Origin of the sequence: Chitinophaga pinensis DSM 2588 (assembly GCF_000024005.1) — a bacterium.
Classification (GTDB): domain Bacteria; phylum Bacteroidota; class Bacteroidia; order Chitinophagales; family Chitinophagaceae; genus Chitinophaga; species Chitinophaga pinensis.
In genome coordinates this window covers 5,016,337-5,074,007 of the sequence record NC_013132.1, presented here as the reverse complement: position 1 = coordinate 5,074,007, position 57,671 = coordinate 5,016,337, and the positions used below count along the sequence as shown (strand labels likewise).

General features: G+C 45.9%; 47 protein-coding genes (2 of these 47 only partly in view). 22 read left to right on the top strand and 25 right to left on the bottom strand.

Annotated features, from left to right (window positions below; all coding sequences use genetic code 11):
* Positions 1-419 carry the 5' portion of a BamA/TamA family outer membrane protein gene (locus tag CPIN_RS20255; RefSeq protein ID WP_187294671.1) on the bottom strand. Its footprint begins 748 nt before the window's first position, so only the first 419 of its 1,167 coding nucleotides appear in the window; its start codon is at positions 417-419; its stop codon lies off the left edge, out of view.
* Positions 420-452: 33 nt separating this feature from the next.
* The gene (locus tag CPIN_RS20250; RefSeq protein WP_012791709.1) at positions 453-731 is read right to left on the bottom strand and encodes an Rdx family protein; all 279 of its coding nucleotides are present in this window, start codon (positions 729-731) and stop codon (positions 453-455) included.
* Positions 732-1,089: 358 nt separating this feature from the next.
* Between CPIN_RS20250 and CPIN_RS20245 the strand changes: the two genes are divergently transcribed.
* Positions 1,090-2,976 carry a tetratricopeptide repeat-containing sensor histidine kinase gene (locus tag CPIN_RS20245; protein WP_187294670.1) on the top strand — a complete coding sequence of 629 codons (1,887 nt, stop codon included), beginning with the start codon at positions 1,090-1,092 and terminating at the stop codon, positions 2,974-2,976.
* On the opposite strand, the gene CPIN_RS20240 is transcribed toward CPIN_RS20245, so the two are convergent.
* Positions 2,973-4,832, bottom strand: a complete 1,860-nt coding sequence (locus CPIN_RS20240; protein WP_044219261.1) for a DUF4132 domain-containing protein — start codon at positions 4,830-4,832, stop codon at positions 2,973-2,975. The two genes, CPIN_RS20245 and CPIN_RS20240, sit on opposite strands and share 4 nt — an antisense overlap.
* Positions 4,833-5,003: 171 nt before the next feature.
* On the opposite strand from CPIN_RS20240, the gene ypfJ reads away from it, so the two are divergent.
* The 3 genes from ypfJ to CPIN_RS20225 all read left to right on the top strand — a co-directional run bounded on the left by ypfJ (position 5,004) and on the right by CPIN_RS20225 (position 9,782).
* Entirely contained in the window at positions 5,004-5,870 is an 867-nt protein-coding gene (gene ypfJ / locus CPIN_RS20235) for a KPN_02809 family neutral zinc metallopeptidase (RefSeq protein ID WP_012791706.1), read from the top strand.
* Between the two features lie 700 nt (positions 5,871-6,570).
* Positions 6,571-7,413: a formate dehydrogenase accessory sulfurtransferase FdhD gene (gene fdhD, locus CPIN_RS20230; RefSeq protein ID WP_012791705.1), complete on the top strand. Its 843-nt coding sequence runs from the start codon at positions 6,571-6,573 to the stop codon at positions 7,411-7,413.
* A gap of 59 nt (positions 7,414-7,472) precedes the next feature.
* Entirely contained in the window at positions 7,473-9,782 is a 2,310-nt protein-coding gene (locus tag CPIN_RS20225) for an FdhF/YdeP family oxidoreductase (RefSeq protein ID WP_012791704.1), read from the top strand.
* Here the strand turns inward: CPIN_RS20225 and CPIN_RS20220 are convergent.
* Both CPIN_RS20220 and CPIN_RS20215 read right to left on the bottom strand, forming a co-directional pair.
* The gene (locus tag CPIN_RS20220; protein ID WP_148230601.1) at positions 9,768-11,732 is read right to left on the bottom strand and encodes a BamA/TamA family outer membrane protein; all 1,965 of its coding nucleotides are present in this window, start codon (positions 11,730-11,732) and stop codon (positions 9,768-9,770) included. The two genes, CPIN_RS20225 and CPIN_RS20220, sit on opposite strands and share 15 nt — an antisense overlap.
* Positions 11,733-11,920: 188 nt before the next feature.
* The gene (locus tag CPIN_RS20215; protein WP_044219259.1) at positions 11,921-12,682 is read right to left on the bottom strand and encodes a DUF695 domain-containing protein; all 762 of its coding nucleotides are present in this window, start codon (positions 12,680-12,682) and stop codon (positions 11,921-11,923) included.
* A 144-nt stretch (positions 12,683-12,826) separates the two neighbouring features.
* On the opposite strand from CPIN_RS20215, the gene CPIN_RS20210 reads away from it, so the two are divergent.
* Entirely contained in the window at positions 12,827-15,301 is a 2,475-nt protein-coding gene (locus CPIN_RS20210; RefSeq protein WP_012791701.1) for a TonB-dependent receptor, read from the top strand.
* 26 nt (positions 15,302-15,327) lie between these two features.
* Positions 15,328-15,804 carry an acyl-CoA thioesterase gene (locus CPIN_RS20205; RefSeq protein WP_012791700.1) on the top strand — a complete coding sequence of 159 codons (477 nt, stop codon included), beginning with the start codon at positions 15,328-15,330 and terminating at the stop codon, positions 15,802-15,804.
* A gap of 84 nt (positions 15,805-15,888) precedes the next feature.
* Here the strand turns inward: CPIN_RS20205 and CPIN_RS20200 are convergent, their stop codons facing one another.
* From CPIN_RS20200 to CPIN_RS20190, 3 genes are all read right to left on the bottom strand, one after another.
* Positions 15,889-17,679 (bottom strand): ABC transporter ATP-binding protein, encoded by a 1,791-nt coding sequence (locus tag CPIN_RS20200; protein WP_012791699.1) that lies wholly within the window; start codon positions 17,677-17,679, stop codon positions 15,889-15,891.
* 390 nt (positions 17,680-18,069) lie between these two features.
* Positions 18,070-18,327, bottom strand: a complete 258-nt coding sequence (locus CPIN_RS20195; protein ID WP_012791698.1) for a hypothetical protein — start codon at positions 18,325-18,327, stop codon at positions 18,070-18,072.
* Positions 18,328-18,429: 102 nt separating this feature from the next.
* The gene (locus tag CPIN_RS20190; RefSeq protein ID WP_012791697.1) at positions 18,430-18,681 is read right to left on the bottom strand and encodes a hypothetical protein; all 252 of its coding nucleotides are present in this window, start codon (positions 18,679-18,681) and stop codon (positions 18,430-18,432) included.
* A gap of 120 nt (positions 18,682-18,801) precedes the next feature.
* Between CPIN_RS20190 and CPIN_RS20185 the strand changes: the two genes are divergently transcribed.
* Together CPIN_RS20185 and CPIN_RS20180 are read left to right on the top strand one after the other, a co-directional pair.
* A complete protein-coding gene (locus CPIN_RS20185; protein WP_044222058.1) occupies positions 18,802-19,470 on the top strand; it encodes an MgtC/SapB family protein in 669 nt (222 codons plus the stop codon).
* 15 nt (positions 19,471-19,485) lie between these two features.
* Complete coding sequence (locus tag CPIN_RS20180; protein ID WP_012791695.1) at positions 19,486-20,688, top strand: DUF763 domain-containing protein; 1,203 nt, start codon at positions 19,486-19,488, stop codon at positions 20,686-20,688.
* On the opposite strand, the gene CPIN_RS20175 is transcribed toward CPIN_RS20180, so the two are convergent.
* A complete protein-coding gene (locus tag CPIN_RS20175; RefSeq protein WP_245552017.1) occupies positions 20,670-21,995 on the bottom strand; it encodes a Na+/H+ antiporter in 1,326 nt (441 codons plus the stop codon). The genes CPIN_RS20180 and CPIN_RS20175 overlap by 19 nt on opposite strands.
* 652 nt (positions 21,996-22,647) lie before the next feature.
* Here CPIN_RS20175 and CPIN_RS20170 point away from each other — a divergent pair.
* The 3 genes from CPIN_RS20170 (at position 22,648) to CPIN_RS38690 (ending at position 26,596) form a co-directional block, all read left to right on the top strand.
* The gene (locus tag CPIN_RS20170) at positions 22,648-25,356 is read left to right on the top strand and encodes a hypothetical protein (protein WP_187294669.1); all 2,709 of its coding nucleotides are present in this window, start codon (positions 22,648-22,650) and stop codon (positions 25,354-25,356) included.
* A gap of 82 nt (positions 25,357-25,438) precedes the next feature.
* Positions 25,439-26,137, top strand: a complete 699-nt coding sequence (gene nfi, locus CPIN_RS20165; RefSeq protein WP_012791692.1) for a deoxyribonuclease V — start codon at positions 25,439-25,441, stop codon at positions 26,135-26,137.
* A gap of 195 nt (positions 26,138-26,332) precedes the next feature.
* Positions 26,333-26,596 carry a hypothetical protein gene (locus CPIN_RS38690; RefSeq protein ID WP_148230600.1) on the top strand — a complete coding sequence of 88 codons (264 nt, stop codon included), beginning with the start codon at positions 26,333-26,335 and terminating at the stop codon, positions 26,594-26,596.
* Between the two features lie 146 nt (positions 26,597-26,742).
* Here the strand turns inward: CPIN_RS38690 and CPIN_RS20155 are convergent, their stop codons facing one another.
* The 5 genes from CPIN_RS20155 to CPIN_RS20135 form a co-directional block, all read right to left on the bottom strand.
* Complete coding sequence (locus CPIN_RS20155; protein WP_012791689.1) at positions 26,743-27,513, bottom strand: TIGR03915 family putative DNA repair protein; 771 nt, start codon at positions 27,511-27,513, stop codon at positions 26,743-26,745.
* 130 nt (positions 27,514-27,643) lie between these two features.
* On the bottom strand, positions 27,644-28,900 hold the full coding sequence (locus CPIN_RS20150; RefSeq protein WP_012791688.1) for a putative DNA modification/repair radical SAM protein: 1,257 nt from the start codon (positions 28,898-28,900) through the stop codon (positions 27,644-27,646).
* Positions 28,901-29,561: 661 nt separating this feature from the next.
* A complete protein-coding gene (locus CPIN_RS20145) occupies positions 29,562-30,785 on the bottom strand; it encodes a hypothetical protein (protein ID WP_012791687.1) in 1,224 nt (407 codons plus the stop codon).
* A 30-nt stretch (positions 30,786-30,815) separates the two neighbouring features.
* A complete protein-coding gene (locus CPIN_RS20140) occupies positions 30,816-31,718 on the bottom strand; it encodes an EamA family transporter (RefSeq protein ID WP_187294668.1) in 903 nt (300 codons plus the stop codon).
* A 70-nt stretch (positions 31,719-31,788) separates the two neighbouring features.
* On the bottom strand, positions 31,789-33,486 hold the full coding sequence (locus CPIN_RS20135) for a hypothetical protein (RefSeq protein ID WP_044219249.1): 1,698 nt from the start codon (positions 33,484-33,486) through the stop codon (positions 31,789-31,791).
* 144 nt (positions 33,487-33,630) lie between these two features.
* On the opposite strand from CPIN_RS20135, the gene CPIN_RS20130 reads away from it, so the two are divergent.
* The 4 genes from CPIN_RS20130 to CPIN_RS20115 are packed head-to-tail and all read left to right on the top strand — an operon-like array spanning position 33,631 to position 37,202.
* Positions 33,631-34,518: a decaprenyl-phosphate phosphoribosyltransferase gene (locus CPIN_RS20130; RefSeq protein WP_012791684.1), complete on the top strand. Its 888-nt coding sequence runs from the start codon at positions 33,631-33,633 to the stop codon at positions 34,516-34,518.
* Positions 34,518-35,849 carry an FAD-binding oxidoreductase gene (locus CPIN_RS20125; RefSeq protein ID WP_012791683.1) on the top strand — a complete coding sequence of 444 codons (1,332 nt, stop codon included), beginning with the start codon at positions 34,518-34,520 and terminating at the stop codon, positions 35,847-35,849. Before CPIN_RS20130 ends, CPIN_RS20125 begins: the two co-directional genes overlap by 1 nt.
* 34 nt (positions 35,850-35,883) lie before the next feature.
* Positions 35,884-36,615 (top strand): SDR family oxidoreductase, encoded by a 732-nt coding sequence (locus CPIN_RS20120; RefSeq protein ID WP_012791682.1) that lies wholly within the window; start codon positions 35,884-35,886, stop codon positions 36,613-36,615.
* Entirely contained in the window at positions 36,612-37,202 is a 591-nt protein-coding gene (locus CPIN_RS20115; RefSeq protein ID WP_012791681.1) for an HAD family hydrolase, read from the top strand. The genes CPIN_RS20120 and CPIN_RS20115 overlap by 4 nt, the downstream gene beginning before the upstream one ends.
* Positions 37,203-37,284: 82 nt before the next feature.
* Here CPIN_RS20115 and CPIN_RS20110 read toward each other — a convergent pair whose 3' ends face one another.
* The 4 genes from CPIN_RS20110 to CPIN_RS20095 all read right to left on the bottom strand — a co-directional run bounded on the left by CPIN_RS20110 (position 37,285) and on the right by CPIN_RS20095 (position 41,126).
* The gene (locus tag CPIN_RS20110; protein ID WP_012791680.1) at positions 37,285-38,055 is read right to left on the bottom strand and encodes an acyl-CoA desaturase; all 771 of its coding nucleotides are present in this window, start codon (positions 38,053-38,055) and stop codon (positions 37,285-37,287) included.
* Between the two features lie 158 nt (positions 38,056-38,213).
* On the bottom strand, positions 38,214-38,711 hold the full coding sequence (locus tag CPIN_RS20105) for a molybdopterin-dependent oxidoreductase (protein WP_012791679.1): 498 nt from the start codon (positions 38,709-38,711) through the stop codon (positions 38,214-38,216).
* A 117-nt stretch (positions 38,712-38,828) separates the two neighbouring features.
* Positions 38,829-39,911, bottom strand: coding sequence for a cytochrome-c peroxidase (locus tag CPIN_RS20100; protein ID WP_012791678.1), 1,083 nt, complete (start codon positions 39,909-39,911; stop codon positions 38,829-38,831).
* 90 nt (positions 39,912-40,001) lie between these two features.
* On the bottom strand, positions 40,002-41,126 hold the full coding sequence (locus CPIN_RS20095) for a TonB-dependent receptor plug domain-containing protein (protein WP_083781120.1): 1,125 nt from the start codon (positions 41,124-41,126) through the stop codon (positions 40,002-40,004).
* Between the two features lie 203 nt (positions 41,127-41,329).
* Here CPIN_RS20095 and tyrS point away from each other — a divergent pair, with 203 nt between their 5' ends.
* The gene (tyrS, locus tag CPIN_RS20090; RefSeq protein ID WP_012791677.1) at positions 41,330-42,631 is read left to right on the top strand and encodes a tyrosine--tRNA ligase; all 1,302 of its coding nucleotides are present in this window, start codon (positions 41,330-41,332) and stop codon (positions 42,629-42,631) included.
* Positions 42,632-42,992: 361 nt separating this feature from the next.
* Here tyrS and CPIN_RS20085 read toward each other — a convergent pair whose 3' ends face one another.
* The 3 genes from CPIN_RS20085 to CPIN_RS20075 form a co-directional block, all read right to left on the bottom strand.
* Positions 42,993-44,015: an oxidoreductase gene (locus CPIN_RS20085; RefSeq protein ID WP_012791676.1), complete on the bottom strand. Its 1,023-nt coding sequence runs from the start codon at positions 44,013-44,015 to the stop codon at positions 42,993-42,995.
* A 77-nt stretch (positions 44,016-44,092) separates the two neighbouring features.
* Positions 44,093-44,980, bottom strand: coding sequence for a helix-turn-helix domain-containing protein (locus CPIN_RS20080; RefSeq protein WP_012791675.1), 888 nt, complete (start codon positions 44,978-44,980; stop codon positions 44,093-44,095).
* A gap of 58 nt (positions 44,981-45,038) precedes the next feature.
* On the bottom strand, positions 45,039-46,715 hold the full coding sequence (locus tag CPIN_RS20075) for an ABC transporter substrate-binding protein (protein ID WP_245552015.1): 1,677 nt from the start codon (positions 46,713-46,715) through the stop codon (positions 45,039-45,041).
* A 93-nt stretch (positions 46,716-46,808) separates the two neighbouring features.
* Between CPIN_RS20075 and CPIN_RS20070 the strand changes: the two genes are divergently transcribed.
* Positions 46,809-48,449, top strand: a complete 1,641-nt coding sequence (locus tag CPIN_RS20070; protein ID WP_012791673.1) for a M1 family metallopeptidase — start codon at positions 46,809-46,811, stop codon at positions 48,447-48,449.
* A 120-nt stretch (positions 48,450-48,569) separates the two neighbouring features.
* On the opposite strand, the gene CPIN_RS20065 is transcribed toward CPIN_RS20070, so the two are convergent.
* A complete protein-coding gene (locus tag CPIN_RS20065; protein ID WP_012791672.1) occupies positions 48,570-49,229 on the bottom strand; it encodes an NADPH-dependent F420 reductase in 660 nt (219 codons plus the stop codon).
* Between the two features lie 274 nt (positions 49,230-49,503).
* Positions 49,504-50,244 (bottom strand): menaquinone biosynthetic enzyme MqnA/MqnD family protein, encoded by a 741-nt coding sequence (locus CPIN_RS20060; RefSeq protein ID WP_012791671.1) that lies wholly within the window; start codon positions 50,242-50,244, stop codon positions 49,504-49,506.
* A gap of 64 nt (positions 50,245-50,308) precedes the next feature.
* Between CPIN_RS20060 and purB the strand changes: the two genes are divergently transcribed.
* On the top strand, positions 50,309-51,649 hold the full coding sequence (gene purB, locus CPIN_RS20055) for an adenylosuccinate lyase (RefSeq protein WP_012791670.1): 1,341 nt from the start codon (positions 50,309-50,311) through the stop codon (positions 51,647-51,649).
* A gap of 560 nt (positions 51,650-52,209) precedes the next feature.
* Here purB and CPIN_RS20045 read toward each other — a convergent pair.
* Positions 52,210-52,566 carry a YraN family protein gene (locus tag CPIN_RS20045; RefSeq protein WP_012791669.1) on the bottom strand — a complete coding sequence of 119 codons (357 nt, stop codon included), beginning with the start codon at positions 52,564-52,566 and terminating at the stop codon, positions 52,210-52,212.
* A gap of 75 nt (positions 52,567-52,641) precedes the next feature.
* On the opposite strand from CPIN_RS20045, the gene manA reads away from it, so the two are divergent.
* The gene (manA, locus tag CPIN_RS20040) at positions 52,642-53,868 is read left to right on the top strand and encodes a mannose-6-phosphate isomerase, class I (protein ID WP_012791668.1); all 1,227 of its coding nucleotides are present in this window, start codon (positions 52,642-52,644) and stop codon (positions 53,866-53,868) included.
* Between the two features lie 35 nt (positions 53,869-53,903).
* Positions 53,904-54,500, top strand: coding sequence for a DUF6580 family putative transport protein (locus tag CPIN_RS20035; RefSeq protein ID WP_012791667.1), 597 nt, complete (start codon positions 53,904-53,906; stop codon positions 54,498-54,500).
* A gap of 701 nt (positions 54,501-55,201) precedes the next feature.
* Here CPIN_RS20035 and lepA read toward each other — a convergent pair.
* Positions 55,202-56,989 (bottom strand): translation elongation factor 4, encoded by a 1,788-nt coding sequence (gene lepA, locus CPIN_RS20030; RefSeq protein WP_012791666.1) that lies wholly within the window; start codon positions 56,987-56,989, stop codon positions 55,202-55,204.
* A gap of 130 nt (positions 56,990-57,119) precedes the next feature.
* On the opposite strand from lepA, the gene CPIN_RS20025 reads away from it, so the two are divergent.
* On the top strand, positions 57,120-57,380 hold the full coding sequence (locus tag CPIN_RS20025) for an acyl-CoA-binding protein (RefSeq protein ID WP_012791665.1): 261 nt from the start codon (positions 57,120-57,122) through the stop codon (positions 57,378-57,380).
* 268 nt (positions 57,381-57,648) lie between these two features.
* Positions 57,649-57,671: the start of an ornithine--oxo-acid transaminase gene (gene rocD / locus CPIN_RS20020; RefSeq protein WP_012791664.1), read on the top strand. The gene runs 1,210 nt beyond the window's last position; only the first 23 of its 1,233 coding nucleotides appear in the window; its start codon is at positions 57,649-57,651; its stop codon lies beyond the right edge, outside the window.

Sequence of the window (57,671 nt, the reverse complement as noted above, 5' to 3'; positions counted from 1 at the left end):
CTGTTATCCAGCAATGTTGCGCCTGCCTTACGGGTCGTATCACCCAGTCCGTAGAAATTGATCGGAAAGTCATGATACCGGAGGTTACTCTTAAAGTGCCAGTTATTAGCATCTGTCCAGATATCTGTCTTCAGGTCTATTTTGAACTGTTTCTCTGTTGTAACAGTGGGAACAAGATTAATAGTTGAGTTGCGAAGAACCGGGTCTTTCGATGTATAAAAGGAATATAACATGGCAGCGCCCACTTCCAGTCCTTTCTCCGGGGAGTATCCTGCTACAGGCAAAGGAAAGAAACTGCGTTTATGTATAACAGCAGTATCCTGCCGTTGCGGTTTTACAGTATCCTGCAATTGCTGCTGCGCTGCCAGTCCCTGGCTAAATGCCAGTAATATCGTCGTAAAAATAATTGTTCTTTGCATACTCATCCGGGATGCAAAGAAACAACTTTTATCCTATTTTCGGTCACTATGGCCAAGGCTCTTTTCGGGAGCTACTTTATCCCTGATCACCTGCTTAACTTCCTTGATCTCAGGGAAATGCCCCAATTCCTTCCTGTTAATCACTGCGACACCGTTTACATAAATAATATAACTGCCATTCGTCTCACTTGGTTGCAGTGTCACACTATAAATATCCTCTGCGAAGGTCGTCAACAGTTCCTGTGCCATCCATGCTGCACGCATCATCCATCCGCATTTTGGGCAATATTCAATTGTTATCGTAGGCTTCATTTTGTAAAATAATTAATGACATATGAAATGTAACCGCAATGTAGTCACTCCTGCTAAGAAACAACGGATACATGGAATTAATACTGCGGATATATTCCTTACATTAGTAGCAATATTCCAACTGAAAGATACAACGAATCACAATATTTCAGATTTTGAAAATTTGCATCCGTTTTTTTTATAATTTTAGCACAGCATTCAGGTTACCCTTAAAGAACGTTTGTGCCGACAAATAGACTCTATGCGGATTGTCCGAATTAACTTATATACTTTTATATATCTGGCCTCATTATGTGTATGGACGAATTTCGTCTTTGCACAAAACGGTGAGCTCTCCTCACATCCCCAAAGGGACACTGTGCGCGTGCGCTTACTGAACGAGGAAGCCCGCAGGGCATTCCCTAAAAACCCTGCCAGGACGGAGGAGTATGCCCATGCCGCAATGGCGCTCAGCGACAGCCTTCATTTTAAACAGGGTATCATGTGGGCCACCCGCAACCTCGCTTTGTCGGAAAATGGAAAAGGTAACCTCGAAAAACAACTGGATCTCACCATCAATGCCCTGAAAATCGCAGAGGAACTCAATGATCTGCACGCTACAGGGATTCTCAACACAGATATCGGCAATATACTCGTAGAACAGGATCAGCCCAGACAGGCATTGCATTATCAGAAAAAAGCATTGCGTATCAAGCAATCACTGGGACAGCCTGGTGAAATTGCCAGAACGCTGAACAGCATTGGCAGTAGTTATATCAGGATGAATATGCCGGATTCCGCATTGCATTTTATGCTGGAATCTGAAAAGATAAAACTGGCCCTAAATGACCACCAGGGATTAGCAGTTACTTATGAAAACATTGGCCTGATCTATCTCCAGCAAAAAAAATACGCGCTGGCACTGCCCTATTTTGATATTTCTGAGCAATATTATAAGGAATCCGATCACCTGAACGGACTGGTAAAATCACACCTGAATATAGGACTGGTACACACCATGCTGCGCCACTATGAGGAAGCCCAGCAACATCTGTCAGAAGCGGCACTGCTAAACAGTACCCTGAAGAACGCCAAAAATACCATGGTCTACCACAAGAACATGGCCACTCTGGATTCCGCCCGTGGAGATTATGCTGCCGCACTGGCTAATTTCAGACAATTCAGCATTCTCAATGAAGAGATGTTCAGTCTGGAGAAAGCGAAATTCATCGCCAATACCAAAGAGAAATACGAAACTGAAAAGAAACAGCACGAGAATAAATTACTCCGTAAAGAACAACAACTGCACCTAGCGACCATCCACCAGCAACGCATCCTGGTGATTTTCTGTAGTATGCTGCTGCTCGGACTGTTTATCATCACCGCAGTATTATACCTGATGTACAGACGTCAGCAGGACCTTTACAAACAGTTAAATCACCGGAATACACAGGTGCAGCAGCAGAACATGATTATCCTGGAACAAAATACCGCGCTTGGCAACGGCAATCAGGTCAAGGATAAAATATTCTCTGTTATTTCTCATGATCTGCGTTCTCCGCTGGCTATCCTGGAAGGTTTGCTGTTCCTGCTGAGAGACGAGAAGATGTCAGAAGAACAATTCAGAATCTTCTCTCATGAACTTTGGCGTGATGTAAAAAACACGGCTTATATGATGGATAATCTCCTGCAATGGGCCAGTAGCCAGATGAAGGGAATTCATGTTACGCCAGACGACTTTGACATCAGCAATATCCTGAAAAATGAATTCGAATTATTGCAATCTTTAGCCCGTCAGAAGGAAATAACGTTGACGCACGAACTGCATCGGCCAATTATGGTGTATGCAGATCCTGATATGATCCGTCTTGTGCTCCGGAACCTGATCAGCAATGCTATCAAATTCACGCCCATCAAAGGAAATGTTAGTATCAGCTATATGCTGTCACCCGAAAAGATTGAAATCGTTGTACAGGATACAGGTATCGGTATCGCCTTAACGGATCAGGTGAAAGTATTCTCCAATATTTACTATTCTACCAGCGGTACGCAGAATGAGAAAGGCTGCGGATTAGGTCTCCCGCTGTCTAAAGATTTCATTGAACGTAACAATGGAAAGATCTGGTTCAACAGTATCTTCGGAAAGGGCACCAGCTTTCACTTCACACTCCCGCTCAGCGCGGAAGAAGAACCACATAGCAGAGGATATACAATTATTGTAAAAGAAGGGCAACAATACAGGGAAAACGTACTGGGAAACAATTAAGGACGCTTATGTAATTCAGTCCTTCCGGCCTTTGCCACAAACAAACCGATATCCCTTATCATCTCAGAAAAGACCACCGGAGGCACTTCGCTCAATGGCAATGGTTCTCCGTCTTTATAGAAGTTGAGCAGATCCGTAATAACAGAATCCTCCTCTTTTGTATCAGCAAAGAAATTTACCCGGATATCCCAGTCAGGCAGCGTTATATGCGGCACATAAGACCAGTTGTGTTCCGCTTTATGGCGTAAGGTCCAACCCCGCTGTATAATCGCCTGTTTGAATTGCTGTCTGTTCAGCACATGACAGGCAAAACGGGAAGAGTAATAGCAGTCCGCCAGTTCCTCATTATTGGGTGTGTAGATCTGTCTGTTCACCTGTTCAAATGGCTGGTCAACATGATGCTGAGACAAGAAACTACGCCATGCTTTTATCGTTTTTTCCGGTTCATTCATCGGGTGCCACAGTGTGACCTGCGTATCAGCCATAAGTTCCAGCAGTTTCCCCTGATGATCCACAATATGTCCATCCAGGCAATAGCCGATCGCATCCTGCTCCTTGGTCTGAAACCGCCATATCAAGCGGTTAGCCAAGGTTTTCATCAACGGATGCTCCAGGTAAACCGCTTTCCAGTGACTATACTGCCAGGGATGTTGCCGCAAAAAAGAACGTTCTAACCGGATCGCATTAGCTGAAAGCGTATCATCAATTTCCCGTACCAGTCGTTTAAAATCCCTCAGCGCAGCACTCTGTACAGCAGGCCCTTTCCCCAATGTTTTCCCATCTTTTTCCCAGGACAAGGCGGATTTGCCAGAATCCTGCAAGGTATAAACACCCGTCAGATCACCTACCGGTATCCGCAGACTCCCCTGCTGATCCAGTCCGAAATCCGGTACCATATATTCATCCAGCTCATGCAACGTCACACCATATTTCTGTGCCAGTGCCTGAAGGATTCTGTCAATACTTTTCAATGTAGCAGCATGTCTGACCAGTCCGCGGAGACGAACGATCCTACTCAGTGCTTCACTAAAAGGCAGACAGGTAAACGCATACAGACAAGCCGTACCGGTTTTGGCGGATAATGGTCCGGCGTTCCCTTTTTTCCTGTATGCCCAGGGGGCATACGCCTCCAGCAGATCCATCAGCACCTTATTGTCTGGTATGGCAGCGCACCAGATAAACGCCTTCAGCATATTGTGGTTGATGGCACTGAGATAGCTGATATTATAGTCTACAAAACTTTGTTTTCTGCCAGCATGTACCGACATCATCTGACCCTGGCAAAAAGAAATCCAGTCTTTCATCCGCGTGATAAAATAATCAGCGTCAATCCTGTTCACCAGCCCTTTTGCCCTGTTCCACCATTTCTGAGTCGGCATATTGCCCTCGCCTGCATTCAGACAGTGTTCCACAAAGGATGTCCAATACTCCTGCTGCCGCGTACTCCGGATATTAGACAAAAATTCCACCACCAGAATCCCCAGCGGGTCTCTCCGGCTCACTAATGGCTCCGGACCGCCATGCATCAGCAGATCGATCTGAATATTTACTCTATCTTCTGCAGTCGTAACACTTTTCTTTTCAGAGGTATCCAACAATTCCAGACAATACATCAGCGTTTCAGTCAACCGTCCTTTCTTATTCACCTTTAACTGAATAAGCTTGAACAGTTCCTGGCGGGGAAACCACCAGTCATTCGTCCTTCTGAGCGTTGTTTCGTGCCATTGGAAGATAATATGGAAGCATTGCTCATCCGACGTAAACACAGAGAGATATTTGATCAATCCCGCGGCATCAATGGCTTCAGGTAAATTGTCTGCCTGTATTTTTCCGATCCAGAAGTCTGTAAATTGCATAGCTTCAATGATGTAGAGGTATAACAATGAGGGTGTCAGTCTCACCTAATTTATTAAAAAAGCAGGGATTAAAAAAAACGAAGCCTTACCTACGGATGAATCAGGCAGGGAAATTGTTGTGATGGAAGGGTATTAAAATTTCTGTACTTTCGACATATAAACAAATAAAATATGCGCTGGCAAAACAGAAGATTAAGCGATAACGTAGAAGACCGTCGTGGTGGCGGCGGTGGTGGTGGAATGAGAAACATCGGCATCGGTGGTGGTATCGGTGGTATCATTATCATTGTTCTGGCCTTGTTATTCAACCAGGATCCCCAACAGGCTTTGCAATCCGTTCAGCAAGGTACCGGCGGTGCCCAGCAGACAGAATCCAAAACCGTTACCAACAACAGCGACGAGATTGCCCGGTTTGCATCGACAGTCCTGGCAGATACGGAAGACGTTTGGGAAAAGCTGTTTGCCGAAATGAACAAGCAATACAAAGATCCGGGTATGGTATTGTATACCGACTATGACCAGTCCGGCTGTGGTGCAGCGCAATCTGCTATGGGACCTTTTTATTGTCCTGCGGATGAGAAAGTTTATCTTGACCTGAGCTTCTTCAATGAAATGGAACAGCGCTTCAAAGTAGCAGGCGATTTCGCTATGGCTTACGTCATTGCACATGAAGTTGGTCATCACGTACAGAACCTCCTTGGCACCAGTCGCAAGGTACAGGCGATGCGTTCTCAGATAAGCGAGCGTGAATACAATAAATTATCCGTTAAACTTGAGTTACAGGCGGATTTCCTTGCTGGTGTATGGGCGCATCATGCACAGAAGATGCAGAACATCCTTGAAGCAGGTGACATTGAAGAAGCTTTGAATGCTGCCAGTGCTGTTGGCGACGATGCATTGCAAAAAGCGGCTTCCGGGCATGTTGTTCCGGATGCTTTCACGCATGGTACATCTGCGCAGCGTATGAAGTGGTTTAAGAAAGGTTTTGAGACCGGTGATGTCAAACAAGGTGACACTTTCAATACGACAGATCTTTAATATTACCCAAGCCGTCTCATTTGAGGCGGCTTTTTTTATCCCTCTGCGTTCTTATTCCTCGGCTTTCTTCCTCAATACGGGCTTTAATTGGAGATTGTTTAATTATCTCATGGTTTGCCCTTCTTTCTCGTTATCAATTGTTATAGTAATTATCGTTTCAATCTGAGCTTTTTCAGTTGGAAGCGTTATTATTTCCATTCAGTAATATTTTTGGGCGAGAGTGTCCTTCCGTAACTCCTGGTTGTTCTCGTCAATGTAATCAATGGTCATTTATCTTCCTTGATTGCGGGCTTTCCTGTTTATAATTGTTATTCTCTTTTTCAGGTCCTGGTGTTACGCTGCGGTTTCAGATGGGACCTCTGGGCTGACGCTCTTTGAAGTTCTTATACATGGGTCTTGGGTAAGTCGTGTTGGCTTGGGAATGACTATTTAACCCCTGTCAAGCGGATGAGCACTTCAAGAGCTAAGGCCAGGGTCTTCATCTGAAATCCTTCGCTATGACAGGACGGTCTCTGTTCAATAACCTTTTGGGAAATAGTGTCTGTTGTAAACCGGGGACATTTCTGAATTGAGATGATAATAAACCCTATAGCGTCAGACTAATTATCAGTGTATTCAACCAGACAGCAACCTGAAAAGCTGAAAACAAACTCAAAGACAGACGAAAATCATCGTACCTTAATTTCCGTAACTTTACAACATGTCCAACCCTGCCATTTCTTATACACGCATAACAAGAGTACAGGATACAATTGTTACTGCAACAGAAGACGCTCTCGCCGCAGAAGAACCGCTGGAAATACAGCTGATCTACGGCCCTGCTGCCGACAGACAGCAACAAAGCATCTCTGTCACGATGCGTACACCGGGTCAGGATCCGGAGCTGGCAACAGGCTTCCTTTTTACAGAAGGAATCATTTACGGAAATGAAGATATTAAAGCTATTAGCTCTGAAAGTGAGGTGACCAATACAATACTCGTAAGCCTGCACGAACAGGTATGTCCGGTGCTGAAAACAAGTCAGCGTAACTTCGTGTCGAATGCAGGCTGCGGCGTCTGCGGGAAGACCGACATTGCTGCGATTTATGCGCCCGTTACGAAAGAGAAGACAGCTGGCAGCACTACTACATGGTCTTCCGCGATGATCACCAGACTACCCGATATGCTGCGAAAACAACAGCAGCTGTTTGATGACACCGGTGGTATTCACGCAGCCGCACTGTTTGATGGTGCATCGAACTTATTGCTGATGCGCGAAGATATCGGACGACATAATGCCGTAGATAAGCTGATCGGCGCCGCTTTACAACAGCAGCTTTTCCCGATGGATCAATACCTGCTGCTACTCAGCGGACGTGCAGGATTTGAGTTGATCCAGAAAGCTGCGATGGCTGGTATCAAGGTGATTGCAGCTGTAGGCGCACCGTCTGGAATGGCCGTAAAGATGGCAGCAGAATGGGATATCACCTTGATAGGTTTCCTCAGACAACAACGATTTAACATCTATACCGGAGAACAAAGGATCATTATTGCGAATGAGTAAGTCTGCATAAACAGACTACCTTTTCGTTTATATATAATACGCAATAGAAACAAGCTTCCATGAGCAACGAACATACTGACGCTTCGCAGAACCCCGAACATTTTACAGGACATGTCCGTCTTGGCAAACCTAAAACAGCCGCTGCTGGTATTCCGGCAGTGGTCTCCAGTGTAAAACATATTCTGGATGAAATGGATGCCGTACGCGGCATGAAAGCCTTATTAAAACTGAATCAGAAAAGCGGATTTGATTGTCCCGGTTGCGCATGGCCTGATCCGGATGATGAACGTTCTGCTATCGGGGAGTATTGCGAAAATGGCGCAAAGGCAGTAGCAGAAGAGGCGACAAGCAAGAAACTGGATGCCGCATTCTTTGCAAAAAACAGTATCGCTGATCTCGCAGGACTGACAGACTATGAAATCGGTAAAAAAGGACGTGTGGCGCAACCGGTATACCTGGCGCCAGGAGCGACACATTACAAGCCCATCTCCTGGGATGACGCTTTTGGTAAAATAGCACACCACCTGAAAGTACTCTCCTCTCCTGATGAGGCGATTTTCTATACCTCCGGCCGCACAAGCAACGAAGCTGCTTTCCTTTATCAGTTGTTCGTAAGGGAATATGGTACCAACAACCTGCCCGACTGCTCCAATATGTGCCATGAATCCAGTGGTGTAGCATTATCAGATACATTGGGTATCGGTAAAGGCTCTGTAACGCTGGATGACCTGTATCAGGCGGAAGTGATTATTATACTCGGACAAAATCCAGGTACCAATCACCCGCGTATGCTGACCGCTCTGCAGAAAGCCAAGAAAAACGGGGTAAAGATCATTTCTGTGAATCCCTTACCGGAAACAGGACTGCTCAACTTCATGAATCCACAGACGGTAAAGGGTATGCTACATATCCCGACACAACTGACCGATCTCTTTTTACAGGTAAAGATCAATGGTGATATGGCGCTGTTACAGGCTATCGCGCTGTTGTTGCTCCAGGAAGAAGCGCAACAACCAGGGTCTGTCTTTGATAATCAGTTCATTAACCTTAATACCAGCGGTTATGATGCTTATATACAGCATATCCGTCAACTACAACTGGAAAGTTTGTCTGAGGCAGCAGGCATATCCATAGAACAGATAAAAGAAGCCGCCAGTATGCTGATGCATAAAAAGAAGATTGTGGCCTGCTGGGCCATGGGACTCACACAGCATAAAAACGCGGTTGACACGATCAAAGAAGTGGTGAACCTGTTGTTGCTGAAGGGTAGTGTCGGTAAACCAGGCGCAGGTACCTGTCCGGTACGCGGACACAGTAACGTGCAGGGCGACCGTACTATGGGAATCTATGAAAAACCTTCGGAGACGCTGCTCAAAGGCATCCGTTCTGTATACGGCTTTGAGCCGCCACAGAAACATGGATATGATACCGTACATGCCATCCGTGCTATGCGCGATGGAAAAGCAAAAGTCTTCTTCGCAATGGGTGGTAATTTTCTGTCTGCCACACCAGATACCGAAGTAACTGCGCAGGCACTACGTAATTGCGCGCTCACCGTACAGGTATCTACAAAACTGAACCGCAGCCACCTGGTACACGGACAAGAAGCCATTATACTGCCTACGCTGGGAAGAAGCGATCAGGATCTCCAAAACGGTGAAAAACAGTTTGTCACCTGCGAAAATTCTATGGGCGTCATTCAGATGTCAAAAGGAAATTTACGGCCGGTGTCTGATCAGCTGCTGAGTGAACCTGTCATCGTCTGCAAACTTGCACTGGCGACCCTGGGCAGCCAGTCAAAGGTTAACTGGCAACACTACATGCGGCACTATGATTACATCCGTGAGGATATCGAGAAAGTGATCCCCGGATTTAACAATTATAACATCCGTGTCAGAAAGCCCGGCGGATTCTATCTGCCGAATAATGCCCGTAACGGGAAGTTTAATACCATTACCGGCAAGGCGAATTTCAACGTCGCGACTATTATCAAACAGGAACTGGCAGCGGACGAATACATGATGATGACCATCCGCAGCCATGATCAGTTCAATACGACGATCTACGGACTGGATGACCGGTACCGCGGTATCTACCAGGAAAGAAGGGTGATCCTGATGAATGCAAAAGACATGAAGGCCGCAGGGTTGCAGGCAAATGATGTTGTTGACCTGATCAATAACTTTGAAGGACAGGAAAGGATCGTACATAAATTCCTGGTGGTGGAATATAGCATCCCTGAAAAATGTACCGCCACCTATTTTCCCGAGACAAATGCATTGGTACCGCTCAACAGTGTCGCCGACAAAAGCAATACGCCTACGTCTAAACTGGTGATCATTAAAGTGCGGAAATCATCTGAACTGTAAAAATGCCGGCGCCCTGAGTGAGAAGATGTTGAAACGGAAGTCGACTACTGTAGTCGCTTCCCAGAATACAGTCTGCATCGGATATGGCGCATTCGGATAATAATTGGCCGACAGCCGCAGGGTATTCAGCGAGAGGTTTTCGTTCCTTAACCTGAATCCCAGGCCCAGGCCGGAATATATCGGGTTTTTAAACAGATTGCTGCTTTTAATGGAAAGCTGGGATGCCTGGACGGAGGTAAAGAAGTTAAATTTGAAGCCCAGTAATTTCAGCGGACTATAATAAATCGTCTCCGAACGCACATTTAATCTTTGATATCCGCTCAGGGGAACGTTCTTATAGCCCCATACGCCAAGATCACGGTTGATATTCAGTGGTCTGTAAAAGTAATTATTCAGATTTCCCAGATAATCAAAGTATAGGAACTGACGCAGCTTTCCTCCGGCAAACCGGAAGGCGCGGCTGTAGTATTCTATTTTCGCATGGAGGATCGCATCCTCTGAAGCGTAGTTCTGATAAAAAGTGCTGATCCCTGCCTGTCCATAGATAATCCCCTTTGAACCGGTTACCCAGAATTTCTCTGCTTCCAGTCCGACATAGCCCCTGGTCCTACCCTTCCAGGTCTCCCAACCGGCAGTAGCCGATGCGGTATAACCCAGCGGAATATCCTCTGTTCTGCCAAATCCGAAGAAATGATCCGTTTTGAAAAACTCTTGCCGAAAGACGACTGCCTGGGCCAGGTAAAAGCGGTGGTTATTATATACAGGATCTAACTTATATTCCTCCTGCCAGGGTCGTTGGGTAAAGAGCAGATTAAAATGCCGGACCAGAAATGCCAGATTGGGTCTGCGCGAACCAGGATTGCGGCTGTCCTGTTTCAGGATGTTATAACCACCCCAGATGTCCAGGATATTATACCGGTAGTCACGGTACAGCGTATCCGGCCGGTTGAACATATTAATAGAGTAGTTGCTGCTGAAACCGATGCCTCCCGTCCACTTGGCCCCGCTTTTATATAAAGGTCTGTCAAAAGCAAAGTAGTAAGTTCCCTCGTAAGTACCCGAGTCCAGGGTATTAATATTATTAAGGGTGGTATATCCGCCGGAGAAGTCAATAAAGGAGCCCAGGATGTTGTTTTTTGTGTATCGTGCCTGCGAACCAAAAGGCGGATTATCGTTACCACTCCAGGATCCACCTATCTTGACACCCTGACCAGCACCAAAAAGGTTATCATTGGATACACTGGCCCTGATACCCGAGGTACTGAGCCTCGACAGGTCGAAACCGTATTCAAATACGTCTTTGGTCACTACCAGGAGGTCGATGGAATCCGGGGATGGACCTGTATTAATAATATATAAGCGGGCATCCTGAATGAAGGGTCGGCTACGCAGATAACGCTCATTATCCGACATTTCATATGGATTGAGTGTATCATTCTGCTGGAAAAACAACAATTGCCGGATCACCCATTCCTCCGAATTGAAGTGCAGGCGGTTGGCCAGGTGCACCAGTTTCATAGAGGTGGAAAAAGTCGTATCCTTGATATTGCTGGGACCAAATACGTTTACCCGACGGAAATAGATATCTCTGATCACTTTTCCGCTGAAGGGCTTGAAGTACTGTTCACTCTTGATAATACTGCTATCCGTACCGGAAGGCTCCGGTACATCCTGACGGGTCACCTTTCTGATAAGGGTATTCCGGTATTGCCTGCTACGGAGTGAGTCCTGATATACCCGCATACGGTTGAACCAGGAATTTGAATATTTCTTGGAGACCGGAACGGTATCCCCCTGTAAAATGACGTCCCCTGGAACGATCGTGTCTCCCGGGATCGTCGGTACGATGGGTACCGTGGGTATCATCGGGAGTATCGGGAACAAGGTATCCTCTTCCGGAACCGGCATGGCCGGAACGGAGGGCTTTACCGGGGAAATGGTATCACGCAAAACGGGATGGTGGGAAAATGTCCGTATGGGATGACCATGTGCCTCTAAAATTTCGAAGGCCAGGCAATAGCAAATCAAAAAATATACTAATATTTTTAGCGATTTTCTCACTCGATCTCAGAAGTAATAAGCAAGCATCTTTCTTTACTAACGTAAAGAATATGTAACAGTTGTAACAAATTAACTAATTATTGTGCCACTATCACGGTTTCCCATCCGTCATAACGTGCATTCACCTCCTGAGCAAGCTCCCAGAGCATCATTACTGCGGAGTCTATGCTTTCCTCGTCTGTACGGTCATTACGGGAAAGCTTCAATCCATAAGGTTGAGGGCCTTTTTCGTCCACCGGGCGTCCTTCAATAGCGAAGCCCAGCCGTTCTACCTGCTGTCCGAAAATTTCTCTTTCAGCTTCAGCAGAAAAATACACCCAATGATCTATGATACGTTCTCTTTCGGCAATGTCCCCATGTTGTTTCAGCGTACGCAACACTTTGCGGTTGTGGATACGCTGTAACTCCTGTGTATCGGGGAACAGGTAGTCGAAATATAATTCCCAGGTCTTATCCTCTTTCATGCCGCATTCGTACCTGTAATCAGGGAATTGCGCCATCGCTTCCGCGATAGATTCTTCGTATCCGGAGGTATTGGAACTATAAAAATAAAAATCTCTCACACCGTTTGATATCGTACGGCCTACGAAATGTGCGTTTAACGAGGTCTCAAGTTGCTGTACCAGACAATCCTCTATCACACCCAGTTTGGAGAATTCGTCTCCATGTGGAAATCCGTCTGGCCGGGGATGCTTCAGATACACTGATATAAATATAGAGTACGGCTTCCTGGTTAAGGGCGCAAAACGTCGTAAACCAAGGTCCAGCCCTATTATAGCCGGTTTGTCTTCTATATGGCAAGTGTATATGTCCCAGTCAGGTTGGTAAGCGTCAGGCATAATGCATTGATTCGAAAAATGTAACTGTCGGCTGTAAAGATACATAACCCTACGCGCCATTCATCCATTAGTGCCGCAATCTTTTTTTAAATCGGGCTACTTTTATGTCAGTTACAGGCTATTATAAGAAAAGTATTTTGGATCATGCAGAAAATTGTCTCTTTATGTTTGGGAATGATGCTCACATTCCTTTCGATCGTCCACGCACAGCAACCGGGTCAAAAACCGGCGGAAAACGGCTCCCTATACGGAAAACTCGTCGATGCAACTACCAACGCCCCCGTTGAATATGCCTCCGTCGCCCTGCTCCGTGCAGCAGATTCCAGTGTTGCTACCGGTATGTTATCAAAACCAAACGGTGATTTCAACTTTCCTGAAATTCCTTTAGGTAAATATATCATGAAGGTAAATTTTATCGGGTATGGAACCGTTTATAAAACAATTTCAATTACAGGTAAAAATAATAGTGTAGATATTGGTAATATTAAATTGAGTGCAAATGTAAGATCCCTGGCGGGTGTAGAGATCGTTTCAGAGAAACCTTCTTTCCAGATGGCGATCGACAAACGCGTCTTCAATGTGGATAAAAATATTTCCAATGTGGGTGGTACCGCAACAGATGTATTGAAACAGGTGCCGTCTGTCAACGTAGATATTGATGGTAATGTGAGCGTACGTAACGGCTCTCCGACCATCTTTGTGGATGGCCGCCCTACTACCCTCACCCTGGATCAGATCCCGGCTGATGCCATCGCCTCCGTAGAGGTGGTGACCAACCCTTCCGCCAAATACGACGCAGAAGGTGTCAGCGGTATCCTCAATATTGTATTGAAAAAGAACCGTAAGGCAGGTATCAACGGTCAGGTTACCGGTGGTCTTTCTTCTATCGGCGGTGGTAACGTAGGCGCAGACCTTAACATCCGCAGAGAGAAATATAACCTTTCCCTCAGCTATAACCTGAGAAGCCGTCAGGGCAATGCCCGCTCCCACCTGTTCCGTAAAAATATCGGCGCAGACACCACGACTTTCCTGGATCAATATAATGAAGGCGAAAATGGTCGTCGTTTCCAGTTCGGACGCGTTGGTTTTGACTGGTTCATGGATAACCGCAATACCTTCACCATCGCCCAGGGTATCATGGCAGGTGATTTCAAAGACAACAGCGACCTGACATTATATGACCTGGACGCTAACAGAAACCAGGTACGTTATGGTACCGGTATCGATAACTCCAATCACAACTTCCGTAATTACAGCACCCAGATCGGCTATAAGCACACCTTCGCCAAACAAGGCCATGAGCTGACTGCCGACTTTAACTATAACTACGCGACATCCAAAGATAATTCCGACTATTCCTTACAATATTATAGTCTGGGCCATCAGCCGATCGACTCTCCGAATATCCCGCAGGCACGTTATGGCCGCGGTGCTGGTAATACCACCTATATTACTGGTCAGATCGATTATGTAAACCCGTTGACAGAGAATTCCAAGATCGAGGCAGGTCTGCGTACCACGACCCGTAAGTTCAATAACGAACTGACCACCATGGGCAGAGATTTCACGACCGGTCGCGATGTACTGGATTCTTCTCTCTCCAATGACTACCGTTATTCTGAAACCATCAATGCCGCTTACGCCAGCTACTCCGGTACTATCGGCAATTTTGGCTACCAGGGTGGTCTGCGTGCAGAACAGTCCTTCTACGACGGTGAAACAAGGGTACTGAGTAAAAGCAGCTATAAAATTGATTATCCGATCAGTTTCTTCCCAAGCCTGTTCCTTTCTCAGAAATTCAAAGGAGATCACGAACTGCAGCTGAATTATAGCCGCCGTGTACGTCGTCCATGGTTCCGCGACCTGTTGCCTAACCTGGAATACACCGCACAGAGCGCCAACCGCGGTAACCCGGCGCTACGTCCTGAGTTTACCAACTCATTTGAATTAAGTTATCTGAAAGATTTCAATCGAAAACATAACGTATTGGTATCGCTTTACTTCAGAAATACTGAAAAAGCTATCACTGATTTCTATACAGATACGACCCTGAACATCAATGGTCAGGATCAGAAAGTGGTGTTGTCCTACCCGGTGAATGCCAACACCCGTAATGCTTATGGTGCCGAGTTCACCGTACGTAACCAGATCATGAAAGGCTGGGATATCACCACCAATTTAAACCTGGCGCAGCAGAAGATCAATGCCGGTAACCTTCAGAGCAACCTGACCAATCAGGGCTTTATCTGGTTCGGTAAAGTAAACAGTAATACCAAACTGCCGTGGAATACAACCCTGCAGTTGACGGGTAACTATGAGTCCAAGCAGATCCTGCCACAGGGCGAAAGAGCGGCACAGTATTCTGCGGATGTAGCTTTACGCAGAGAGTTCCTGAAGAAAAAGAACCTGGTAGTATCCCTGGCACTGAACGATATCTTCAATACAGATCGTAACCTGTCATTTACCAATACCGCCTTCTCCGAACAGGAAAGATACCGTAAGCGCGCTACCCGTGAACTGCGTCTGAACGTGTCTTACAGATTTGGTAAAATGGATACAAAAGAGCGTAAAAACGGTAAAAAACAAGATCAGCAGGAAAACAATCAAGGAGAATTTTAATTTTACCTGCTCAAAACCGAATACTTATGATCGATACTATCAGTAATACCGTTACGCTCCGCTTTCTGGCCGAGCCATCAGACGTCAACTTTGGCGGTAAAGTACATGGCGGCGCCGTAATGAAATGGATTGACCAGGCAGGATATGCCTGTGCGGCCAACTGGAGCGGACAATATTGTGTGACAGTATACGTGGGCGGTATTCGTTTCTTTAAGCCGATCTCAATCGGCGATATGGTGGAGATCACAGCAACCGTTATTTATACCGGTAACTCCAGTATGCACATTTCTATTAATGTACAGGCAGGAAATCCCCGTCGTAAAGAACGTATAAAAACGACGCACTGTGTAATGGTCTTTGCAGCCGTGGATGATGCTGGTAAAACAGTGCCTGTTCCGAAATGGGTACCTGAAACACCGGCAGCTATCGAGATGGAAAATTATGCGAAGAAACTGATGCACCTCAGACAGAATATCGAAGAAGAGATGAAGCCATATATGTAGTTTCCAACTACTATCAATAAAAAAGAGGAACTGACTGGTTCCTCTTTTTTATTTTAAACAATATCGTATGCCAGCGTATAGTCTCTAATGTGAGAACTGCATCTCACTCAGATTCCTGTATAATCCACCATCCATCTGTACCAGCTCCTCGTGTGTACCCTCTTCTACCAGTTGCCCCTTATCCAGCACAATGATCTTATCTGCCTGACGCACAGTGCTCAGACGGTGTGCAATGACAATAGAGGTACGGCCTTCCATCAGTTTTTCCAGCGCGTCCTGCACCAGTCTTTCTGATTCGGAATCCAAAGCGGAAGTAGCTTCATCAAGTATCAGTATCCTTGGATTCTTCAATACTGCCCGCGCAATAGCAATACGTTGCCGTTGTCCGCCGGATAACTGAATACCCCTTTCTCCTACTATCGTATCCAGTCCGTCAGGAAAACGTTCTATAAACTCCCAGGCATTTGCCTTCTCAGCCGCTGCCTTTACTTCTTCCGTGCCGGCGCCGGGCTTACCATACGCTATGTTTTCCCTGATGGTTCCTCCAAAGAGAAATACATCCTGTGGCACGATCGCCATCTGACTACGCAGAGCTGATAACGGAAAACCGGTCGCGTCTTTCCCATTAAACCGCACAGTGCCTTCCTGTGGATCATATAAGCGTAACAGTAAGGAAACGATTGTACTCTTACCAGCCCCGCTGGGGCCAACCAGTGCTACCTGCTGATCGGGAGCGATATCAAAAGAAACATGTTGTAATACCTCCTGGTCTTCCCTGGTAGGATAATGGAAAGAGATATCGTTGAAGGAGATTTGTCCTGTTAACTGGTCCTGTGGGGCGACAGTCGTCATTTCTTCCACCGGTTCCGCGGGTTCATCGAGGATTTCCAGCAGGTGTTCCGTCGCACCGATACTTTTCTGAATGCTGGCGTATACTTCCGCCAGACCAGCAACCGATCCGCCAATAAAACTGGAATACAGGACAAAGGATAACAGCATACCCGGATCCATTTTCCCTTCGGCGATCAATAAAGCGCCCCGCCAGATCACCCCGATCATCGCACCAAATACCCCTACAATCATACTGGCAGCGAAAGCACCACGGAACTTCCCGGTTTTCATACCGGTAGCCGCTACTTCCCGGATCTTTTTATGGTAGCGCTGCATCTCAAAGAATTCATTCGCGAACGCCTTGACATTCAATACCCCCTGGAGGGTTTCTTCAACGATCGTATTGGCCTCTGCAACCTGACTTTGCGCCAGCTTGGAATAACGTCTTACAAAGCGTCCAAAGAAAAAAGCGATCACCATGATCACCGGCAGGGTTGTCAACATCAGGATGGTCAGTTGTACGGAGGTATGCAGCAAGAGTACCAGTCCACCGACAATAATAATCAGCTGACGGATAAACTCCGCTACCGTAGTAGTAAACGTCTCCTGTAACAGGGAGATATCTGAAGAAATCCTGCTGCCTAATTCCCCGACACGCCTGTTCAGGAAAAAGCGCATCGGCAGTTTGATCATATGATTATAGATATGCTGCCGTAAGGATGCCAGGGAGCGTTCTGTTACGTTAACAAACAACATAATACGGAGGTAACCAAAAATCCCCTGGGCAATCAGAATACCTGCCAGAAACAATCCGATCTGGTTGATCCGGTGTGGATCATTCGTCACACGATGTCCCCCGGCGGCATCAACCAGTTCCCCAAGCAGTTTGGGAAAAGCCAGGTTGGCGGCACTGGAAATGAAAAGGAAAAGGAGACCGAGACCAAAGGCCGGCCAATATGGCTTAACATATTTATAGAGTCTGAACGTGCGTTTTAACGCTGCTGCACGGAGAGGCTTCTTTTGTTGTGTACTGTCGTCTTGCATCAGTTAGATAAGCATTATCAATAAGGAGGAATAAACAATCCGGAATTGTCTCTTAGTTTCGCTCTGAGTCGTATAGGTTATGACGGGCAGACAAGGTAAATATTTTATCCTTACTATAATAAATAAAGGAGGCCACTAAGGACCTCCTTTCTGAAAAGACGATAGTCAATTACGAATGTACGCCTGTTAGGGCGTAGAATTGAGCTTGCTACAAGACATCAATCCGATTACAAACACAGCTGATATTTCTAAAAAACAACGACTTAAATAGCCAATCTGCGTCGTTTAATTCGGTTACGGGGCTTGTTTTTGACCATCTCCAACAAAAGCCTGTACTAGCTATTACCGGAAGGTAATTATACGTTTCTGTAATACCACTCGTAATCAACGTTACTTTTGCCTGTTTCTGCTGGAATCCGCTACCCCTGTTCCATAACGGGCGGAATCTTCCCCAGGATTAATAGCTCCTGGTGGTACCTCCGCTGCCGGAGCCGTATCTGGTGTAACAGCTGGTTGTTCCGTACCGCCAACAGTGGTTGAATCACTGTGACTGCCCGAACCTCCACCACATGCCATAAAGCTTGTTCCGCCTGCTAATAACAGTGTATATAACAGGTATTTATATTTACTTAACTGAGTATTTTTCATAAACTACTTATTATAAGTTAACAAATACAAGTTGCTACATATATGTTCCTGCATTTTTTTCCACAAATAGTGGACGAAAATAAACGGTTAACACACACAATGTTACTTAATCGGCATAGAATCAGGTCTTACGGATGATGTGTCCGTAGCTCTGTTCATTGTGTCGATCGTACTGGTTGTGTCAGACTGTATAACGGAGGAAGAATCTGTCGTATTACTACTTTCCCTAGAACTACCGCAGGAAAACAGGAAGAGACTCAGTATAATAGCGAGACAGGTTGTAATACCGATTTTGCATAAAGCCAGACGAAAGGTTATAGCATTATTACCGAGGTCTTTGTTTTGCGTTCTCATGATTAACTAAATATTTATCCAGGTTAAACAATAACTAAATAATAACTAAATAAAGAGTATGATTTCTGCTAAATGCATAAAGAATTGTGCCAAGGCTTACATTTGTGACAGGACATGAATATGGAACACACTATTTTTGAGAATATTGAACACCACCAGTTCATCAAGGTAATTGTCGCGATCGTCATTGGCGGTCTGCTGGGTCTGGAAAGGGAATACCGTCATAAGGCGGCTGGTATGCGTACATTGACGCTGATCTGTCTAGGTAGTACCCTTTTTACCATACTTTCAGTGGAAATGGGTTATCCCAATAGCCCTGATCGTGTTGCTTCCAATATATTGACCGGCGTTGGCTTTATAGGCGCCGGCGTGATATTCAAAGGCGATTTCACCATAGATGGTATCACGACAGCCGCTACCATCTGGATCGCCTCCGCCCTGGGTATTGCTATTGGAATGAGTCATTATGTATTAGCCATCTTTTCCCTGGCAATAGTCCTGTTGCTGTTATTAGGATTGAAAGCACTCGAAGGGAAAATTGGTAAATGGAGAGAAAAACGCATCTACACGATCAGCTATCCGGCCGATCAACACAAAGAGCACGAAATAATTACACTGTTCCAGCAACATAAATTAAATTATAAGTTGCTGTTACAAACGAAAAAGGATACACTGATAGAGCATAAATACGAAATAAGCGGCAAGCCGCACGCCATGTCTGCTATCACCGAATTCCTGCTTTCTGATAAAAATATTCATCATTTTGCCGTTCAGGCGAACCCACTTTAGAAGGAGAACAGAGATATGTCGCATGCCGATCTTCCATTACATTACGGTCACGTACCACCATGGCTGGCTCAAAGAATGAGCCTGTTGGGAGGCGCTATAGTCGAAACCATTGTCGCTGATTACGGAAAAGGAGAAGTCATTCGCCGCCTGAGTGATCCCTGCTGGTTTCAGGCATTGGGTTGTGTTTTGGGGATGGACTGGCACTCATCAGGTATCACGACCAGCGTAATGGGCGCATTAAAAAAAGCATTGAATCCCAGGGCTCAGGAACTGGGTATCTATATCTGTGGAGGAAAGGGTAAACACTCCCGTCAGACGCCCGCAGAATTACTGGCAATTGCAGAACGGACCGGATTACCGGGACAGGAACTGGTACGCAGCAGCAAACTGGCAGCTAAAGTAGATAACACTGCCATACAAGATGGGTTTCAGTTGTATCTGCACTCCTTTATTGTCTCAGACGAAGGCGACTGGGCCATCGTACAACAGGGTATGAATGACGCAAGCAGTATGGCGCGGCGTTATCACTGGCATTCAGCAGCTTTCAAAGAATATACGGAGTCTCCGCATACATTTATCTATGGTAAAAATCAGGGACTCATTCTTAATCTTACCGACAAAGAAGCAGTGTCCACCAAAGCAGGTATGCTTGAACTGGTGAAAGAAAAGCCCGCTCACCTGTTGCCCGAGATCAGAAATCTGATTATGCCCTCGCATCATGATGTGCGCTCAAAAGATGTGGATCTCAAGCGATTGGGAAGTGTACTGGCAGTAGCGCATGAACGCCAGCTGCACGACTTTGAGTCCTTATTATTGCTGGAAGGAGTTGGTCCGCGTACTTTACAGTCGCTGACGCTGGTCAGTGAAGTCATTCACGGTACGCCATCCCGCTTTACAGACCCTGCACGTTTTTCTTTTGCACATGGTGGAAAGGACGGTCATCCCTTCCCTGTTCCGGTGAATGTATACGACGAAACAATCAGCGTATTAAGAGATGCGGTCAATAAGGCGAAGATCGGCCAGTCCGACAAACAGGATGCGATCCGCAAATTATCCGTACTGTCACAACAGGTGGAAAAGGATTTCATTCCCAACGCCCGGCTGGAAGAACTGATCCAGGAAGAAAGAGACCAGTCCTGGCAATACGGCGGCCGTACCGTGATGGGCAAAGCACAACCGCCGAAGAAAAAAGGTGGTGATCAGCTCAGCTTATTCTGACGCTTATATCTACTCATCATCTTCACGATCCAGGGCAGGCTAAGCCCCTGACCTATTAGTGTAAATAATACTACCGCTACCGATATAAAGATGATCTCATTCCTCAAGGGGAAAGGTGCGCCGTTTTCAAGCGTGTCCGGAAGACCGATTGCGATGGCCAATGATACAATACCACGCATACCGGACCAGCTGATTATCACGCTGGTAGGATAGTCAAGCAAAGTATCCCTTGTCATCTTATGGCGTCTGCGATGTTTTGAGGACAAAAATGCCCTTTGCAGATTGACCTTCTGCAGAAATACTCTCGCCATACGAAGTACCAGTGCGACGATTGTAATCAGGAACGCGTATCCCAGATATGGGAGCACCTGCGTTTTGTCTATGTGTTTTAATACATAAGGATATTGTAATCCGATCAGGATAAAGATCAAACCATTCAGCAGGAAGATGATCACATCCCAGATTGTCTTGGATTGATCCTTCAGACCATCCGGGAAAATCTTTTTACTGAAACGGGAAATACTCAGGCCCAGTACCACCACAGCGATGACACCGGAGACATGCAGCTCCTCCGCAATCCGGTAAGCCACAAAAGGCATCAGCAGCATAAAACTGATAGTGACCATTACATTCCCATGTATACGCGCAAGTATAAACGACAGTAGTTTACCGATCACAAAGCCTACTGCAAAACCTCCGGCCAACAGAATGGCAAATTGTAAAGATGCCTGCCAGAATACAAAGGCAGTTCCTGTCACAGCTGCTACGGCAAAACGATAAGCGACCAGTGCAGAGGCATCGTTCACCAGGCTTTCTCCTTCCAGGATCGTCGTTGTTTTATGCGACAATCCCAGCCCTTTTGTAATACCGATCGCAGCTACGGCATCTGTTGCTGAGAGGATCGCACCGAGTACAAATGCCAGCGGCCAGGTCATACCTGGAATGATATAATAGGCAATAACAGCAATCCCGACGGTGGTAATAAACACCAGCCCGACGGCCAGGGAGGTGATGGTATTAAAATGCGTCCGGAACTCGTTGGCAGGCATATTAAATGCCGCATCATACAATAAGGGCGGTAAAAAGATCAGGAAAATGATTTCCGGGTTCAGTTCGATGACCGGCATTGTTGGAATAAATCCAACAGCGATACCTGCTGTAATCAGCAATATAGGATAAGGCAGACGGATCTTGTCTGCAATAGCTGACAGACCGATCATAATAGCCAGGATCAGAATAACGACGCTGTAATTCTCCATTATCAGACTCCGCAGGAACAGCGGTGATTGCAATGAATTGATTAGCAACTGCTCACTTTAGACGGATACGCGAATATATAAAATTTCATTATTTGTTAGGTATTGCTATAAAATAGAAATCCCGGCGTGTAAGCCGGGACTCCTGATAAATTTCTCTTTCCTATTTATACGCTGGCGTAAGCCAGTTCCGATAATGAAGGGTCTTCATTTTAGGCTGCGATTTGCAACCACCCTTATTCTTTCCTATTTTTCTATGCTGGCATTACCCAGTTCAGATCAAAATTAAAGAAGGGTTTCATCTGAGGCTACCATTTGTAGCCACCCTTTTAGGCTAAGAAAGAGAAATTGTTTACTGGTAAATATAGTACGAATTCCGTGCCAGAATAGCATTGTTATGCCTGCTCGATTAGCCATGGTATTCATCTCTACCGGTTTTGCACCGGAATTACTACTGTCATTTTAATAAGGCCGGCTTCTACTATTTTGTGCTCGGCCTGATACCACCTTCTCCTTCCGGATCCATCAACTTATATCCCAGTAATACTATTGGTTTTATCGCACCCTGGAATGGAGGATACTATACCTGACAGATAAGTCATCTCTTCACTAAAGCCGGATAAAGTCGGCCAAAACATTTTTGGTACGACCTATGTTAACAGAAGTATTGATAATCAATCACAACTGTCACCCTGCTTTTCCGATGAAGAAAATATCCGGTAATGAGTTATGGCTACTCTTCACACTGATCACCTTCCTGCTGCTTTCTGCCTGGCTAACACATTTTGATGCCGGGATTACCAATAAGGTAAGTCCGGATGGTATCCTTTCTTTTGAGTTCAATACCGGTCAGCACACCGGAGAAAAGATGCTGGACACCTGGCGGGAACAACAAACGATCCATCTTGTAAAATATCAGACCTGCTGGGATTTTCTTTTCATCATCACTTACACTTTACTTGTCTGTATGCTGGTATACCGAAGCCTCGGCAGACCGGGAAAACCTGCATCGTTCTTTCTGAAAGCAGGCTTGCTGATGGCCCTTGTGGCGGGATGTATGGATGTGATTGAAAACATATTTATCCTGCTGGCAGCATATAACAAAGCTCACTATCTTGCCCTGGGTGTCAGTATTCCGGCATTTATCAAATTTGGTCTGCTGGGTATACTTGCACTTGCGGTACTATATCATTCGTTAAGGTTCCTCTCCTTCAGCGTGTCTCTCGTATTACGAACCATCTGGACATTCCGTATTGTCATCATCGGGTTGCTGTTTACCCTGCTGATACTATGGGGAATGGATCAGGGACAGGATTTGCTGTTAAGTATCAATAGCCATCGTATCGGACCTGCTGTCAGTCTGCTGGTGATCACACTCTTTGCCCTGGCCAACTGGTATTTTCCAAAATACTATGACACAAACGTCCGGACAACCTTCACGATCCACAATGTCTTTTTTAGCAGTTGGGATTATGAAGCGCCTCAGCATCGGGAGAAGACTTTTACGGGCAGATTACTGGGCGCACTTAGTTTTATGTTGCCAGGCGCCTGTGTGCTGAATGCGATGCAGGTTTTCCGTATCCATTACTGGCTGGACTTCATCAATCCCTTTATGCTGCTGATCATATTGATGATCCTGTACTATCTCATCTTAAAATATGGCTGGTTCTGCAACCGGAAGCTGGTTGCACTGATCTGTGTAATTGTCTTTTGTACGGTATTAGCCTTCGGCTTCCAGGACAATAATGATAAACCCTATTTTCTGGCTTTTTTCGCGCTGGACTTTTTCCTCCTATCCTTTGCATTTCTGTTATACACCAATATCCGTAAAGGCTTAAACCAACAGATCATCACGCCTTATATCATGTTCAGTCTGACGGCCATTGCTATCTTTTTCCTGATAGCCAACCTCAATCCGACCTGGTTTGCTTTTAATAGTGGTTATCGCTTCCTGACATTGCCGATCGTCTTCTGTGGTATCATCTTCTATATATTTGTGCTATCGATGCTGTTGATATTGGGTCTTCGATACAAGATCCAGTTTATTACCTTTCTGTTGATTGCGGCACTTGTCCGGTCTGTCGCCAGTAATAATGAATACCATAGCATCCGGTTTATCGAAACAAAGAAAGATACCGTTTCCACCCTTCCTTTATATGACAGCCTTCATCAGTACGCACAGCAATGGCTGGCAGTCCGCAGGCCGGAAATAAGCGCTTATAATAATCATTATCACAGGCCGTATCCGGTCTTTATTATCAACGCTTATGGCGGTGGTATCAGAGCCGCTGCCTGGACAAGTAAAATCGTACATGCCATTGACACGACATTGATTGCTGCAGCATTAAGTGGAAAAGACAGTTCCTTAAACTATGATTTTCAGCACTATGTATTTGCTTATTCCGGCGCTTCCGGAGGCACAATAGGCGCTTCCGTATTGTGTGCTGAACGTTTTCATCAACTGCAACAACCACAAAAGACGTCAGCTGATTACGCAGCATTCTATAAAAACGACTTTCTGACACCGGTGCTCATACCCCTGTTAGGCAGAGATATCTGGTTGTCATTTCTTGGTTTTAAAGTGCCGGATGACCGTGCCGGCATCCAGGAACGTACCTGGGAAATACATGCCTCAAAACAGGCGCAATTCGACTACGGTCTCCCCCTCCGGAACTATTGGTATGATAAAAATCCGGTCCTCAGATATGAAATTCCGCTGCTGTTTGCCAATACGTACGATATTGATCAGGGCGTGAAGGGAATCACCGCTCCGGTGCTCTTGTCTCCGCTTGATTTTCCGGTAGCCTTTCGCATGAACGATGAATTGGAACAATACAATAAGGATACTTCCTTTCCTGACAGACGGCAGCTCCGTCTGAGCACAGGTGCTTTTCTGAGTGCGCGTTTTCCTTATATAAGTCCGGAGGGAAAGTATAATGGCCAACACCATTTCCTTGACGGCGGACTCAAAGAAAACTCTGGTGCAGAAACAGCTGCTGAGATCAGACGTTGTCTGGAAATGGCGGCTATGTCGGCTGACGGAAGGAAAGATAGTTCGATACAGTTTTACATGTTATCCCTGCCAAATGCCATTAAAGAAACAGATACCATCAAAAAGGCAAAGAACGTATTTGAACTGACGGCGCCCTTTACTGCTCTAATGAACAACTGGGTGGGGAATACTTATAAAGCAGATAGTGTAAATGCAATGCTGCAGCTGAAAGAAGGTTATATCTATCAATTGATACGACCATCGGAACCGGTTAATAAAGCTGCATACATGCCGGTCTTACCCCTGGGTTGGCAGATATCGGATGATGCGTTGGAGTATATGGATAAAAGTATCAGGGATCCGGATAATAAATGGAAGATCGATGCGTTGGTGAGAAGGATTTACGAAAAAAATAGATAGATATGGGTAGTGCCAGTGGCGGAGATACCATCTACTTTTGGCTCCAAATTTGACTCCTTCCCCTCACACATAATTTACTTACATGCAACACTTAAACTATGACAACCTCAAAGTCCAGGACGCCACCATCATCCAAAACTCCCTTCGCGACTCCATCCTCCTTCAACCCCGCAACTTCCCCCTCAGTATCATCGCCGGTGCAGACATCTCTTTCAACAAATTCAGCACTACGGTCTACGCAGGCATCATCTTACTCAGCTTTCCCGATCTGCTCCCGATCGGTTATTCCCTCATAAAGAAAGAAGTCCTTTTCCCTTACGTACCAGGTTATCTCGCCTTCCGCGAAGTACCGCCTTTAATGGACGCCTGGGAAAACCTTCCGCAAAAGCCGGATCTGCTTGTGGTAGATGGACATGGGATAGCGCATCCGCGTCGTATGGGAATAGCAAGTCACTTTGGCGTATCAGCCGATACGCCCACCATTGGCTGTGCCAAAACACTCCTCTGCGGCCAATACGAAGAACCTGCTTCCACAACAGGCAGCAGTTCTCCATTGATATATAAAAACGAAGTTGTCGGCGCTGTATTACGCACGAAAAATGCCGTCAAACCGGTATTCGTTTCACCAGGACACAAAATAGATGTCCCGGACAGCGTGGATATCATCAAACAATGTATAGGCAGATATCGCATTCCTGAACCGACACGTTTAGCGCATAACATGGTCAATCAATTCAGGCTGGGAGAAATACCGGAAGGCTATACCGCATTGACAAGATGACTAAATAATATCACCCAAACAACTAATAATCAGCCCGCCAGCTATTCAGATCGAAAATAGCGGCATACATATAAACGCAGCTCTATCACAGCCAGCTGTCTTAATTTCATGTATTGTTCACCTGTAATACTACGACTGTCATTTACTATCTGCAGTCTATCTGCGATCCTATTATTAACTATTAAATACTTACTGATGTTAAGAGCTAAATTGATAATGATTTGCATATTTGCTATTGCCCTATCTGCAGCCGTATATGCGGCATTTAAAACCTCAGAGGATCCGGCCCGTTGTAACATTTACCTGCGCGCCATAGAATCAGAAAATCTTTGTACAGTAGCTGCACCAAATCTTGCCCTTTCACCTGTAAAACCAGGTGAAGCGCCATTAATGACAATTTACGCAACGGCAATAAGCGGAACTTGCGGCGCGTATCATGAGGTTTATTCTTGTTATTAATCTTCCTTAACGTGTCTTTGAGCAGCATAACGAACACATAATGGGCAAGCTTGTTTTTAAACCATTCCGGCATTTCCTTCGCCGGGATACTAAAACTGGCTTGCCCATCTATATTTTTTCAAGCTCCAACAATTGCCTCAAACCAATCAATCTAACCGCATCTCTGTCAGATACTTCCAATACCTCCGCGGCATATGCTGTAACTGCAACCGTGGATTCTTTCTGCCTACAATATTCGCCTCTTTGAAATACGTATTCCAGAGCTGCTGATACAACTCCTCCTCCGGCGCCCATACATTTCCAGTTGTATGATAATGTGGATCATATTCCGTATTAAACTGCAGTCGAATTGTCTCTACTTTTTCAAGATTGTAATAGATCCCAAACCGCCTGCGTTCATCATAGATAATCCAGTACTGATCTGCATATCGTTCTTTAAAATGTTTAGCGATCAGTGGCAACACATTATAATCCGGAGATACAAGCGAATAGTAGATATTATCCTTTGTCAGCTGAAAGCGCACAAAGGCCTCCATCCGGTGTTTTTCACGCAGCACTTTACGCGCTGTCTGTGCTACATGCAGTATATATTTATTCCCGAAATCGCCTGAAATATCTGTTTCGCTGGAAAATACATGCCGTATAAACCCTACCATATGATCCTCTTCTCCAGCCAGTTCCGAAAGATAACAGCAAAACAACTGCTGCAGATGTTCTTCTGATAACTTCCTGCTTAAACCAATCCATACTCTATCAGCATTGGCCATTATCGTCGGCATAAAGATGACATTCTCAAACAAACCCTGGACATGATCCTGTTCCTTCCGGATAGTAACATCCGTCTTCTTCTGCCAGTACAGATCAAATACCGCAGAAAGGAAGCCATCAAAACTTCCATCATACAACCACGTAGTCATTTTAGTAACATTTAGTCTACCATCGGCGAACTATCACCACACAACCACAGCATGTGATAGTCCGCCAGACGGTAGTTATTGAGGAATTCATAGCATAGACTCAGTATATTGATCATCGTTCTTCGTTCAATCAAAATAACTGCAACTGCGGACTATGAGCTTTCGCCCATTTACTGTGGGACTGTGCCAGCAGTTGCCGACGTATCTGTTCCGGTGTCAGATCCCGTCTTTCGAGAGGACCGGATTTACACGTAATAAAATATCTCGCCTTTCCAATCTGAACACCCATCTGTTTCAGCTGATCCCAATTCAGTGTACCATGCATACGCGCTGCGCATATTTTACGCAGACTTTCAATACCGATGCCCGGTACCCTGGCAATCAGCATCTTATCAGCCTTATTAATGTCTACTGGAAAACTGTCCAGATTCCGTAACGCCCAGGAGAGTTTGGGGTCAATATCCGTATCAAGATTCGGATGTCTTTCATTCAATAATTCATGAGGTTCAAAACCATAAAAACGTAAGAGCCAGTCAGCCTGATACAACCGGTTTTCCCGCATCAACGGCACCTGGCTATGTAAGGCAGGTAATCTGTTATCATTGCTGATCGGCACATAGCCAGAATAATACACACGTTTCAGCTGGAATTGTCTATAAAAACGGGAAGCCAGGTGCATGATTTCCATATCCGACTCACCCGCCGCACCTACTATTACCTGCGTACTCTGTCCTGCCGGAACAAAAGTCGGCACCTTCTTCAACACCTTCCGTTCATCTTCCAGCCGAATAATCTCATTCTGCAAAAAACGGATCGGTTGAATCATAGCCGGCCGGTTCTTCTCCGGAGCCAGCAATTTTAACCCTGCTTCTGTCGGCAACTCTAAATTGACGCTCAAACGATCTGCATACAACCCCGCCTCTCTCATTAATTCATCACTTGCACCAGGAATCGCTTTCAAATGAATATATCCATTGAAATTATGCTCCGTTCGAAGCTTTTTAGCCACTCTCACTAACCTCTCCATCGTATAATCCGGATCTTTAAAAATACCGGAACTCAAAAAAAGCCCCTCTATATAGTTCCGACGGTAAAAGTTTATGGTCAGGTCTACTACTTCCTGTACCGTGAATGCCGCCCGCTTAATATCATTACTTCTACGGGATACACAGTAGGCACAATCATAAATGCAGACATTTGTCAGCAATATCTTCAGTAACGACACACAACGACCATCTGCTGTATATGAATGACAAATTCCCATACCCGGATGCGCATTGCCCAATCCCTTGGTTTCGTTTTTCCGGTTACTGCCACTCGAAGCACACGACGCATCATATTTCGCCGCATCTGCCAGTATCGCAAGTTTCTCCTGTATCCTTTCCATAACTATTCAACTGTTAATCTAAATTACTAACTATTTTAGTAATTACTAAATAAATTAGTTGACAGTTTATACACATGAAGAGACTGGTTCACAATACCAAACTGGACATTTATGATAAAATAGCCCAGCTAACCTAATATCAACAATAGTCTAGCCTAAATACAAAACCGTAGTACTCCGATTACCCTCACCTCCCCCATTAATTAATCACCCGGCTCTTACAGGCGGAAGTTTCAGATACAGCAGAAGCAGCCACACACACTTACCTCTCCAACCCACCCTACAATAGATCTCAGAAGGCTCCACCTTCCAATAACAAGCTCCCGCTAGGGGAAAGACAAAACAAGATCTTCATCTGAAGATTCTCAAATCAAGTCCACCTATACGTCATGTATCAAGCATGTATATCTCGGGTATAATCCAAGGATAGTATATTCAAATAGTAATAACTACAGTGGTATAGTCCTGATATAGGTTTACACGCTTGTTGAATAATCCTGTTTGAAGTTTACAAGTACAGTTTTAATCCTAAAGAAGGTTTACAGATGTTTTTGGAAGGAGTTTCCATCAAGTCCATCTATACGGCATATATGAAGTATGTATACCCCAAGAGAAGGGCTGGTATACATTAGGGCTTAAATCCATGTAATCAGCACTGTTCTCACTCCGACCCAATATTTAATTTCCCCTTAGGCCCAGCCCACGTACCTACCGTCACCGGAGAATGTCCATGCATATTTGACCCCGCATGCTCCGCATGAAAAGTCTGCTCTTTTTTCGCTGTCCCATACATATCCCATTGCCCTTTCGCATCCTCATTATTTGCATAACTCTCAATCGTCACAATATCCGATCCGCTCTTCATCGCCGCTGCCCCCCAATGAAAATTCCAGGTAAGTTTCTTTTGTACGTTCCGACCGCCACTCAGGATCAAAAATGAACCCCCTACCTTAGGATTGGCCATTTCATTGACACCTGCCACATTTTCATCACGACCAGCATTATGCGTTGCCAGCAAGTCTCTCACCCCCAGTTGATTGTCAATCAAATTATTAAATATCCGCACATTCTTTTCCGTAAGCGCATCAGGCATCGTTGCAGATTTCCTGCGGGAAAGCCTCAATAGCCTGGTCCAGAATAAATCCATTGTCAATGTATCTGCTCCCGCCAGTGCTGTTCTCACTTCCCGCCAGTCGTCAGGCAACCAGCGCGGTGCATTATAAACCACCTCATACAACAGATCCCGGAAATAGTCATAGTCACCGTCGAGTTTATCAACACTTTTCTCCCTTTTATTATCCTTTTTCTCAATTCGGTCGATGTCGCCATCATAATCTTGTACGCCACGCTGTTGAAACAGATGCGCTAATACAGCCTTGTACAATTTGCCGGAAAACCTACCACTAAGTCCCTTTTGTTTATTCGTATCCATGATAGCCAGCGCTTCATCTATGCAACTTCCCTCATGGCTAAACTCTTCACCCTGATCTTTTGCCTTTCTGACCTCCACATCAGGCAAGTGTTTGCGCTTGTTTGTAGCCGGATTTACTACGCTTTTTGTAGTAGTGCCCGCGACCAGTCTGATATCAGCCTTCGCTGCCGCCAATGCGGCCGATGCGCTTACAATCAGATCCTGTTCGGCATACAATTTATTCCCGGTACCTTTCCCCACGACCTGCATCCTGCCGTCCTCAGATGTCCTGGTCAGCGGCCACCGGCGACCATCTCCTCCTGCTACATATCGTTGCACAGGACTTCCAGGAGCTGCAGATAAATTTAGCAAGGGGTTGACTGCCGGCAAAGCCTTCGCGCCGGCAGTGATATTATCTGCAACGGACCTTCCGGATTTCGAAGCCTTCTTTTCCCAAAAACGTTCGTAAGCCATAAACAAGGTCATTTATATAATAACATCTTTTTAGCCCTTCCGTTTACCTAAGGTCATCAGTACCACACCTCCGATTACAATTCCGCAGGCCATCAGTGCCTGTGAAGTTAAATTTTCATGGCCGATCGCCCATCCTAAGAATAAAGCCACTACCGGGTTTACATACGCATACGTCGATAATAATCCCGGCGGCGCATTACGCGTTAGCCAGCTGTAAGAGGTAAAACCTACCAGCGAACCAATAAACACCAGATAAAGGTAAGCGCTGATGGTCCGCGTACTCAGATGTGCCAGTGTATTCCAGGCGCCGGGTTCCATCACCGAACTAACGATAAAGCAAAATACCGAACCTGTCAGCATCTGCAAAGCGGCCGACGTCATCGGCGCCGGCATGGATAATTTAGATACCGATAAGGAACCCAGCGCCCAACAGGCACAACCTCCTGCCAAAACCGCGATAGGCCATAAGGGATAGGGACGGCTCTGATGATCTGCTCCGAAAGGGTTGAATAAGAGGAACAATCCCACCAATCCCACGAGGATACCCGTAAACGTCATAATCGTAGGGCGTTGTTTAGAGAAAAAGGCCCAGTCAAATCCTACAAACCACACCGGGATAGCCGCCACAATCAATGCAACCAATCCGGATGGCATATAATGCACCGCCAGCGCCGTACAGGAATTACCGATACCGATCAGCATCAATCCGACGAACGCAGCAGATCCTACCTGTTGTTTTGTCGGCCATTGCCGCTCACTCCCTCGACTGATCAGTCCCAGAATTGTCCCGGCAGCCAGAAAGCGAAAGGCAGATAATAAAAAAGGGGGTACTACCTCCGTGGCGATTTTCATCCCCAGGTAGGTAGATCCCCAGATAATATACACAGCAAACAGAAATAGCCAGAGCTTTGTGTTATCTGGTTTGTCTTGCACAGTATCAGTTTTCACATGAATTAGCATAAAGGGTAAAGAAATGCCACACAAAGCACTGAAAATTAGCCCACTATTGCGCAACAAATACCTCTATAATGGCATTCGTCGGACGGCGTGGCGCCAGGAATTCATCTACCTTTCGGTAGTGCTTCTGCAACTCATATCTTAATGCAAACGGAAAAAAGTTATTATTACCCGCCGCATATTCGTAAAGTACAACATCATAGTAATGCCCCTTGACCTTTTTACTGAACATTTCCAGCTGACGGTTAAACATCCCCACACCCAGGTGATACCATAAAGGATAATCACTGCCTGTTTCCAGCCTGTAAGGCATCGCCTGCGCTAAAGGGGTTAATTCCGTCATATTCAGCAATTTAAGATCGCCTTTCTTCTCCTTTACAACAGGCATCGCCATCAAACGGTTCATACCTTCTACTGTCGAAGGTGGCATATAGATTTTCTTAAAAGCCCAGAGATCAGAGAAGATCCATTTATCTGTAGGTACATCCGTCGTATCTGTATTCAGCATGAAATTATTGCGGGATACCACGTTCTCGCCGGTAGCGCTGATCTGTGGGTTGTAGATCGCATAGTTGCTGCTATCTGCCACCTGACCATCTCCCTTACCAGCTATCACCTGCTCATGTGGCACAATACGTGCTACAACCCTGTCCAGGTATTTCCAGAAGGAACCGGACCACCATAACAACACCAGCAGCGTTGCCAGACCAAACGAAGACCAGCGCTCCAGCTTCAGATTAAGTTGTTCCTGTAAACGGCTCACAATGAATGCAAAAGCAAAGGCATGAAAGAAGATATTATTATCCGGCGGTGTGTAACTGGTCACCTGGAAAATTGCCGCCTCTACCAGTATCCCCAGGGTCAGCAGGGTGAATAACATGGCCTCGCGGTTGTTCCAGAAAGCCTTCCATTTGCCAAAGGCAGGTACCAGACAAAGCACCACCATCACAACATAAAATTTGATCCACTGCGAAGCAGCCATCACTTCCGTAATAATATCATATAAGGATAAACGTGAGTTATGTGGTGTCTGTCCGTGGTTAAACCAGTAACCAAACCCGTAAGGCAGCAAAGGCACAATCACCACCGCTGCCACCAGACCATAAAAAGCCAGGTATACCGGAATATCCAGCCAGCTTCTCCGCTGCAGGGTACTATATGCCAGCAATGCCAGTGATAACAGCAATGCCAGTCCGCCGCCATCCTGCTTGGTAAAGAACGACAGGAAAGTAAACAACGCGGAGAGAAACAGGAACAGGTAACGGGTCTTGCCTTCCGGCCCCGTCAGGAAACGGAACAAAAATGCCAACCCTACCAATTCATATACAATTACTGTCTGGTTATACCAGGGCCAGAAATTGAAAAAGGAATACGACAGTACAAACAGCAACACCGACAACACCCTGATGCCTGCTTTTACATGCAGACTTTTCAGGATAGAACGGAAAGACAACCCGGCAATGATATTCATCGCCACCTGAGCCTTTACAAGCGTGATCAGCTGCGGACCGAAAATCTTAAAAAACAATGCAGGCATCAGCCAGAAACCATAACCTAATGGCAACCCAAAGTCTTTATATGGTACCTGCCCCTGGGATAATCTGTAAGCGCCTTCCCAGGAAAGGAAGATGTTTACCCGGTAAGGGAATGTGACAAACAACGGTACAATAGCCAGACCGATAATAATCAGTAGTTCCGTAATAAAGGCACTTTTACGGCTGAACGGAGCAAAAGTTGACGACATAAAGGGGATAATAAAATGATGAAATCGAGTATAATTTAACACGAACGGGCTCAAAAATAGTAGAATTTACCCGAAATAAGCATTTCTTAGCATTGCTGTTCGGTAATCAGTCCGTATCTTGGCGTCAATTATAAGTCTATCCCCGTGCAATATTTAAAACTGTTAAGACCCTCCCATTGGGCAAAAAACCTGTTCTTGTATATCCCCCTTTTCTTTGCGGGTGAGATGTTTATTCTGTCTAAGGTTCTGGAACTGTTGATCGGTTTTTTCGCATTTAGCCTCGTTGCCAGCAGTATCTATATTATTAATGATTACATGGATGTGGAAGCCGATAAGGCCCACCCGGTAAAGTGTAAACGCCCCATCGCCTCCGGTGCAGTCTCTAAACCTGCCGCCCTGGTGTTCTTTGTGTTATGCCTGGCGATCGGTGGATTCCTGGCATATTACGTCAGACCAAAATTTGCATTCGTTGTAGGCATTTACTTTATTCTCAATCTGTTGTATTCCTTCGGATTGAAAAATATATCCATACTGGATATCCTGATCTTATCGGCAGGTTTCGTACTCAGGATAAAAGCTGGTGGGGTGGCTGCTAACATCGCCTCTTCCGAATGGCTGATGATCATGGTGTTCCTCCTGGCACTGTTCATGGCCATCGCTAAACGAAGAGACGACGTACTGATCAAAACCCAGTCAGGGAAAGAAATGCGGAAAGCCTCCAAAGGTTATAATATGGATTTTATGAATGTGATGCTCGCGCTGGTATCAGCCGTCATCATTGTCGCCTATCTGATGTATACCATGGCCCCCGAAACGATGGCACGCTTTCATACTTACCGCCTTTATTATACATGTCTTTTTGTAATTGGTGGATTATTACGATATTTGCAAATAACATATGTGGAGAACGATACAGGTTCTCCAACCAAAATCCTATACAAAGACCGTTTCATTCAATTAACCATACTCCTGTGGGTGCTGAGTTTTTATGTGATTATTTATTTACCCACTAACAAAAGTTTTTTTGAGTAATGGAAAAACGGTTAGCAAACTGGGGGAATTACCCCGCTATCTCCTGCGATGAAACATCATTTTCGCAGGAAGATCAAATACAGGATTTTATATCCTCTCATTCGTCTGTTATCGCCCGTGGAAACGGTCGCTGTTACGGCGACGCTTCTCTTGCCAGTCACAGTGTATCCACCCTTAAATATGATAAGGTGCTGGCTTTTGATATTGAAACCGGCATCTTCGAATGCCAGTCCGGTATCACACTCGATCAGATCCTCAATATTATCGTTCCCCAGGGATGGTTTCTTCCGGTAACGCCAGGCACCAAGTTCATCACCATTGGTGGTGCGGTCGCTTCTGATGTACATGGAAAGAATCACCATGTGGATGGCTCCTTCTCCGGTCATATCATCAATATGGACGTTATTACCGGCAATCAGGAAACGATAACCTGTTCCGCCAATATAGAAGCAGACCTTTTCTGGGCTACCTGCGGTGGTATGGGCCTCACCGGTATCATTACCCGTGTGAAATTCGGTCTCAAAAAGATCGATACCGCCTATATCCGTCAGAAACAGATCAAGGCAAAGAACCTGGAAGACCTGATCCGTCTCTTCGAAGAATACAAAGACTACACATACTCAATGGCCTGGATCGATTGCCTGCAGAAAGGCGATGCCTTCGGCCGTGGTATCCTTATAGTAGGTGAACATGCTACCCCTCAGGAACTTAGTGAACAGCAACGTAAAGCGCCCCTTCACCTGGCGCAGAAACGTAAACTGTCCATGCCGTTCAACCTCCCGTCTTTCACACTCAACACACTGACTGTTAAGGCATTTAATTGGCTCTATTACCTGAAGAATACCAAAAGGGAGATCAACAACGTCATTCCTTATGAACCATTCTTCTATCCGCTGGATGCAATCCTGCACTGGAACCGTGGTTATGGTAAAGCCGGCTTCGTACAATACCAGTTCGTACTGCCGCTGGAAAAGAAAGATGGCCTCGTCGCTATCCTCAAAAAGATCAGTGATGCCGGTCTGGGATCCTTCCTTGCCGTATTGAAAGTCTTCGGTAAACAAGACAGCCTGATCTCTTTCCCGATGGAAGGTTATACCCTGGCGCTGGACTTCCCCGTGCGTAAAGGACTGTTCGAATTCCTGGATCAGCTGGATGAAATCGTGCTGCAATACGGTGGACGCCTGTATCTTTCCAAAGACGCCCGTATGAAACAGGAAGTATTCTGGCAGAGCTACCCTAACGCACAAAAATTTGCTGATATCATTAAAACATACAACGGTAAAAAGCTGTTTCGTTCAATACAGTCCGACAGACTGCTATTAACGCAATAAAACACTGCTACCTTAAAATACCGAGATTAATTATATGCCTACTGTTCTTATTCTGGGAGCTGGGTCGGATATGGCTGTTGCCATAGCCCGCGAGTTCGCCGGTAACAAATACGATATTCAGCTGGCCGCCCGTAACGTTGCCTCCATCGCTCCATTGGAGCAGGACCTGCGCATCCGTTACCAGGTACAGACCAGTTCCTATGCCTTTGACGCGACCGACTTCAACAGCCATACGGCTTTCTATAACTCCCTACCGGTTAAACCGGATATCACTATCGCGGTATTCGGGTACCTTGGTTCACAGGAAAAAGGCCAGTCCGACTGGACAGAAGCCGCCCGCATCCTCCATACCAACTATACCGGCGCTGTCTCCATCCTGAACATCGTAGCGGAAGACTATGCCTCTCATGGTACAGGTACCATCGTTGGCATCAGCTCTGTCGCCGGTGAACGTGGCCGTCAGAGCAACTATCTCTATGGTAGCGCAAAAGCTGGCTTTACCGCCTACCTCAGCGGTTTACGTAACAGATTGTTCCACAAGGGTGTACACGTACTCAGCGTACAACCTGGTTTCGTCTACACGCGTATGACGGAAAACCTGAAACTGCCGCCGATACTGACCGCACAGCCTCAGGATGTAGCAAAAGACATCTATAAAGGTGTTAAAGCGAAAAAGAACACGATTTATACAAAATGGTTCTGGCGATATATCATGCTCATTATCAAATCGATACCTGAGTTCATGTTTAAAAAGCTCAAACTATGAAGCCGGCCATTGCCTTCTTTGATTTTGATGGCACCATCACTCAACGGGATACCCTTTTTGAAATCATCCGGTTTCAGAAAGGAGATGCTGCGCTATACGCCGGACTTGCATTCTTAGCACCCGCGCTTGTCATGATGAAATGTAAACTGATCTCCAAACAGAAGGGGAAAGAGATCGTGCTGCGTCACTTTTTTAAAGACATGCCCATTGAAGAATTCAGGGATAAATGCGCTGCCTTCTGCCGAGAGGCACTCCCAAAAATGATCAGGGAAAATGCTCAACAGGAAATACAGCAACATCTCAGAAAAGGAAATCGTGTTGTAGTAGTAACCGCTTCCGCACAGGAATGGGTAAAGCCCTGGGCGGAATGTATGGGGATCGAATGCATCGGCACCCAATTGGAAATTATCGATGCAAAAGTGACCGGTCGTATTCAGGGGATCAATTGTAACGGAGAAGAAAAAGTACGGCGGATACGTCAGCAATACGACCTGCCGGCTTATGGAGATATTTATGCCTACGGCGACACCAGCGGTGATAAGCCCATGTTGCAGATGGCCACCTTCGGGTATTTCAGGAAATTCTAAAAACACTCAGGCCATCAATCATAGTCTCTTAACTATAATTGATGGCCTGTAGTGTATCTATCTATTTCTACTTACTATCTGTTTAAGCAGCCGCTTTCATGTTAACCACTTTCACTTCGGCTTTCTTCAGTTTGATGATACCGATGAAGTTGAAGAACTTCATTACCGGATAAGTTGGATCAAATTCAAACCATTTCTTTGCAAAATTCGGACTTTCACCAAATTTATGATGGTTGTTCTGGAAAAGCTCTCCCAACAGCAGGATACCCCATGGAGAAGTATTGCGGGATTTATCGCCATTCTCAAAGTTCTGATAACCATATTTGTGACCGCACCAGTTCACTACTGCACCTTGTACAGGTCCGATCAGGAAGTGAATTGGCAACAGCAGATACCAATACCAGGCTGGAGCGAATGCAACATAAAAAGCGATATAAATACCAGCCCATGCCAGACGAGTTGCTGTGAAATCGCCGAAACGATCTAATGCATCCCATACCGGTAAAGGAGGGTTTTTAGTGAATTTCTCATCAAGAACCACCTTCTTATGATAAATGTCGTTGTACAACTTACGGGTCTGCCACATCATAGACCATACATCTTTAAAGAAGTGTGGAGAATGCGGGTCATGCTCAGTATCGCTGAACTCATGGTGCATGCGGTGCATTGAACCATACGCTCTCGGCACTAAGAAAGAGGTACCCTGGAAAAACCAGGTGCAGAAGTAGAATACTCTTTCCCATCCTTTGCTGGTAGTATACATCTGGTGGGATGCATATCTATGCAGGAAAAAGGTGTGAAAGAACAACGATAAGAACCAGTGGGAAAAAAAGAATATCAGAATCGCAGTCATTATCTCGCTTTAAACGTAATTGAATAAGTTACCAAAGTTAGGCTAAAATGAGCGAGAACGCTCATAAATAATTACTTATCAAACAGAGCCATACATTATATCGCCGGTAACATAGCCACAGAGGCGGTGTTTAGGAAATGTTAAAATTAAAAAAAGCTTTAATCTTTCGCATAGCGGATCACCATTTCTACCACCTGAAAGCTGCTTCTGGCTGGTTTCTTCTCTCCTGGCACCACCAACCTGAAGGGGCCTTTTCCATCGGGTAAGGGACTATTTTCCAGCTTGTCCGCCAGTATCACCACCCTATCAGTAAAACTGCTGTCCAGCTCAGCCAACGAAAACAGCACCTCATATCCATCGGCACATTTCACCATCAGGTACTTTGTCAGCTGCTCGCCTCTCAGTTGCTTACCCATTGTCACCCCTGCCTGCTCCAGCAATTCCTGCAAAGCGACTCCCTGGTAACTATGCGCTTTTCCGTCCCTGTCAGTAAATACCGCGGTCGTCCTTTTCATTTTAGCCAGATCCTCTACGGATAATGTCAGCGGTTTCGTCACCTCTCCACTGATCTTTACAACAGGACCAGTCTGTGCATAAGCAGCAACAACGAATGCCAGCTGAAGGCCGAGGAATAGCGCACTACGGAAAATCTTCATGATATTGAATTAAGAATTAAAATTAAGTATTGAGATAGTTTGCTTCGGAACTGATTCGTTATGAATGAATTACCTGGTTTACCTGCAGACGTTTGCTGTTGCCGATAAAAGCTATTGCTAAAAAGGATCGGAATACCTTTTATCGGTGATAAAGGTCGAATCCGTCAGCATATGCAGAAACGCCAGCAGGTCCTTTTTCTCAGCAGCCGTTAATCCAAGTGTCAATCCATCCGGCGCATTCGAATTACCTACTCCTTGTAAAAACGGACTTAATGTCTTACTCGGTTTAATATGCTCGTTATAGTGAGACAAAACCTCCTCCAGGGTTTTAAACCTCCCATCATGCATATAAGGTGCTGTCAGAGCAATATTCCGTAATGACACCACCCGGAAGCGACCCCGGTCATAAGACTGACCACTTACTTTTTCGCGGCCCGAATCAGCAGGTATCGCATCCAGTCCATTATTATGATATAACTCGATATATGTCTTCGGTCCGCCATGACAATGTGCACAACCTGCACCGCGTACGTTGCTGTTTACATCCGGATTCCCATAAAAAAGACTGATGCCATTCAACTCAGCAGCTGTCGGCTGATACGCACCACGCAGGTAACGGTCGTAAGGCGCATTCGCAGAAACCAGCGTACGCTCAAACTGCGAAAGGGCTTTTACAATCCCCTCTCCTGTTATACTGTCCGCGCCGAAAGCCTTGCTGAATAAGGATCTATACACCGACTCTTTCGAGAGGAGCGCCGCGGATACCTCCAGTGATTGTCCCATTTCATGTGTATTCGTTAATGGTACCGCTGCCTGCATTTCCAATCCGGCTGCCCTGCCATCCCAGAAAAAGTTACGTACCCACAACAGGTTGACCAGCGACATGGTATTACGGGGCTGCAGACTCCCATCCACGCCCGTACTGAATACCTTTCCATCTGTAAATGCCAGTTCCTGCCGGTGACAGGTACCACAGGAAATCTGCTGACTGGCAGACAATGCCTTTTCATAAAACAAACGTCTGCCCAGCGCCACACCTTCCACCGTAGTCGGGTTATCCTCCGGCACGAAAATCCTGTTGCCATAGTAAGCCGGATAGTCAATACGCAGGGGTTCAGGTCCCTGCCTGCGGAACCCTGCGATGGACAATCCGGCCACCAGTAATAAGGAACTCAATATCTTATACCCGCCTGCCTGCATGTTTACAAACGATATACGACATTGGCAAAATAGTTACGTCCTGGCTCCGGATAACCTTCTACCAGCGAATAGTTTTTGTCCGTGATATTATTAATACCTCCCTCTACAGAGAACCAACGCCAGATATGCACCGTTACTGACGTATTGAGCAAAGTGAAATTCCCGGTTGGAAAAGGTTTTGCCATATTCCACAATGCCGCCTAATGTATAATCGTCATAAAAGCTCTTAAAAGCATATGGTCTTGAGATCGTTGTGTAAGTCGCATCGTCATAAGAATCAAGCTCGTTTTTGAACTTGTCATAATAGAACCGCGTCTTCACATACTGACTGCTGTCGATTGTTGTATTGGATATGAAGTAAAGACTGCGTTTATCCCAGTAAGGCCATTGCCAGAAACGCGGACTCTTAAACTGGCTGTTTAAGGTATCCGTCCCCGTATACACCGGCGTTCCTTTTTTGCCATGCTGGTATACATAACTCAATGCATACTCTGAACGTCCATTCGGTGTATAGGCCACCTTTACATTGTACTTTTCATCAGTACTGTAAGAGTTGTTCCTGTCACCGCCATCTTCATTTTTACCAGGGATGAATTTATCTGATAATGGGAAAGAATCCCGTTTCAGCTTCGAAGCCCCTGCCTGAATGTAGAACTTTCCAAGGCTACTACCGATGTTGATATTGGACCTGTATCCACCTGATATCCAACCCGTCGCACCATTAAACTCAATCGGCTTCTCAGGTCGGCGACTAATCAGGTTAATGGCGCCGCCCAAAGCATTCGGACCATACAATACCGAAGTATATCCTTTGGACACATGGATGGCAGAAAGATCGAAGGTGGTAAATCTGGCCAGGTCTACATAACCATCGTAAGGAATATAAACCGGAATACCATCGATCAGCAGGGGTACCTGCCGCAGGTCGAAACCTCTGATATATACCATGGCCTCATTCCTCGGACCAACAGCAGAGAGGTTCACGCCCGGCAGCACGTTCAATGCCCTGGATACGTCGTTTTTGGCAAATAACCGGATCTGACGCGCATCAATTGTAGTATTGATATTACCGCTATGCCGTCCGGTAACTTCCACTTCTCCCATCGAAAATGTGCCTGGTCTGGTTGTGTCCTGTTGCGTCTGACGGGAGCTTAAAGATTGCCCGTTCATGATCTGGCTGATAAAACTTGTGCAAATGATTAATGCAATTCTCATGGGGGTATTTTCGTTGTATATTCAAAAATATAACGAATTCAGCACTTATTATAATTACCTCACTGAAATAGGAAGATCAGTCCATAGCAATAATTCTTCGTATATTTGCCTGCCAATGAAGTTTTTAAATAGCATATTACGTCTGCCTTTCTTCTCTGAATACTATTATACAGTAGTTGTTCGGGGAAGGTATGCCTTGCAGTATGCAAACGATTATTGTAAATAAGATATACCATCATAGCTCACTGGAGCCCCGGACATTCAATTGTCCGGGGCTTTTTTATTTCTATCAGATCATGACAACAACAACACTACCCACGGCAAATGCAGCAGTCATATTGCCAGAAAACGGCCTCACAGAAAAAATCAGGCAGGCCGAAAAAGACAATCGTAACCTGATCATTAAACTGGGCTTTGATCCTACCGCCCCTGACCTACACCTCGGACACGCCGTAGTCCTGAAACAGCTACGCGCATTTCAGGACCTGGGTCACCAGGTCGTTATTATCGTAGGCAGCTTCACCGCACAGATCGGAGATCCTACCGGTAAAAACAAAAGCCGGAAGCCTTTAAGCAAGGAAGAAGTGCTGGCGAATGCGGATACTTACATCCGTCAGTTAGCGAAGATCATTGACACCAACAAATGTCAGATCCTGTTCAATGGAACCTGGTTGGATAAGCTGTCCTTTCCCGAGATCCTTCAGTTACTTTCCAAAGTAACCGTCGCCCAATTGCTGCATCGCAATGACTTCAACAAACGATTTACGGAAAACGTGCCCATCGCTATGCACGAACTCATGTACCCTATCCTGCAAGGATTTGATTCTGTGCAGATTAACGCAGACATTGAAATGGGTGGTACAGATCAGTTATTCAATTGCACCATGGGCAGACAATTGCAGGAAGCGCACGGGCTTCCACCTCAAGTTGTAATGTGTATGCCCCTGCTAAGAGGTCTTGATGGAAAGGAGAAAATGAGCAAGTCCCTGAATAACATTATCGGTCTGACGGATACACCCAACGAGATGTTTGGAAAGACCATGTCCATCCCCGACCACCTGATTGATGAATTTATTGATCTGACCACAGATTTCTCCCCCGAGAAAAAGCATGCCCTGAAACAATTAATGGTATCCGGTGAAAATCCTATGAATATCAAGAAGATCATTGCTGCGAATATCATCACACAATACCACGATACCAACAGCGCCGCATCCGCAGAAGCCTTCTTTATCAATCAGTTCCAGAACAAGTCCTTTGAAGAAAAGACCTTCGAACAGATCGCCATTAACTCCTTCACTGAGGGAACAGCCACCACCACCACATTGCTGGACCTCTGCCAACAACTAAAAACGGACGAAACCAGAAGCGGCATCAGAAGGTTGATTATCAATGGTGCAATCACTTTGGATAATGAAAAATTGCTCGATCCCAATCAGCAAATACATCTACGTCCAGGTATAAAGATTAAGATCGGCAGGCGACTTTTCATAGAACTTATATGATCTGTGCAATCCGCTCCTACCCAAGTCCTCGCAGCCCATACTTCCCATACTACCCATACTGATCATAAAAGGCCAATGACTCCCCAGACAATCGGAAGCCATTGGCCTTTATAACAACTATAATAATTATAATAGCCTTAGTCACACTACGAATAATTCCTACTCACCCAAGAATTTGATCATCCAAGGTCTGTCCACAGCGAAGGCTTTCAGATGTTAAAGCGGACCTTAGCCCGTCCTCTGCAAACAGCTAAAGCCCACCAAAGTCCCAATCCCTGACACAAAACCCAAAGCCCCATCCACGATACTCAACAGGCGTCAGTCCGCGGCGCCATCTGAAACCGCAGCGTAAGACCAAAACCTAAAAAGCCGATTGAATCATCCGCTCACTCACCTGCCACAACCGCACCGCATCCTCCGCAGCAATCGCATGTGGCAACACCCCAAACGCCTTCGACGCTTTCCGTTGCGTCAGATCATTACTCCCCTGAGTACCATCACTTTCCACCACCGGCGAAACGTCCGAATTCTCACAATACACCCCGCCTTTTCCAAATAACAAAGGACTAGTCGCACACCACACACTAGTCGCCGCCCCTTGCTCAACAGTCTTCAGCTGCCTGGCCGGATCAATCACCGGATTACCGGCCTTGTCCAACGCACCCATCTGAATCAATTGTTCCTCAGGTATATAGCGCTTCAGATCTGTACTGACGATACTCCCCGGATGCACCGCAAAAGCGCGTATCCCATCTGCCTGCCCACGACGATCCGCTTCTACCGCAAACAGGACATTCGCCGTTTTCGACTGACCATACGCCTTCCACGGATCATACGGACGATGCTCAAAATTGATATCCTCAAATACCACCGGCGAATAACGATGCCCCCAGGAAGACAAGGCCACAATTCTGGCGCCCTGTGCTTTTTTCAACGCCGGCCAGAGACCGAGGGTCAACTGGAAATGTCCAAGGTGGTTGGTGGCGAACTGCGATTCGAACCCTCTCGCATCCCGGGTAAGTGGATTCGCCATGATCCCAGCGCTGTTGATGAGGATATGTAATGGCTGTCCGCCAGTCAGAAATTTTACGGTAAATGCATCAATTGACGCCGGATCCATGAGGTCCATCTGTTCGATAGTCACTCCTTCAATTCCTGCCAATGCGTCAGCTGCCTTCTTAACATCACGCGCCGGTACGATCACTTTTGCCCCGGCCTTCGCCAAAACTTTGCTTGTTTCGGTACCGATACCCGCGTATCCTCCGGTGACGATCGCCGTCTTTCCCGACAGGTCGACTCCACGAATTACATCCGAAGCGGTAGATGCGCCATCAAATTGGGAGTCGATCGGCGCCTGTAAAGTGCGTTCTTTTATCTGTTCCATAGTCTCATTTTTACCCTTCAAAGGTAGGACGAGGAACCAGGCGGGTTTTGCAATCTTCAAACCAATGTTTGTGAAATTCAAACCTGCCTGAAAGCAGACGGACTCATTTCGGTTCGCTTCCGGAAGAAGGCGGTGAAGTGCGCCTGGTCTTCAAAACCAAGGGCATAACTGATCTCGGCGATATTCATATTACTATGTCGGAGCATTCCTTTTGCCTCTGAAATGAGTCGGTCGAAAATGAGTTCAGAGGTGGTCTTAGCCGTCTCTTTTTTGACTGCCCGGTTCAGGTAATTGACATGAATAGCGAGTCGCTCGGCGAAGTCTTTCGGGGTCCGTAAGAGCACTCTCGGGGAGAAAACATCCACTGGAAATTGTCGCTCAAGCAACTCTAAAAATACACTGGTAATGCGAGCGCTGGCGTTAGTTTCGGGCATGGTATTTTTGAAGGGAGCGAGCTTCATAGCGTTATATATAAGCTCCATAACGTAGCTTCTGATCAGTTCAAATCTAAACATATAATCACTCCTTAACTCTCTGATTATCCGGTCAAAAGAACTAGTTATTTCTTTAATCGCTTCAGCTTCAAGTGAAAATACAGGCTTCGCTCCTGACTGAAATAAGGGAATGTCGTCCAGTTTCCCCCTGAAGTACTCCTGGAAGAACGCTTCGGTGAACACACAACAGTACCCTGAAATGTCAGTTTTGATGTCGCCATAAGTATATGGCAAACGAGGGTGAAAGAACAACAAAGTGTCACCGCTGACAGCAATGCTTTCGTCTCCGAAATGGAACACGGCATCCCCGTGAAAGAGCATGATTTTATAAAAATCCCGGCGCAAGAAGGTGGGGTAAGTGATGCCGGAGGCCAACCGTTCTTCTATCGTGAACGCGTTAAAACGAGGCGACTGATGATCACCACCAACCATAAAATGAGGAGACTCCCAGGGATGCATGACACCGTTCATGATAATTGCTTTCTTGCAAATTTCAAACTTTGCCGTCAATTATCATGCAGGTATTTTCTCAGGGATGTTGAGAAAGCCGGATCTTTACTTTCCGGAGTTCAAGCAAATTCAGGGCATTACTTGTAAACCCTTCAACGTTGGGTTGTACCAGATGTATGACTTCGTCATAGAATAATGGAACGACAGGAGCATCGTCAATAATCATCCGGTCCATCTCCTGATAAAGGAGCGAACGAAGCGAATCGTTGTTTTCGCTCAGCGACTTTTCATAGAGCTTATCGAATGCCGGATTGACATAACGGGTATAGTTTGGGGGAGCCGGATTTTTACTGTAAAACACAGCGAGGTAGTTTTCGGCATCTGCATAATCAGCCATCCAGCTACCTCTGAAAAACAGCGCTTCCGACTTTGCGGTCTGTTCCAGAAGGAGTGCTTTCTGCATCACTTCCACCTGTACAGGGATACCGACCTGCTGCAACTGATTAGCTACATAATTGGCGTAATCCTCATAAACAGGAATAGAGAGTAACCTGATCGAAGCCAGTCCTTTCCCCTCCGGGAATCCGGCTTCCTTCAGCAAGGATCTCGCCCTTTCAGGATCATAACGGAAGCCTTTTACCTTGGTCGTATCGAAGGAAGGTAATCCCATAGGTACAAATCCGGATGTAGCCGGGTAGCCAATACCGTTACGCAGATATGTGATCATCCGCATTCTGTCGATACTGTAGTTGATGGCTTGTCTGATTTTCTTTATTGCTGAGGGTGAATGTTTTACGTTTACTTTGCTGGTATCCAGCAAAAACCCGAAGTATTCAATATTCAGATAAGGGCTCTTGTCAAGGATCAGTTTCCCCTCCCATTCCTTCTTCAGTTTTCCCTTTTTCGTCAGCACTTCATCTTTAAACGACGCATCTATATCATTCATAAAGTCCAGCTGCCCCTGACGGAATAATAGGAATTCCGTCGCCTTGCTGTCCAGGAAACTGACTTTCACCGCATCCAGGTAGGGCAATGCATGTCCGGCACTGTCTCTCTCAAAATAATGAGGATTACGATGCAGTACGAGGGCTTGTCCTTCTTCCCAGAAAGAGAAACTGAAAGGACCCGTTCCGCAGGGATGTTTACGGAAGTCCTTCCCATACTTTTCGACTGCCTCATGTGGGATAACGGAGCAGTACTGCATACTCAGAATACCCAGTATAGGATGGAAAGGTTGTAATAAGTTCAGCTGAAAGGTGGAATCATTGACCGCCTGAAAGCCTTTAACCAGGTCTACCTTACCATTGAAGATCCAGGCGCCGGGAGATGCGGTGGCGGGATCCATAATACGCCGCAGACTGTACACCACGTCTGCAGCTGTCATCAAACGCCCTTTCCCCTCCGGGAAGATCTCATTATCATGGAAATGAACGTCTGTACGTAGATGGAAGACAAAGGTTTTATGATCCGCAGAGACATCCCAGCGTTTTGCCAGCGAAGGACGGATATTCAGTTGTTCATCCGGTTCAACCAGGGTATTATACAGCTGTCGGACCGGCCAGATGATTGCCTGGTTTTTGGCAAATGCCGGATCCAGGGAGGAAATTCCCTCCGGCACATTATACCGGAACACCTGTTTGCCGGAAGAAGCGGGACGTCCGCAGGCAGCCACTAATACGATAAACGGTATGCAGAATAGTCTCTTGTACATGCGAAGTGTCTTACGGTCACTGAACGTCCCTGGCTTGCCGCTCATGGATATCGGTATAAAGCGTTAAGCATTAAACGTTCAGCGTTAGGCATTATTAAACGAAAATTAATACCTTTCCGCCATAAAATAAGAATTTCTATGCGCGGCATTCCTATGCTTTTATTGGTTTTGCTTACGGCTTTGTCTGCCGGTGCCCAACATCAGACGACATTTACCCGGGCAGATACCCTACGGGGATCCATTACCCGTGAACGTGCCTGGTGGGACGTAAAATCTTACCATCTGCAGGTAAAACCCTCCCTCAGTGACAGTACCATTTCCGGGTCCAACACGATTACCTATAAGGTGTTGAAGGTAGACAGTATTATGCAGATCGACCTCCAGGAACCACTCCAGGTGGATAGTATCTTACAGGACAAACAAAGCGTTCCTTTCAAAAGAGAAGGGAATGTGATCCTGGTCGACCTGGTCGCTAAGAAACAGGTAAAGGGTAAAACGAATAAGATCTACATTGCCTACCACGGTAAACCTCGTGTGGCAAAGAATGCTCCCTGGGACGGTGGACTCGTCTGGACAAAAGACAAGCAGAACAGACCCTGGGTGGCTACCGCCTGTCAGGGACTTGGAGCTAGTGTATGGTGGCCTAACAAAGACCACCAGAGTGATGAACCTGATAATATGACGATCAGTGTGACCACACCACCTGACCTGGTGGACGTTTCCAATGGCCGTCTGAAGAAGAAAGCCCTGGACCGCGATGGAAACATGGTCTGGACCTGGTACGTTTCAAATCCGATCAATAACTATGATGTGGCGATGAACATCGGTCACTATACCGAATTCAAAGACACGTATTCCGGTGAAGGTGGTAAACTGGAACTGGGCTACTGGGTCATGGACTATAACGTTGATACCGCTAAAACACATTTCGCTGTAGTAAAAGACATGCTTAAATGCTTCGAATTCTGGTTTGGTAAATACCCTTTCTATAAAGACAGCTACAAACTGGTGGAGTCGCCACACCTCGGTATGGAACACCAGAGCGCTGTCGCCTATGGCAATAAATTCCAGATGGGTTATAAAGGAACCGACCTTTCCGGTAGCGGATGGGGACTGAAATGGGATTTCATTATCGTACATGAAAGCGGTCATGAGTGGTTTGGTAACAATATTACCACCAAAGACATCGCGGATATGTGGGTGCATGAGAGCTTTACCAACTATTCCGAGACCCTTTTCATACAGTGTCAATTCGGTAAAGAAGCCGCTTTTGACTATATCACCGGTATCAGAAAGAATATCAGAAACGACATTCCGATCATCGGCGCCTACGGCGTGAATAATGAAGGTAGCGGCGATATGTATTATAAAGGAGCGAACATGATTCACACGATCCGTCAGGTGGTGAACAACGATGACATGTTCCGAGAGATCCTGCGCGGACTGAACAAGACCTTCTACCACCAAACGGTAACAACCCGTCAGGTGGAGGAATTCTTCAACCAGAAAACGAATATGAACTTCAACAGGGTATTTGAGCAGTATCTGATGCATACTTCTATTCCAACCCTGGAATACCACTTTGAAGGTTCTCAGCTGAAATTCCGCTGGGTAACTGATGTAGAGAACTTCAATATGCCTGTAAAGGTGACCCTGACTGATAACGGCTATACCTTTATCTATCCGGGAAGAAACTGGCAGTCAATGACAATGACCCTGTCAGATCGTAAGCAATTTAAGGTAGATCCGAACTTCTACATTAACGTGAAGGAGATCTAAGCGTTCTGCTAACTCACAATAAAGACCGAGAGTGTCCGTCATACGACAGACACCCTCGGTCTTTTCTGCTATCTTTTAATAACGTATAAACTCCTGAACCGATAATTCTTAATTCTTAATTTATTTCACCAGTCTGAAGGCATGACTCCAGGTCCCTGTCCGGAAACCATATGCATACCACAGTATGCTAAGCGGTTCTATATTCCGGCTCATTTCGATGGTGCCCATATCCACCACATCCTTCCAGCCCATTTCATTTAACAACGTCGTCACAGCTGCTTTAGCAGCTCTTTTATTACCACAGATGAACATGGTGGGTGTTTCCTGCTCGTGCTGGGTACGAAACATAGATTCATGTCCGATACAGCTGAGGGCTTTCACCACGTGTGCATCCGGCGGTAACCAGGCCTGTAGTTGTTCACCGGCGGAGTTGGTATGTCCGATGGAGAAGCTGAGTCGTCCCTGCTGATCGGGACCTTTTCCATCCAGGGGATTGGTCACATCAACCACGACCTTATTCTTAAAATTCCACAATCCGGCTGACTCGATCGCTTTCTGGGTGCCAGCCCAGTTGGTGCAGATCACCAGTAATTCTCCCTGGGCGGCCGCTTCGCGGAATGGTAAAGCGGTCACATGATCGCCCCCTTTCTTTTTAATCCATTGCTGAAGCGATTCCTTGGAGGGATTGCGGGTACCGAGTATGACGTCATGGCCGGCCATGATCAATCCTTCCGTTAACGTAAGTCCGACAGGACCACTACCCAGGATGCCAATTTTCATGTTACAGGCGTTTGTGTGAACAGATGGGAAAGTAATTTAAGAAATTAAGAATTAAGAGTTAAGAATTAAAAATTATAATATAAGTAGTTTTCAAAGCAATAATTATCTGTAAAAGAAAAGGGACACTTCGATAATAGAAGTGCCCCTCACATAAATTCAATTGAGTAATTAAAAGGTAAAAACAGCTGCCTGTCCGATCCGTTCCAGTACCCCAAACGACAATCTCCGCTGCATTCCAATTCTTAATTCTTAATTCTTAATTCCTAATTCTTAACTATTTCATCAGAAACCCAAGAAACCTTTGTAAGCCCTGTCGTTTAGACGGCGTCAGCGGGTAACTGATATTCTGCGTGTAATACGTTGTAAGATCGTACAGCGGATAAGGATTCTCTGCTACAACAGCCGGTATATTATGAATACCGAGACTGTTGGCATTGTTAAACTGCTGGATAAACTCTGCCGGTAAGGGTTTGTTGCTGATCCAGGCGGCAAATACAAAAGGCAGACTGGTAAATCTCATCCAATGCTCAGCGAGGTCATATATATAAGGAGACACATGTCGCTGTTCGAGTGCACGGTCGCCAATCACCAGTCCGGCGTCGGTACCATTGATCTTATCTTCGTAATCGCCGTTAGTCTCGATCAGTTCAACATCCAGTTTCCAGTGTTCACGCACCAGTACTTTCAGCAAGGCGACTGAGGTACGGCTCTGATAATCGAGATAGATACGTTTTATTTCATTAAGGGGAACTTCGCTGAAAAGACAAACAGAAGCTACCGGACCTTCCGCACCAATACAAAAATCAGAAATGATATGATATTCTTGCAGTTTAGGGATGGTCGCTACTGGCACGAGCGCCACATCTACTTCTCCATCAATCAGTTGCTGTGCAATTTTAGCAGGATAATCAGCACTCAGTTCCAGCATATTCATCACGGGATGATCCCTGAATCCGTACAATAATGGCCTGGTATTCAAATAACTTACTGCCGCTACTTTTACTTTCCGTTCCAATTTCTGTAATTTTGCCGGCTAAATTAGGCAAAAAGTGATAAACGCTCACTAATCAAATAACATTATGCAATTACAAGCTTTAACCGCCATTTCTCCGCTGGATGGTAGATACCGGAGACAACTGGAAGAACTGGCACCTTATTTTTCCGAGTTTGCACTGATCCGTTACCGTGTACTGGTAGAGATAGAATACTTTATAGCCCTGTCAGAGCAGAAGGTATTTACCCTCTCCAAATCTCAGGTTCCTGCCCTGCGTAAGATCTACCAGGAGTTCACCATTGAGCACGCACAGCTGATCAAGGACACGGAAAAAGTAACTAATCACGATGTAAAAGCTGTTGAGTATTTTGTTAAGAATGAGCTGAAAGCGCTCGGACTGGAAGATAAACTGGAGTGGGTACACTTCGGTCTGACCTCCCAGGACGTCAACAATACCGCTACGCCGCTGTTCTGGAAAGAAGCTGTAGAACATGTTTTCATGCCGGCGATCGCTAATCTGATCCTGGACCTGAAGAAGATGGCTAAAAGCTGGATGAAGATACCAATGCTGGCCCGTACACACGGTCAACCGGCTTCTCCGACCATCCTGGGTAAAGAGATCCTGGTGTTTGTAGAAAGACTGGAAGGTCAGGTGAAACTGCTGGGAGAAATTCCTTTCGCCGCTAAATTCGGTGGCGCTACCGGCAACTTCAACGCACACTATGTGGCATTCCCTAAAACCAACTGGGAGAAATTCGCTGACAAATTCGTCAACAATACCCTCGGTCTGCAGCGTATGAAATATACCACCCAGATCGAACATTACGACAACATCGCCGCTCAGTTTGATACCCTGAAACGTATCAACACGATCCTGATCGACTTCTGCCGCGACATCTGGACATACATCTCCATGGACTACTTCAAACAGAAGATCAAGGCCGGCGAAGTAGGTTCTTCTGCGATGCCGCACAAAGTGAACCCGATTGACTTCGAAAACGCAGAAGGTAACTTCGGACTGGCAAACGCCATCTTCGAACACCTGAGCGCCAAACTGCCAATCTCCCGTTTGCAGCGTGACCTGACCGACTCCACCGTTCTCCGTAACGTAGGCGTTCCATTCGGTCACACCGTACTGGCCCTGAAATCTGTTCAGAAAGGTCTCGGTAAACTGATCCTGAACGAAGCCAAACTCCAGGACGACCTGGAAAATAACTGGGCAGTAGTCGCTGAAGCGATTCAGACCGTACTCCGTCGTGAAAACTTCCCTCAACCTTACGAGGCCCTGAAGGAACTCACCCGTGGTGGTCAGAACATCAACCAGAAAACCATGCACAAGTTCATCGATGGACTGAAGATCAGCGCCACCCTGAAAAAGGAACTGAAAGCGATCACTCCGCAGAACTACACCGGTATCTGGGGCTGAAGCAATTAGGAATTAAGAATTAAGAATTAGGATTTATGCAACCGCCTGATTCCTTTCTCTAAAGACTATAAATAGAGGACGAATTACAATACGCGAAAGCCGATGTAATTCGTCTTTCTGCTTTATACGTCCACACTGTCTGCACTGCAACAAATATAAACATCACGTATATACGCCCACATTGTACTATAACATTGTACTACTACATTGTACGCCTACCTCAAAACCGTCCTAAACTTAGTCAGCAGCAGCGTCACAACGCAGGGTTCAGATGGAGATTACGGGCCTTAGTTCTGCGAAGTCTGCTGAGCCCATGCAACCAGGGGTTTAATACAAGCCCCCACCGCCCAACTCTCCGACCCAACGCCCAATAGCAAGGGACTTCAAAGAACTACAGCCCGTAATCCCATACTGAATCCGGAGCATTCCCCCCTGCCAACAACCAACAACAGTCTGATAATTAAAAAGCCTGACGTAAACTACAAAGACATACCAATCCCACCCGGTTATATCCATAACCAGTAACAACATAACCTTAAAACCCTCACGCGCAGCGGTAGCTAAAACGCATCCTCAAAATGCACCAGCTCATAAGTACCATCCGGCTGAAAAGTAATCGCAATCACATCAAACCTGATGACCTTCGGCAGCTGTTTCATCCGGTCCATATACGCCGAAGCCACAGCCTGTATATTCCGCCGCTTCGCCGCCGTCACATGCTTCTCCGGCCAGCCGTAAAGATCACTTGCCAGCGTCTTGACCTCGAAAAACACCAGACAACCATCCCGCGAAGCGATAATATCTATCTCCCGCCGCCGATGCCGCCAATTAACCGCTATGATCTCGTAATGATGCAAACGAAGATGTCCACATGCAATCAACTCCCCTTTTTTGCCCAAAGCTATATGGGATGCCATTGTTTTGACTATTTTTGCTCTTCCATCAGGAAAAACAACAGGTTAACAATCACAGGAAAATAAATAATATTACGCATGAGCGAGAAGAAATTATTCAGACTGGACGGTAAGGTACAAAACTATGCCTGGGGTGGCTATCACTACATCCCTGCATTATTAGGCATTCCGGAAAACGGTAAACCAAGCGCTGAATACTGGATGGGCGCACACCAGAGCGCACCATCAGCAATAGCTACCGACGGACAATCAACCCCGCTGGATCAGCTGGTAAAGGCCAATCCTGAACATGTACTCGGACCTAAGGTATGGAAGCGTTTCGGCGAATTACCTTATCTGCTGAAGATCCTGGACGTAAAAGACATGCTATCTATCCAGGTACACCCTACGAAAGTAGAAGCAGAAAAAGGCTTTGCCCGTGAAAACGAAGCAGGTATTCCACTGAATGCACCTCATCGTAACTACAAAGATGCTAACCACAAACCGGAGATCATGGTAGCGCTCAGCGAGTTTTGGCTGTTACACGGATTTCTGCCGGAAGATAAGCTGAGAAAGGTATTAGAGACGGTAACCGCATTCGCACCACTGGCGCCTATCTTTGAAAAAGAGGGTTACTATGGTTTATATAAAGCGGTGATGGAGATGCCACAGGCGGAAGTGAACACGATGTTACGTCCATTGGCAGAGGCAGTATCAGAAGCGTATCAGAACAACCGTCTGGCGAAGTCTGATCCGGCATTCTGGGCAGGCAGAGCGATCGCAAATGATCCACAGGGACTGGAGAATCTGGACAGGGGTATTTTCTCTATCTATTTCTTCAATATCATGGAAGTACATCCGGGTGAAGCGGTGTTCCAGGATGCAGGTATTCCACATGCTTACCTGGAAGGACAGAACGTTGAACTGATGGCCAATTCCGACAATGTGCTGCGTGGCGGTCTGACGCCTAAACATATTGATGTACCTGAGCTGCTGAAGCATACCCGTTTTGAGCCGGTACATCCTAAGATCCTGAGAAGCGAAAGCATCAGCGGCGGATTGGAAACAATCTACCATTCTCCGGCGCCTGATTTCGTAGTAAGCCGTATCGTTTTACAGAATGATCAGCGTTATGAGCATACCAGTGAAGCGACTGAGATCATGCTGGTAATGGAAGGCGCTGCGATTATCACAGAGCAGGGCGGTGAAGCGATCCACCTGAAAAAAGGAGAATCGGTTGTTACCTACTTCGATACGACATATGATATCCAGAGCAATGCAGGCGCAGTAATCTTTAAAGCAAGTGTACCTGTTCAATCTATTTAAAATCAATTATCTTTGATATAAATAATTGACCCATTATGAAAAAGGATTCTATCCGGGAAATACTGATCATCAGTCTGCTGATATTCCTGTCTGCCCTTTGCCGCATTCTGACAAACCAGGCTGGTTTGTGGAATTTCAATGCCATTGGTGCGGCAGCCCTCTTCGGCGGCATCGTTCTGAAAGATAAACGTCTGGCGTATATCGTTCCTTTATTGTCTCTGTTCCTTTCTGACGTATTCCTCCAGCTGTTCACCAGCATTCAGGCGCTGAACCGCGACTACCTGGGACAGTTGTTCTTCGTATATGGCGCATTTATGCTGATTGCCTTCATTGGTACCCGTATCAGAAAAGTAAACACGCTGACACTGCTGCTGTCTTCTATCGGCACAGGCTTACTGTTCTTCCTGATCACGAACCTGGGCACATTCCTCACCACAGACATGTATCCTAAAACGGGTGCTGGTCTGCTGGCTTGCTACGCTGCCGGTATCCCTTTCTACAAAGAAGGCGATCTGTTCAGCAGTTTTGCACTGAATGGCCTGATGGGCAACGTATTCTTTACAGCAGTGCTGTTTGGCGTATGGAGCATCCTGAAATCATCAGTAATTGTTCCGAAAAGCCAGCTGGCTTAATCGGACAGATCATATTTAAAAAGCCGGCAGAATACATTTCCTGCCGGCTTTTTTGTGTTTAACACCCTCATAAGTCATTGATTTTATGAGCTTTATCACACTCTTATCTCCAATCTTCGATCAAAACAGCTAAAAGTCACTGATTATGAAAGAGATAAGATCTTTTTCTTCGATGTACAACGAAGCTATACCGTTATTAAGCCCATATCTCTACGTTCCAGAACGAAGCGATAACGGCGTAATGACGGTCTAATCACGGTATACATCATAGAAACAAGCCTCATTTGAGCCATGATACAGCATCTGAAGGCAATTCAAAGGAAGTCCGAAGACTGCTCCAAGTCAGAATTCAGCATAAGCATCATATCGTTCATCATGATATAGTGGGTATCTGGGATGTTATAATGTCTCATAGTATATCAATCTTATGGTGGGGGCATTTGAGGGTATTGTGATATATCATATATCCCAGGCTCTTATGACCACCGCCGCACAACTCTCCAACCCAACGCCCAATAGCAAGGAACTTCAAAGAACTACAGCCCGTAATCCCATACTGAATCCGGAGCATTCCCCCCCTGCCAACAATCTAACTGAATCAAGCATTCACATAAGAAGCTACAAACCCAATGAAGACAAATAAAAAAGCGACCGAATTTCTCCGGCCGCTTTAATTTCCCAAAATTTGATGTATTGGCGTACTAATCTAATTTAAGAACAGCAAGGAATGCTTCCTGCGGTACTTCCACGTTACCAATCTGTCTCATACGCTTCTTACCTTCTTTCTGTTTTTCCAACAGTTTACGCTTACGGGAGATATCACCACCATAACATTTGGCAGTAACATCCTTACGCATAGCGCTGATCGTTTCACGGGCCAGAATCTTGGCGCCGATCGCTGCCTGGATAGCAATCATAAATTGCTGACGAGGCAACAGTTCCTTCAGCTTTTCACAGAGTTTACGACCGAAGTCCTGTGCACGACCACGGTGAATCAGGGCGCTCAGCGCATCCACCTTGTCGCCGTTCAGCAGAATATCCATCTTCGCGATGTCACTGTCACGGTAACCGATCGGTGCATAGTCGAAGGAGGCGTAACCACGTGTCTGGCTTTTCAGCTTATCATAGAAATCGAATACGATCTCTGTGAGTGGCATTTCAAATATCAGTTCAACCCTGGTTGGGGTCAGATAGCTTTGATTCATCAGGAGACCTCTCTTACCGAGACACAGGGTCATGATGTTACCAATATAATCCGGTTTGGTAATGATCTGTGCTCTGATGAACGGTTCTTCAATGCGTTCCAGTGTACTTGGATCCGGCATTTCAGAAGGGTTGTTCACAATAATAGTTTCCTTTCTGGTCGTATGGGCGATAAAGCTTACGTTCGGAACGGTGGTGATCACAGTCTGATTGAACTCTCTTTCGAGACGTTCCTGGATGATCTCCATGTGCAGCATTCCGAGGAATCCGCATCGGAAACCAAAGCCCAATGCCTGGGACGTTTCCAGTTCGAAAGTCAGGGAAGCATCGTTCAGCTGCAGTTTCTCCATACAGTCACGTAGCTCTTCGAAGTCTTCTGTATTTACAGGGAAGATACCTGCGAATACCATTGGTTTTACCTCTTCGAAACCGTTGATAGACTCCAGACTAGGATTCGCGCTGGTAGTGATGGTATCGCCCACTTTTACTTCTTTGGCATTTTTGATACCGGTGATAATGTAACCTACGTCGCCGGTCTTAACGGTTTGGGTGGGTTGCAGACCGAGTTTCAGAATACCTACTTCATCAGCAAAGTATTCTTCATCGGTATTGAAGAATTTAACTTTATCTCCTTTTTTGAGGGTACCGTTAAATATTCTGTAGTAAGCGATGATACCACGGAAGGAGTTGAATACGCTATCAAAGATCAGTGCCTGTAAAGGAGCTTCCGGATCTCCTTTCGGAGCTGGAACACGTTTCACGATGGCATCCAGGATCTCTTCGATACCAATACCCGTCTTACCGGAAGCCAGCAGGATTTCATCCTCCTTACAACCGATCAGTTCTATGATCTGGTCTTTTACCTCCGGGATCATAGCGCCGTCCATATCGATCTTGTTGATCACGGGGATGATCTCCAGGTCATTTTCCAGGGCCAGATAAAGGTTGGAAATAGTTTGTGCCTGGATACCCTGAGCAGCATCAACCAACAGCAGTGCACCTTCGCAGGCAGCCAGCGCACGGGATACTTCATAAGAGAAGTCCACGTGACCGGGAGTATCGATCAGGTTAAATACATATGACGTTCCGTCCTGAACATAGTTCATCTGGATCGCATGACTCTTGATAGTGATACCTTTCTCTCTTTCCAGATCCATGTCATCCAATACCTGAGCCTGCATTTCTCTGTCTGAGATTGTCTTTGTATGCTCTAACAGCCTGTCAGCCAATGTACTTTTACCGTGGTCGATGTGTGCAATGATGCAAAAATTCCTGATATTCTTCATATATGCTTTTAAAACCAGGCGTTTAACGCCCCGCGTCAAGCCGCAAAGTTATTTAAATTTTGCTATACCCGGATAGTGCCGACCGTCAGATTTGGTACTATTTTATCTACATTTAAGAAAAAACTTTCTTATGGATCTGCAACAACAGTTTGAAACGGCCGCTACAGCCAGCAAAACCCTGACCCAAAAGCCTGATAATGAAACCCTTCTGCAACTCTACTCACTTTATAAACAAGGAACTGAAGGTGATATCAATGGTGAACCACCCACCAACCCATTTGACTTCGTGGCCAAAGCCAAGTATGAAGCCTGGGAGAAACTGAAGGGAAAGGCGAAAGAGGCTGCCCAGCAGGAGTATGTCTCATTGGTTAATAAGCTTAAAAAAGCTTGACCAATTAGGAATTAGGAATTAAGAATTAGGAATAGGGGTGTAATTGGGAGGAGTTTGACTCATTGTCTCATTCTATAAAATTCCCCATAGATATTTGCCATAATAAAATAATTCTTAATTCTTAATTCTTAATTCCTAATTCTTAATTCTTAATTCCATACACCAGCCTCCCGAATTATACCTTATTTTCACAAATTCCGCCTTCCTCTCAACAGACTGACCAATTCCTAATTCCTAAATCCCCAATTCCTAATTACCTTTGGGGAGTATGTTACACACATTTAATATCAG

Coding starts and splice junctions, on each gene's coding strand:
- CPIN_RS20250 (WP_012791709.1), bottom strand. CDS start 731: ATGAAGCCTACGATAACAATTGAATATTGCCCAAAATGCGGATGGATG.
- CPIN_RS20240 (WP_044219261.1), bottom strand. CDS start 4,832: ATGCAATTTACAGACTTCTGGATCGGAAAAATACAGGCAGACAATTTA.
- ypfJ (WP_012791706.1), top strand. CDS start 5,004: ATGCGCTGGCAAAACAGAAGATTAAGCGATAACGTAGAAGACCGTCGT.
- fdhD (WP_012791705.1), top strand. CDS start 6,571: ATGTCCAACCCTGCCATTTCTTATACACGCATAACAAGAGTACAGGAT.
- CPIN_RS20225 (WP_012791704.1), top strand. CDS start 7,473: ATGAGCAACGAACATACTGACGCTTCGCAGAACCCCGAACATTTTACA.
- CPIN_RS20215 (WP_044219259.1), bottom strand. CDS start 12,682: ATGCCTGACGCTTACCAACCTGACTGGGACATATACACTTGCCATATA.
- CPIN_RS20210 (WP_012791701.1), top strand. CDS start 12,827: ATGCAGAAAATTGTCTCTTTATGTTTGGGAATGATGCTCACATTCCTT.
- CPIN_RS20205 (WP_012791700.1), top strand. CDS start 15,328: ATGATCGATACTATCAGTAATACCGTTACGCTCCGCTTTCTGGCCGAG.
- CPIN_RS20200 (WP_012791699.1), bottom strand. CDS start 17,679: ATGCAAGACGACAGTACACAACAAAAGAAGCCTCTCCGTGCAGCAGCG.
- CPIN_RS20195 (WP_012791698.1), bottom strand. CDS start 18,327: ATGAAAAATACTCAGTTAAGTAAATATAAATACCTGTTATATACACTG.
- CPIN_RS20190 (WP_012791697.1), bottom strand. CDS start 18,681: ATGAGAACGCAAAACAAAGACCTCGGTAATAATGCTATAACCTTTCGT.
- CPIN_RS20185 (WP_044222058.1), top strand. CDS start 18,802: ATGGAACACACTATTTTTGAGAATATTGAACACCACCAGTTCATCAAG.
- CPIN_RS20180 (WP_012791695.1), top strand. CDS start 19,486: ATGTCGCATGCCGATCTTCCATTACATTACGGTCACGTACCACCATGG.
- CPIN_RS20170 (WP_187294669.1), top strand. CDS start 22,648: ATGAAGAAAATATCCGGTAATGAGTTATGGCTACTCTTCACACTGATC.
- nfi (WP_012791692.1), top strand. CDS start 25,439: ATGCAACACTTAAACTATGACAACCTCAAAGTCCAGGACGCCACCATC.
- CPIN_RS38690 (WP_148230600.1), top strand. CDS start 26,333: ATGTTAAGAGCTAAATTGATAATGATTTGCATATTTGCTATTGCCCTA.
- CPIN_RS20155 (WP_012791689.1), bottom strand. CDS start 27,513: ATGACTACGTGGTTGTATGATGGAAGTTTTGATGGCTTCCTTTCTGCG.
- CPIN_RS20150 (WP_012791688.1), bottom strand. CDS start 28,900: ATGGAAAGGATACAGGAGAAACTTGCGATACTGGCAGATGCGGCGAAA.
- CPIN_RS20145 (WP_012791687.1), bottom strand. CDS start 30,785: ATGGCTTACGAACGTTTTTGGGAAAAGAAGGCTTCGAAATCCGGAAGG.
- CPIN_RS20135 (WP_044219249.1), bottom strand. CDS start 33,486: ATGTCGTCAACTTTTGCTCCGTTCAGCCGTAAAAGTGCCTTTATTACG.
- CPIN_RS20125 (WP_012791683.1), top strand. CDS start 34,518: ATGGAAAAACGGTTAGCAAACTGGGGGAATTACCCCGCTATCTCCTGC.
- CPIN_RS20120 (WP_012791682.1), top strand. CDS start 35,884: ATGCCTACTGTTCTTATTCTGGGAGCTGGGTCGGATATGGCTGTTGCC.
- CPIN_RS20115 (WP_012791681.1), top strand. CDS start 36,612: ATGAAGCCGGCCATTGCCTTCTTTGATTTTGATGGCACCATCACTCAA.
- CPIN_RS20110 (WP_012791680.1), bottom strand. CDS start 38,055: ATGACTGCGATTCTGATATTCTTTTTTTCCCACTGGTTCTTATCGTTG.
- CPIN_RS20105 (WP_012791679.1), bottom strand. CDS start 38,711: ATGAAGATTTTCCGTAGTGCGCTATTCCTCGGCCTTCAGCTGGCATTC.
- CPIN_RS20100 (WP_012791678.1), bottom strand. CDS start 39,911: ATGCAGGCAGGCGGGTATAAGATATTGAGTTCCTTATTACTGGTGGCC.
- CPIN_RS20095 (WP_083781120.1), bottom strand. CDS start 41,126: ATGAGAATTGCATTAATCATTTGCACAAGTTTTATCAGCCAGATCATG.
- tyrS (WP_012791677.1), top strand. CDS start 41,330: ATGCAAACGATTATTGTAAATAAGATATACCATCATAGCTCACTGGAG.
- CPIN_RS20085 (WP_012791676.1), bottom strand. CDS start 44,015: ATGGAACAGATAAAAGAACGCACTTTACAGGCGCCGATCGACTCCCAA.
- CPIN_RS20080 (WP_012791675.1), bottom strand. CDS start 44,980: ATGAACGGTGTCATGCATCCCTGGGAGTCTCCTCATTTTATGGTTGGT.
- CPIN_RS20075 (WP_245552015.1), bottom strand. CDS start 46,715: ATGAGCGGCAAGCCAGGGACGTTCAGTGACCGTAAGACACTTCGCATG.
- CPIN_RS20070 (WP_012791673.1), top strand. CDS start 46,809: ATGCGCGGCATTCCTATGCTTTTATTGGTTTTGCTTACGGCTTTGTCT.
- CPIN_RS20065 (WP_012791672.1), bottom strand. CDS start 49,229: ATGAAAATTGGCATCCTGGGTAGTGGTCCTGTCGGACTTACGTTAACG.
- purB (WP_012791670.1), top strand. CDS start 50,309: ATGCAATTACAAGCTTTAACCGCCATTTCTCCGCTGGATGGTAGATAC.
- CPIN_RS20045 (WP_012791669.1), bottom strand. CDS start 52,566: ATGGCATCCCATATAGCTTTGGGCAAAAAAGGGGAGTTGATTGCATGT.
- manA (WP_012791668.1), top strand. CDS start 52,642: ATGAGCGAGAAGAAATTATTCAGACTGGACGGTAAGGTACAAAACTAT.
- CPIN_RS20035 (WP_012791667.1), top strand. CDS start 53,904: ATGAAAAAGGATTCTATCCGGGAAATACTGATCATCAGTCTGCTGATA.
- lepA (WP_012791666.1), bottom strand. CDS start 56,989: ATGAAGAATATCAGGAATTTTTGCATCATTGCACACATCGACCACGGT.
- CPIN_RS20025 (WP_012791665.1), top strand. CDS start 57,120: ATGGATCTGCAACAACAGTTTGAAACGGCCGCTACAGCCAGCAAAACC.